The organism is Variovorax sp. GW821-FHT10C12, assembly GCF_059415405.1.
Window position 1 is genome coordinate 278878 of record NZ_JBWKNE010000001.1, and the last position, 55037, is coordinate 333914.

Here is a 55037-nt window from a genome sequence, read left to right on the forward strand (position 1 = left end):
ACCTGGCAGCGCCGCATCCCCACGGCCTTCGCGATGGCCGGCGGCTACGCCAGCGACATCGCGGAGACGGTGCAGGTGCAGCTGGGCACCTTCCGGGTGGCGCTCGATTACTGGCGCCGCTGGCAAAATGCCGCGCGATGAGCGCCCCCACACCACCCATCCCAACCCCCAAGCCCACGCCCCACACCCGCAGCGCCTACCGGGCCTTCCGCAGCATCCCGACGCGCTGGGCCGACAACGACATGTACGGCCACGTCAACAACGTCGTCTACTACAGCTGGTTCGACACCGCGGTGAACGCGCTGCTCATCGAGCGCGGCGCGCTCGACATCCACGGCGGCTCCACCATCGGCTTCGTGGTCGAGACGCAGTGCAACTACTTCGCACCGGTGGCCTTCCCGCAGACGGTGGAGGCGGGCATCCGCGTGGCGCAGGCGGGCCGATCGAGCGTGCGCTACGAGATTGCGCTGTTCGCCGAGGGTTCCGACACTGCCGCTGCGCAGGGGCACTTCGTGCATGTGTACGTCGACCGCGTGACGCAGCGGCCGGTGCCGTTGCCCGAGGCGCTGCAGCAAGTGGTCGATTCGCTGCGCGCCTGAGCGCTTGCCCATGAAAAACGGCGCCCGCAGGCGCCGTCCGTGAGTGGGGCCGCAGCCCCGCTTACATCGTCTTCTTCATGGCCTTGATGTCGGCCTTGCCCTGGGCTTCATCAGCCTTGGCCTGCTTCACGCAAGCGTCCTTGGCTGCGCCGGTCTGGTCGTCGCACTTTTCCTTCGCGACTTCATAGGCAGCCTTCACCTTCTCTTCGGCCACCTTGCGGGCATGGCTGTCGCTCGGCTGGTACTGCTGCTCCAGCTCGGCCTTGGCCACTTCTTCCTTGCCCTTGGCTTCCTTCTGGCAGACGTCCTTGGCGTTGTCCTTCATCGTGTCGCACTGGGCCTTGGCGACCTTGTAGTCGGCCTCGACCTTTTCCTTGGCGACCTTGTACTCGTCCTTGGTCATGGCACCGGCCTGGCCGGCGACGAAGAAGGTGGAGGCGAGGGCGAGCATGACGAGGTGCTGTTTTTTCATGGTGTGTGTCCTTTGCGGTGAGCGTGAGTGACAGAGGAGGGCGCAGGGCGCGTTCTTTCTCAGTTCTTCTCGAACCAGAGCGCGTCCGGCGAGCGGCCGTCGCGCGATTCCCAGTCCTTCACCTGCTTCTCGGCCTCGTCGCGGCTGATGCCGTGGCGTTCCTGGATGCGGCCCAGCAACTGGTCGCGCTTGCCGGCGATGACGTCGAAGTCGTCGTCGGTCAGCTTGCCCCATTGCTCGCGGACCTTGCCCTTGAGCTGCTTCCAGTTGCCTTCGATGGTGTCCTTGTTCATGCGAATCTCCTTGCGTAAGAGTGATGACCCGGCGGAACATGCCGCCGCCGTGAAATCAATGTCGCGTGCGTGATTCCCCCTGCCGGTAGGACGTGCAGTCCGACCCTCGTAGGCACAGGCCGACGCAGGCCGTGATAATGGAACGGACGCCGACGCCAGAGACCCGAGACACCGCGCACCGCACCATGATCATTCACAGCCTGCTCGACACCGACCTCTACAAGTTCACGATGATGCAGGTGGTCCTGCACCACTTTCCGGGGGCGCGGGTCGAGTACCGCTTCAAGTGCCGCAACCCGGGCGTCAACCTCGCGCAGTTCGCGGGCCAGATCCGAGACGAGATCCGCAGCCTGTGCTCGCTGCAGTTCCGCGACGCCGAGCTCGCCTACCTGCGCTCGATGCGCTTCATCAAGAGCGACTTCGTCGACTTCCTGGGCCTGTTCCGGCTCAACGAGAAGTACATCAACGTCATTCCCCAGCCCTCGGGCGAGCTCGAGATCCGCATCAAGGGCCCGTGGCTGCACACCATCCTGTTCGAGATTCCGGTGCTTGCCATCGTGAACGAGGTCTACTTTCGCAACACGCAGAAGAACCCCGACTTCGAGGAAGGCCGCCGCCGCCTCGACCTCAAGATCAGCCAGCTGCAGGAAGCCGGGCTGGGCGACCTCAAGATTGCCGACTACGGCACGCGCCGCCGCTTCTCCAAAGACTGGCACGAGGAAGTGCTGCGCACGCTGACGCAACGGCTCGGCGCCGTGGCCTCGCCGCCGGCGAAGTCGCCCGCCGGCGAGCACCTGCCGCAGCTGGCCGGCACCAGCAACGTGCTGTACGCCATGAAGCTCGGGCTCATTCCGCTGGGCACCATGGCGCACGAGTACCTGCAGGCCTGCCAGGCGCTGGGTCCGCGGCTGCGCGACAGCCAGATCTTCGGCTTCGAGAGCTGGGCCCGCGAGTACCGCGGCGACCTGGGCATCGCGCTGTCCGACGTGTACGGCATGAGCGCCTTCCTGCGCGACTTCGACCTGTACTTCTGCAAGCTCTTCGACGGCGCGCGCCACGACAGCGGCGACCCGTTCCAGTGGGGCGAGCGCATGCTGGCGCACTACCACGCGAACCGGGTCGATCCGCTCACCAAGACGCTGATCTTCAGCGACGGCCTCACGGTGCCGCGCACCATCGAGCTGTACCAGCAGTTCCGCGGCCGCTGCCTGCTGGCCTTCGGCATCGGCACCAACCTCACCAACGACCTGGGCTACGAGCCGCTGCAGATCGTCATCAAGATGATCCAGTGCAACGACCAGCCGGTGGCCAAGCTGTCGGACACGCCGTCCAAGAACATGTGCGAGGACGAGAAATACCTGGCCTACCTGCGCCAGGTGTTCGAGATCGAACAACCCCCCGTTTGAAGGCTGTACTGACCTGTCTGGTACGGTACAGCTCCCATGAAGAAAACGATCCGACTGACGGCAGCCGCGGCGCTGCCGATGCTCTTTCCCGCCCTGGCCTTCGCCGCCGATTTCGACGGTGCCGCGCTCTCGCCGCTGTGGGGCGTGCCGTTCGCCGGCATCCTGCTTTCCATCGCGCTCTTGCCGCTGGCCACGCCCTCGTTCTGGCACCACCACTACGGCAAGATTTCCGCCGCCTGGGCGCTGGCCTTCCTGCTGCCCTTTGCCGCGACCTACGGCGCGGGGCTGGCGGGCGTGCAGCTGGTGCATGCGCTGGTGGCCGAGTACATCCCGTTCATCATCCTGCTCACGGCGCTGTTCACCGTGGCCGGGGGCATCCACATCCGCGGCAACCTGCACGGCACGCCGGGGCTCAACACGGCGATCCTGGCCATCGGCGCGGTGCTCGCGAGCTTCATGGGGACCACGGGCGCCTCGATGCTGCTGATCCGGCCGCTGATCCGGGCCAACGACAACCGGCAGCGCAAGGTGCACGTGATCGTGTTCTTCATCTTCATCGTGTCGAACGCGGGTGGCTCGCTCACGCCGCTGGGCGACCCGCCGCTGTTCCTCGGCTTCCTCAAGGGCGTGGGCTTCTTCTGGACCGCGCAGCACATCCTGCCCGAGACCATCTTCATCCTGGCCGTGCTGCTGGCGCTGTTCTATGCCATCGACCGCCACTTCTACCGCAAGGACGGCGTGCTGCCCGTCGACCCGACGCCCGACACCCCGCGCCTGGGCTTCGACGGCGCGGCCAATTTCTGGCTGCTGGGCGGCGTGGTCGCGCTGGTGCTGCTGAGCGGCTTCTGGAAATCGCCCGTGGTGTTCGACGTGTTCGGCACCGAGGTCGGCCTGCCGGGCCTGGTGCGCGACGTGGGGCTGGCGCTGATCGCCATCGTCTCGTACAAGCTCACGGCGCCCAAGGTGCACGCCGACAACCAGTTCGAGTGGGGCCCGATGGCCGAGGTGGCCAAGCTCTTCGCCGGCATCTTCCTGACCATCATCCCGGTGATCGCCATGCTCAAGGCCGGCACGCAGGGCCCGTTCGGCGCCATCGTGGCGGCCGTGACGCGCGCCGACGGCCAGCCCGACCCGGCCATGTACTTCTGGGCCACCGGCATCCTGAGCTCGTTCCTGGACAACGCGCCGACCTACCTCGTGTTCTTCAACACGGCGGGCGGCGACCCGGCGGCGCTCATGACCACCTATGCCAGCACGCTGGCCGCCATCTCGGCCGGCGCCGTGTTCATGGGCGCCAACACCTACATCGGCAACGCGCCGAACCTGATGGTCAAGGCCATCGCCGAAAGCCGCGGCGTGCGCATGCCCAGCTTCTTCGGCTACATGGCGTGGTCGGGCGCGATCCTGATCCCGCTGTTCGTCCTGTGCACCTTCATCTTCTTCCGTTGATCCTTCCAGCCCTTCAAAGAAAGAGACACGTTCCATGAGCAGCAGCAAGCCCAAGATCCTGGTCGCGCGCGCGGTGTTCCCCGAGACCCTCGCGCGCCTGGCGCAGCATTTCGAGGTCGAGTCGAACCAAGCCGACGAGACCTGGAGCAAGGACCAGCTGATCGCGAAGCTACAAGGCAAGCAGGGCGCCTTCACCACCGGCAGCGAGCGCATCGACGCCGCGGTGCTCGACGCCTGCCCCGAGCTGAAGATCTGCGCCAACATGGCCGTGGGCTACAACAACTTCGACGTCGACGCCATGGCCGCGCGCGGCGTGCTGGGCACCAACGCGCCCGACGTGCTGACCGAGACCACGGCCGACTTCGGCTTCGCGCTGCTCATGGCCACCGCGCGCCGCATCACCGAGAGCGAACACTTCCTGCGCGCGGGCAAGTGGGAGAAGTGGAGCTACGACATGTTCGCCGGCTCCGACATCCACGGCGCCACGCTCGGCATCATCGGCATGGGCCGCATCGGGCAGGGCATTGCCAGGCGCGGCGCGCACGGCTTCGGCATGAACGTGATCTATCACAACCGCTCGCGCCTCGATGCCGCGCTCGAGGCCGAATGCAAGGCCCGCTATGTCGGCAAGGAAGAGCTGCTCAAGACCGCCGACCACGTCGTGCTGGTCGTGCCGTACTCGCCGGCGTCGCACCACACCATCGGCGCGGCCGCGATCGCGCTCATGAAGCCGACCGCCACGCTGGTCAACATCGCGCGCGGCGGCATCGTCGACGACGCCGCGCTGGCCGTGGCGCTGCGTGAAAAGCGCATCGCCGCCGCCGGCCTCGACGTGTTCGAGGGCGAGCCCAAGGTCCACCCCGACCTGCTCACCGTGCCGAACGTGGTGCTCACGCCGCACATCGCCAGCGCCACCGTGCCCACGCGCCGCGCCATGGCCGATCTGGCGGCCGACAACCTCATCGCCTGGGGCACCGGCAAGGGGCCCTTGACCCCCGTCACGCCGGTGCCGGCGGCCACGAAATAACCTGACAGCGAGAGCGACACGCCCCCCACCTTGGAACTGACGGATCTGATTCTTCTCGCACTGGCCGCACTCGCCGTGGTGCAGCTGGTGCTGGTCATCTGGCTGCTGGCCCGCCGGCCACCCCCCCCTGATCACAGCGAAATGCTGGGCGTGCTCGCTGCCATGGGCCGCGCCCACGAGCGCACCGAGCGCGAACTGCGCCACGAGATCGGCGAAAGCTCGCGCGGCGCACGCCAGGAAACCACGCAGGCCTTCGCCACCTTCCAGCAGTCATTGACGCAGCAGGGCGCCGAGGCCACACGCACGCAGAACGCGCAGCTCGATGCCTTCTCGCTGCAGCTCGCGTCGCTGCAGAAGACCTTGGCCGACACGCTGAACACCCAACTGCAGGGCCTGAGCGAATCGAACGCGCGCCGCCTCGCCGAGGTGCGCATGACCATGGAAACCCAGCTGGCCCAGCTGCAGCAGAGCAACACCGCCAAGCTCGACGAGATGCGCAAGACCGTCGACGAGAAGCTGCAGAGCACGCTCGAGGCGCGCCTGGGCGAAAGCTTCAAGCAGGTGGCCGACCGGCTCGAGCAGGTGCACAAGGGCCTGGGCGAGATGCAGACGCTGGCCGTCGGCGTCGGCAGCCTGCAGCGCGTGCTGACCAACGTGAAGACGCGCGGCGTGTTCGGCGAAGTGCAGCTCGAAGCGCTGCTCGAGCAGGTGCTCACGCCCGAGCAGTACGCGCGCCAGGTCGAGACCAAGCCGCGCAGCGGCCAGCGTGTCGACTTCGCGATCCGCTTTCCGGGACGCGGCGACGACGGCGCGCCGGTGTGGCTGCCGATCGACGCCAAGTTTCCGCGCGACGACTACGAGCGTCTCATCGACGCCCACGAGCGCGCCGATGCGGCCGGTGCCGAGGCCGCGGCCAAGGCGCTCGAGACGCGCATCCGCGTCGAGGCCAAGTCGATCGCCGAGAACTACCTCGCGGCACCGCACACCACCGATTTCGCGATCCTGTTCCTGCCGGTCGAAAGCCTCTACGCCGAGGTGCTGCGCCGCCCCGGCCTGATGGACGCCATCCAGCGTCAGCACCGCGTGACGCTGGCCGGCCCGACCACCTTGCTCGCCATGCTCAACAGCCTGCACATGGGCTTTCGCACGCTGGCGCTGGAGCGCCAGGCTTCCGAGGTCTGGAAGGTGCTGGGCGCGGTCAAGACCGAGTTCGAGCGCTACGGCGAATGGGTGGCGCGCATCAAGGAGCAGGTGGCCAAGGCCTCCGACACCATCGACAAGGCCGACACGCGCGCCAAGCAGATGCGCCTGGCGCTGCGCAAGGTCGAGGCCTTGCCCGAGGCGCAGTCGCAGGCGCTGCTGCCGCCCACGGCCGACACTGACAGCGAGGCCGACGACACCCCGTGAAAGGTTCTGAATTGCTGCGCGTCATCGTGGCGCAGGTCTGTTTGCACGCCACGATGGCGGGCATGCGGCTCGCCACACCGCTGCTGGCGCTGCAGCAAGGCTACAGCGCAGCGGCCGTCGGCCTGCTGATCGCGCTGTTCGCGCTGACCCAGGTGTTTCTTGCATTGCCGGCCGGGCGCTTCGCCGACCGGCACGGGCTCAAGCGGCCGCTGTGGCTGTCGGTGATCGCGGCCTCGGGCGGGGCAGGGCTGGCGCTGGTTTTTCCGGTGTTTCCCGTCATGTGCATCGCCGCGCTGTTGACCGGCGGCGCCACCGGCGCGACCGTCATCGCGCTGCAGCGGCACGTGGGGCGCTCGGCCACCGACCCGACGCAGCTCAAGCGCGTGTTCAGCTGGCTGGCCATCGCGCCCGCCGCGGCGAACTTCGTCGGGCCCTTCCTGGCCGGCATGCTGATCGACCACGCCGGCCGCGCGCCGGCCGACCTGCTGGCCTTTCGCATCTGCTTCGCCGTGATGGCCTTTTTGCCGCTGCTGTGCTGGTTGCTGGCACGCGGCGCGCACGAGCCGCCGCGGGTGGCGCCGGTGCCGGGCGCCGCGCCCACGCGGGCTTGGGACCTGCTGCGCGAGCCGATGTTCCGCCGCCTGCTGTTCGTGAACTGGCTGCAGTCGTCGAGCTGGGACGTGCACGCCTTCGTGCTGCCGGTGCTGGGCCACGACCGGGGCATCAGCGCCTCGGTGATCGGCTCCATCCTCGGCGCCTTCGCGATCGCCGCGGCAGTCATCCGCATCGTGTTGCCGCTGATCGCGTCGCGTGCGTCGGAGCGCAGCGTGATCCTGAGCTCGACCGTCGTCACTGCGGCCGTGTTCGCCATCTACCCGCTGCTGAATTCACCGTGGACCATGGGCATCTGCTCCGTGGTGCTGGGCTTCGCGCTCGGCGCGGTGCAACCGATGGTGATGAGCATGCTGCACCAGATCACGCCGCATGCCCGGCACGGCGAGGCGCTGGGGCTGCGGCTGATGACCATCAACGCATCGAGCGTCGCGATGCCGATGCTGTTTGGCTCGCTCGGTGCGCTGATCGGCATTGCCGGCGTGTTCTGGGTGGTGGGCGGCGTGCTGGCGCTGGGCGCCAAGGCGACCTGGGGATTGAAGCTGTGACGGCGGTTTGAATCCCACGTTGCAAATGACAGTAATTCTCATTTGATTGACAGAATACTGACTTGAAGTCAGTATCGACGCCTTCTTTCTTCCTGACCCGAAGGCGTCCATGGACTCCCATTCCCCGTCGGCCGCTGCCGACCCGCGCCGCCGCCTGGCCTTGGTGGCGGCGGTCTACCTCGGCAGCTTCATCGCCACGCTCGACGTGAGCATCGTCAACGTGGCGCTGCCCACGCTGCAGCGCGCGCTCGCCACCGACCTGGCCGGGCTGCAGTGGGTGATCGACATCTACGCGCTGTGCCTGTCGGCCTTCATGCTGTCGGCCGGCCCGATCGGCGACCGCTACGGCCGCAAGCGCGCCTGGCTGGCCGGCGTGGTGGTCTTCACCGTGGGCTCGGCGATGTGCGCGATGGCGTCGGGCCTGCCGATGCTGCTGGCGGGCCGCGCGGTGCAGGGCGTGGCCGGCGCGCTGATGATCCCGGGTGCGCTGTCGCTGCTGGCGCACGCCTTTCCCGAGCCGGCCAGCCGCGCACGGGTGATCGGCGGCTGGTCGTCGTTCACGGCGCTGTCGCTGATCCTCGGGCCGATGCTCGGCGGGCTGCTGGTGGACCACGCGGGCTGGCAGAGCATCTTCCTCATCAACCTGCCGATCGGCGTGCTGACCGTGGCGCTGGGGATGTGGGGCCTGCGCGAGTCCTCGCACCCCGAGCACGCGGCGCTCGACCCGGCGGGCCAGGTGCTCAGCGTGCTCTGGCTGGGTGCGCTGACCTACGGGCTCATTGCCGCGGGCGAACACGGCTGGGGCTCGCGCCACGCGGTGGTCGCGCTCGTCGCGGCGGGTGTCGGGCTGGCGCTGTTCCTGGCGGTGGAGGCGCGCGTGGAACGGCCGCTGCTGCCACTCGCGCTGTTCCGCGACGCACGTTTTTCGGTCACCAACTTCGCTTCGTTCGTGCTGGGCTTCTCGACCTACGCCAGCCTGTTCTTCTTCTCGCTGTTCCTGCAGCAGGTGCAGGGCTGGTCGGCCAGCGAGACCGGCTGGCGGCTGGTGCCGCAGTTCGTGGCGACCGGCCTCGTGGCCTCGCTGTTCGGCCGGCTGGCGCGCCGCTTCGAGGTGCACACGCTGATGGTCGCGGGCTACGGCCTGATCGGCGTGGCGATGCTGCTGCTGACGCTGTTCTCGGCCGACACGCCGTACCTGCCGCTGGCGCTGCTCTTCGTGGCGCTGGGGGCGGGCGCGGGCCTGGCCGTGCCGGCCACGAGCACGGCGGTGATGGCCTCGGTGCCCGCGCAGCGCTCAGGCATGGCCTCGGCGACCATGAACGCGCTGCGCCAGGGCGGCATGCTGATCGGCATCGCGTTGCTCGGCACGCTGATGCGCACGCGCGCCACCGCGCTGATGGCCGAATCGCTTGCGCGTGCCGGCGTGCCCGATGCATCGCAGGCGGCGGTGGCCGCGGTCTCGCGACACGACCTTGGCGCGCTCGCAGCGCTCGACGCCGGCACCGCGCAGCGGCTGTTGAGCGATGCGCTCGCGGGCGGCTTCCATGCGGCGATGGCCTGTGCCGGCGTGGCGGGCCTGGTAGCGGCGGGGCTGCTGCTGCGCGTCAGGCCGCGTGCCGCCGCACTCGCAGCCGCCACGCGCGCCTGAGCTGTTCGCCATGCCCGCAGTCCGCATTCCCTTCCTGCGCCGCAGTGCCCGGCGCCTTCCGGTTATCTACAAGGAGTCTTTCATGATCCGTCACGAACTCAGTCAATGGCCGCTGGTCATCAGCGTGTCCGCAGGCCTGCAGACGCTGGAAAGCCTGCAGGCCTTCACCGAGGACTGGAACCGCTGGCTCGACCGCGGCGAGCCCTTTGTCTCGCTGCGCGTGTTCGCGGACGCCGATGCGCTGGTGCATCCTGAGGGCAGCGCCCAGAGTGCCAAGCAGTGGCTGCAGGCGCGCGGCGCCGACATCCGCCGCCATATGATGGGCATGGCGAGCGTGGTGCCCGCCGACCAGTTCGAGAAGATCAGCAAGATGAACGTCGAAAAACTCTTCGGCATTCCCGCCAGCACCTTCGCCCGCACCGACGAGGCCCTGGCCTGGCTGCGCGAGCGCGTGCTGGCCCCGCGCGGCCTGCGGCTCGATGCGGCGGCCGTGCACGCCGCCATCGACACGGCACGCGCCGGTACCTGAGCATGACAAGCAGCAGCCCCGACGACGCGCTCGCCAGCACCGCACGCCGCCGCACCAAGGCGCCGCAGACCCGTGCCGTCGCGTTGATGGACGCCGCCGAGCAGCTGTTCATCGCCAAGGGCATCCCCGCCACCAGCATCGACGACATCGCCGCCGGCGCGCAGGTGGCCAAGGGCACCTTCTATCTGTACTTCCCGTCGAAGGAGGCGCTGCTCGGTGCGCTGCAGCAGCGCTTCGTCGACACCTTCTGCGCCCGCCTGCAGGAGGCGATGGACCGCCACGCGCCGGGCAAGTACCGCGCGCGGCTCAAGGCCTGGGTGGAGACGGGGCTGGAGACTTACCTCGACAACGTCGCGTTGCACGACGTGGTGTTCCACGAGTACCGGCCCGAGGACCGGCGCATGCGCAACGACAACGTCGTCATCACGCAGCTGGTCACCCTGCTGAAGCAGGGCGACGCCGCGGGCGTGTGGGAGGTCGAGGACGCGACGCTGACGGCCGTGATCCTCTTCAATGCGCTGCACGGCGTGGCCGACGATGCCGTGGCCATGGGACCGCACGCGAACCCCGTGGCCGACCGCCGCCGCCGTGCCCGCGCGCTCACGCGCTTCTTCGAGCAGGCCCTGCGGCCCGACGACAGCGACGACGCCTGAAAGGGGTTTGCGGTTTTTTCGCGGAACACCGCGGAACCGGCTTTGCCGGGCCGCTGGTGTTGCCCCCGGTAGGGGGTTGGCGAAGCGACACGAAGTGCGCGTAGCCTGGGGGCGAGCTCTACAGCTTGTAGAAACGCTTGATCGCTTCCCAGGCGTCTTCCGGCGCGTCGACGTATTCGAAGAGCTTCACGTCGCCGGGCGAGATCACGCCTTCGTCGACCAGGAAGTCGAAGTCGATCAGCTTCTTCCAGTAGTCCGAGCCGAAGAGCACGATCGGCACCGGCTTCGACTTCTTGGTCTGCACCAGCGTGATCACTTCGAACAGTTCGTCGAGCGTGCCGAAGCCGCCCGGGAATGCGACCAGCGCCTTCGCACGCATCATGAAATGCATCTTGCGGATCGCGAAGTAGTGGAACTTGAAGCTCAGCGCCGGCGTGACGTAGGGGTTGGCTTCTTCTTCCATCGGCAGCGCGATCGCCAGGCCGACCGAGAGGCCGCCGGCTTCGTGCGCGCCGCGGTTGGCCGCCTGCATGATGCCGGGGCCGCCGCCGGTGCACACGAAGAGCTTGTCCTGCGGCTCCTTCTTCTCGCTGTACTGCGCGACCAGCTTGCCGAAGGTGCGGGCCTTCTCGTAGTAGTGCGAGTTGCGCGAGAGCCGGCGCCAGCGCTCGGCCAGGGCCGTGTCGCCGGCTGCCTCGGCCTGCGCGACCAGCGCGGCGGCCTCGTCTTCGCTGCGGAAACGCGCGCTGCCGAAGACCACCACCGTGTTCTCGATGCCGTGGGCGCGCTGCTCGAGGTCGGGCTTCATCAGCTCCAACTGCATGCGGATGCCGCGCGTTTCGCGGCGCAGCAGGAACTCGGGATCGGCAAAGGCCAGGCGCGAGGGATCGGGGTCCAGGGGAAGGCCCCGGTCGGAGTGGGACTGCAGCGTGGCCCAGGCATCGGCCAGGCGCTTGTCGTGAATGTTGTGCGTGTTGTTCATGGAGCTGTCGAGCTGAATTGACTTGGCATTGTGCGCCGACGCAAGCGATGTGCCCGCCAACGAAAAAGGCTCCTTGCGGAGCCCTTTCGTGGTGGCGGTCAACCGGGTGCGAACGCGTTCAGACGCGCTTGCGGTATTCGCCGGTGCGGGTGTCGATTTCGATCTTGTCGCCTTGCGACACGAACAGCGGCACGCCGACTTCGAAGCCGGTGGCGATCTTGGCGGGCTTCATGACCTTGCCCGAGGTGTCGCCCTTGACGGCCGGCTCGGTCCAGGTGATTTCGCGCTCGACGCTGGTCGGCAGTTCGACCGAGATGGCCTTGCCGTCGTAGAACACCACTTCGACGGCCATGCCGTCTTCGAGGTAGTTCAGGGCGTCGCCCATGTTCTCGGCTTCGACTTCGTACTGGTTGTACTCGGCGTCCATGCAGACGTACATCGGATCGGCGAAGTAGGAGTAGGTGCACTCCTTCTTGTCCAGCACGATCTGGTCGATCTTGTCGTCGGCCTTGAAGACCACTTCGGTGTTGAAGTTGGCGATCAGGCTCTTCATCTTCATGCGCACGGTGGCGCTGTTGCGGCCGCCGCGGCTGTATTCGGTCTTCAGGACGACCATCGGGTCCTTGCCGTGCATGATGACGTTGCCGGCGCGGATTTCTTGAGCGATTTTCATATCAGGTTCTCTGGATGTTGGCCGCTCGGTGCGCGGGGCCCTCGGCGCTGCATGCCGTCGTATCTGGCCCCGCCGTACATGTCCCGCGGCAGGTTTGGCGAAAGGCGTCCCCGACCGTGGCGGCCAGGGCTGAATTCCGCAAAGCCCGCTATTTTAGCTTTTTCCGGCGACCAGCTGCCGCAACTGGGCCAGCAGATCGTCCTGCGCGAGCAGCCTGCCGCGCGCCGCACGGGCGGTGTCGCGCCAGGCGTCCAGCGGGCCGGGCGCGGGCAGGGGCGCGTCGCCGAAGCCGTTCCAGGCGTGGTGAAAAAGCCGCAGCTCCGGCGGGGCGCCGAGCCAGTCGAGCCAGGCGTTGAGCTTGACGTGGTGCGCGTCGTCGTCCTGCGGGTAGATCTGCCACACGAGCGGCGCGCCGGCCCAGAGGGCGCGCACCAGCGAGTCTTCGCCGCGCACGAAGTTGAGGTCGCAGGCCCAGAGCAGGTGGTCGAAATCCGTCTGGCTGAGGTAGGGGAGGTATGAAATTGATAGCGAACTTTGGGCGCCCATCGGGCGATCGAGTGCATCAAGGCTCGCCTGCACGGCGCGCGCGGCCCGGCCTGCAGTGACCAGCAGGCGCGTGGGCACCGGATCGGCGGCCAACTGGGCGAGCAGGGCGGCCAGCGCCGGGGGCTCGTAACAGAAGAGCGACACGAGGCGCTCGCCTTCCTGCCAGGGAATCTGCTGCGCCTCCAGCCAGCGCGCCCGGTCGAAGCGCGCCTGGCGCGCCATCAGGTCGGGCTCGCGCAGCAGGCCGCCGGTCGCGGGCGTGAAGCCCGGGTAGAAGAAACGTTTCGTCAGCCCGGCCCCGGGGCCCTTGAACACCGGCGAGGGCAGCCGGTGCAGTTTCTCGACATAGGGCTCGGCCGACAGGTACTCGAGGTTGATCCAGGCCCGCGCATCGCTTGGGGCCTGTGCGAAACGCGCGACGAGCTCGGGTTCCGGGTCGCAGCCGAAAGCCTCGACCAGCACGTCAGGCGCCGAATCGGCGACGGCGCGGCGCACGGCTTCGGCGTCGGACCAGTCGATCACCTGCACGCCGTCGCAGCCGGCCGGCGCCATCCAGTGCAGCGCCGTCGGGTCGTCGACCCACAGCCGCGCGCGCTCGCCCGCCGCCGCCAGCTGGCAGGCCAGGCGCCAGCAGACGCCCAGGTCGCCGTGGTTGTCGATGACCTTGCAGAAGATGTCCCATTGCATGCGCGTGCCCATGGCCGCGAGTGTGCCTGTCTTCGCGGTCGCTCAGGCGCGGGCGAAAACGCGGCCCGCTTGCTATGCTGCCCTCGCCACAACAACCATCGGAGAGAGCCAGACCATGAGGATGCAGACCCGTCGCCGTTCGTCGTTTTCTTCTTCGCCCTTGAGCACCACCAAACGCGGCGTGCTCGCGCTCTCGCTGGCCCTGGCCGGCATCGCCGGCGCCCAGGCGCAGACCGCGCCGCTCACCGCGCAGCAGCAGCGCTTTCGCGAGATCTACAAGGAACTGATCGAGATCAACACCACCCACTCGGTGGGCGACAACACGGTCGCGGCGCGGGCCATGGAGAAACGCCTGGTCGACGCGGGCTTCGCGCCCGGCGACATCCAGATCTTCGAGCCCTTCCCGAAGAAGGGGAACCTGGTGTTGCGCTTCAAGGGCGACGGCAGCAAGAAGCCGCTGCTGCTGCTGGCCCACATCGACGTGGTCGAGGCCCGCCGCGAAGACTGGAAGACCGACCCCTTCAAGCTGCAGGAAACCGGCGGCTACTTCACGGCGCGCGGCGCCATCGACGACAAGGCCATGGCCGCGGCGCTGGTCTCCGTGCTGGGGCAGCTCAAGCAGGAAGGCTTCAAGCCCAAGCGCGACATCATCCTGGCGCTCACGGCCGACGAGGAGCGCGGCGACGCGCTGAGCAACGGCGCCTTCTGGCTCATCAACAACAAGCCCGAGCTGCTGCAGGCCGAATTCGGCATCAACGAGGGCGGCGGCGGCGAACTGCGCGGCGGCAAGCCGAACCTGCACCGCATGCAGGTGGCCGAGAAGATGTACACCACCTACATGCTCGAGGCGCGCGACGTGGGCGGCCACAGCTCGGTGCCGACCAAGACCAACCCGATCTACGCGCTCTCGGCCGGCCTGGAGCGCCTGGGCAACTACGCCTTCCCGATCAAGCTCGCGGACGTCACCAAGACCTACTTCGCGCGCAGCGCCCCCTTCGCCACCGGCCAGCTGGCCGACGACATGCGCGCCATCGGCAGCGGCAACCCCGACGCCGGCGTGCTCGAGCGCATGACGGCCAACCCGGCCTACAACGCGCAGCTGCGCACCACTTGCGTGGCGACGATGGTGCAGGCCGGCCATGCCGAGAACGCGCTGCCGCAATCGGCCAAGGCCACGGTCAACTGCCGCATCCTGCCGCACGACGATCCGGAAGAGGTCGAGCGCCTGCTGACCCAGGCGGTGGGCAACGACAAGATCGTGGTGCGCAACATGGGCAAGCCGCTGCGCAGCCCGGCCTCGCCGCTCAACGGCGACCTCGTGAAGACGGTCGAGACGCTCACGCAGCAGATGTGGCCCGGCGTGCCCGTGGTGCCCGCCATGAGCACCGGCGCCACCGACAGCCGCTTCCTGCGCAACGCCGGCATCCCGATGTACGGCGTGACCGGCATGTTCCTCGAGCCGGCCGATGCGCGCGCGCACGGGCTGGACGAGCGCATCGAGATCCAGCGCCTGTACGACGGGCGCGAGTTCCTGTACCGGCTGGTGTCGGAAGTCGCGAAGTAAATCAACAGGTGATCAGGCAAGGGGGCTGGCGCGGCGAAGGCGGCGCCAGCTCCCTTGTCGTTCAGGGCGTGAAGGTGTCGCCCAGCACGATGCCTTCGCGGCGCGGGTCTGCGCCACCGGTCAGCACGGGCTTGCCGCCGACGTTCGTGCGGATGATGGTGCTCACGCCGCTGGACTGCGGTGTCACCGACACCTTGTGACCCAGCCCGATCAGTCCGGCGACCAGCGGGTCGTTGAGGCCCGAGTTGGTCTCGTCGACATTCGGGTGCTCGCCGCCGACGTTGGTGGTCACGGAGTTGGGCGCCCCGAAGTCGACCAGCGACGTGGCTTGTTGCGCATCCAGCCCCCAGTCGAGCGCGCCGACCAGCGTCTTCACCACGTACTGGATGATGTTGCTGCCGCCGGGCGAGCCGGTGCCCATCACGAACTCGCCCATGCTGCCGTCGGCGTTCTTTTTGAACACCAGCGTTGGCGCCATCGAGCTGCGCGGACGCTTGCCTGGGGCGACGCGGTTGGCAACCTTGTAGGTCTGCGTGGGCCTGCCGTACGGTTCGTCCGAGAAATCGGTCAGCTGGTTGTTCAGCAGGAAGCCCTGCGTCATGTGGGCCGACCCCATGCCGCCTTCCACCGTGGTAGTCATCACGACCACGTTGCCCTGCTTGTCGACGATGGTGAAATGCGTGGTGCCGTGCTCTTCGGTCTTGTCGATGCCGAGCGGAACGTCGCCAAGATCGCCGGGCTGGGCGGTGCCCATGCTCTTCGCCAGACTGATGAGGCTGGCACGGCCCTGCAGGTAGGGCTTATTGATCAGGGAATCGATCGAGCCGTACGGCAGCGGGACGAAGTCGGTGTCGGCCACGTACTTTTCGCGGTCGGCGTAGGCCAGGCGCTCGGCCTCGCTCACCAGGTGCACGCCCATCACGCTCGGCTTGCCGCCTTCGAGGTCGATGGCGGTCGGCTTGTGCAGGCCGAGATTGAAGGTCTCAAGGATGCCGAGCGTCTGCATCACCGCAATGCCGCCCGAGGACGGCGGCGACATGCCGCACACGTAGTAATCGCGGTAGGTGCCGCAGACCGGGTCGCGGCGCTTGGCCTTGTAGCTGGCCAGGTCGGCCAGCGTGGTCTTGCCGGGCGTGATGGCCGAGCCATCGACAGCGGCGCTGACCCCGATCTTGTCAACGATGCCCTTGGCGATGTCGCCCGCGTAGAAGACGTTGGCGCCTTGCGTGGCGATGGCGTTCAGCGTCTTGGCGTAGGCCGGGTTCGTGAGCTTGGTGCCCAGCGCCTTCGGCGTGCCGTCGGCGTTGAAGAAGTAGGCCGTGGCGTCGGCGTCGCGCTTCAGGTGTGTCGCGGAGCCCGCGATGGCGGTCGCCATGCGTCCGCCGATCAGGAAGCCGTCGGACGCGAGCGTGATGCCGTAGCCGAACAGGTCTTTCCAGGGCAGCTTGCCGTGGTCTTGATAAGCGATGTCGAGCATGCGTACGGCACCGGGCGTACCGATGGAACGGCCGCTCCAACGGGCGCTGGGCACGGGCGCGCTGGTGTCGGTGGCATCGTCCACATAGCGCAGGTAGTTCTCGGTGGCAGCCGCAGGCGCCGTCTCGCGCCCGTCGTACGCCTGCACCTTCTTCGTCGCCGCGTCGTAATGGAGCATGAAGGCGCCGCCGCCCAGCCCGCTCGATTGCGGCTCGACCAGACCGAGCACGGCCTGCACCGCCACCGCCGCATCGACCGCGCTGCCGCCGGCCTTGAGCACGTCGCAGCCGGCGCGCGTGGCCAGTGGGTGGTTCGCGACCACCATGTAGTTCTTGGCATACACCAGCTTGTGGCCGGGCACGTAGCCCGACGCCGGTTCCGGCGCGGCCGGATCGCCCGGGTCGCCCGAGCCGACGACCACGGAGGTGCCGCTGCTCGGGATCTGGCAGCCGTTGTCGGCGGCGGGCGGGGCCGTGGGGGTGGGCTGGTTGGCCGCGTTGATCGCGGCGATGGCCGCGACCAGTGCGGCGTTGTTCTGCGCGTTGTTGTTGCTGTTGCCGCCGCAGCCGGCCACGGCCAGGGAGAGCGCGAGGGGCGTCAGGGCCCACCACGCGCGCGTGGAGTTCTTGTTCATGGAGAGTGCTTCCCGAGTGGTGTTATTCGAAGGACAACGGGCGCTCCTCGCGCCCGCGTCCATGATGAGCACATTTCATTCCCGTGCGTGTCGCGTTCGTGCCGGGGTGCCGCAAGGGCCCGCGCCGCGCGCCACAATAGCCGCCATGTCCGACGTGCATTCCGATCAATTGCTCAGCGAAGTCGCGGCCCTGCCGCAGCTGCCGGGCGTCTACCGCTATTTCGACGCGGCCGGCGCCGTGCTGTATGTGGGCAAGGCGCGCAACCTGAAGAAGCGGGTCGCCAACTACTTCCAGAAGAGCCACGGCGGCACCCGCATCGGCCACATGATCTCGAAGATCGTGCGCATGGAGACCACGGTGGTGCGCTCCGAGGCCGAGGCGCTGCTGCTCGAGAACAACCTGATCAAGACGCTCAAGCCGCGCTACAACATTCTGTTTCGCGACGACAAGAGCTACCCCTACCTGAAGATCGCCTCGCACGGGTTTCCGCGGCTGGCCTACTACCGCGGCGCGGTCGACAAGAAGCACCGCTACTTCGGGCCGTACCCGAGCGCGTGGGCGGTGAAGGAATCGATCCAGCTGCTGCAGAAGGTGTTCCGCCTGCGCACCTGCGAGGACACGGTCTACGCCAACCGCACGCGGCCCTGCCTGCTGTACCAGATCAAACGCTGCAGCGGCCCCTGCGTGGGCCTCATTTCGCCCGAGGCCTACGCGCAGGACGTGGCCAGCGCCGAGGCCTTCCTGCTCGGCGACACGCAGGGCGTGCTCTCCACGCTCGAACAGCGCATGACGGCGCACGCCGAGAAGCTCGAGTTCGAGCAGGCGGCCGAGTTGCGCAACCAGATGTCGGCGATCTCGCGCGTGCTGCATCAGCAGTCGATCGAGGTGGTGTCCGACAAGGACGTGGACATCCTCGCGGTCAAGGTGCAGGGCGGCAAGGCCTGCGTCAACCTCGCCATGGTGCGCGGCGGGCGCCATCTGGGCGACCGCGCGTACTTTCCGGTGCACGTGGACGACGCGGCGCAGATTCACCACGGCGAGCTCGATGCCGAAGAGGGCGCCGACCCGGTGGTTGCCGACCCGATCGAGGTGCAGGTGCTCGAAGCCTTCATCGCCCAGCACTACATCGACGTGCCGGTGCCCGCCACGCTGGTGCTGGGCCGGCAGGTGAGCCGCGCGCTCATCGAGGCGATTTCGCAGCAGGCCGGCGTCCGCGTGACGGCCGTATTCCAGCCGCACGAACAGCGCCGCCACTGGCTCGAGATGGCCGAGACGAATGCCGGCCTGCAGCTGGCGCGGCTGCTGGCCGAAGAGGGCTCGCAGCAGGCGCGCACCCGTGCGCTGGCCGACGCGCTCGAGCTGGCATCGGACGACCTGGAGAACTTCCGCGTCGAATGCTTCGACATCTCGCACACGGCGGGCGAGGCCACGCAGGCCTCGTGCGTGGTGTTCGCGCACCACACGATGCAGAACCGCGAGTACCGCCGCTACAACATCGACGGCATCACGCCCGGCGACGACTACGCCGCCATGCGCCAGGTGCTGCACCGCCGCTACGGCAAGCTGGCCGAGGCGATGGCGGCCGAGACCGAGGCCCTGGCCCCGGGCGACGCGGAAAGCGAAGGGGCCGAGGGCGTCGAGGCGCCGCCGCCCAGGACGCCGGCCGCGCGCATGCCCGACCTGGTGCTGGTCGACGGCGGCAAGGGTCAGGTGTCGATGGCGCGCGAGGTGTTCAGCGAGCTGGGCCTGCCGCTGTCGCTGATCGTCGGCGTCGAGAAGGGCGAGGGCCGCAAGGTCGGGCTCGAAGAACTGGTGTTTGCTGACGGCCGCGAGAAGGTCTACCTCGGCAAGGATTCGGCGGCCCTGATGCTCGTGGCCCAGATCCGCGACGAGGCGCACCGCTTCGCCATCACCGGCATGCGGGCCAAGCGCGCCAAGGTGCGCGTGGGCGGCAGCCAGCTCGAAGACATTCCGGGCATCGGCCCGAAGCGCCGGGCGCGCCTGCTGCAGCGTTTCGGCGGCATCCGCGGCGTGGCGGCGGCGAGCGTGGAAGACATTGCGTCGGTCGAAGGCATCGCCACCGAACTGGCCGAGGAAATCTATCGCGCGCTGCGCTGAAGACGGGATTGCCCCCGTCCTTCCGGCGCTTCACGCGTGCATGACACAATCGCCCGCATGTTCTGGACCCTACCGACCATCATGACCTGGACGCGCATCGTCGCGATTCCGTTGATCGTCGGCGTTTTCTACCTGCCGATCAGCGAACCGACGCGCAACCTGATCGCCACGGTCATGTTCATCGTGTTCGCCGCCACCGACTGGCTCGACGGCTACCTGGCACGCAAGCTCAACCAGACCTCTTCCTTCGGCGCCTTTCTCGATCCGGTGGCCGACAAGTTTCTCGTCTGCGCCGCGCTGCTGGTGCTGGTGCATCTGCAGCGCGCCGACGTGTTCGTGGCGCTCATCATCATCGGCCGCGAGATCGCCATCTCGGCGCTGCGCGAATGGATGGCGCGCATCGGCGCCGGCAAGAGCGTGGCGGTCCACATGATCGGCAAGGTCAAGACGACCGTGCAGATGGTCGCGATTCCCTTCCTGCTCTATGACGGGCACCTCTTCAAGGTGATCGACACCGGCCTGTGGGGCCAGTGGCTGATCTGGATCTCGGCGGTGCTCACTGTCTGGTCGATGGTCTATTACCTGCAAAAGGCCATTCCCGAGATCCGGGCCCACTCCAAATGACCGCGGCCGTCTCGGTCCGCAACGCAGGCTGGCTGCGGGCGATGCCGGCGGTCTTCGTGCTGATCTGGAGCACGGGTTTCATCGTTGCGCGCTATGGCATGCCCTATGCGCCGCCCCTCAAGTTCCTCGCCGTGCGCTATGCGCTGTCGCTCGCCTGCTTCGGCGTGTGGGTCATGCTCGCGCGCGTGGCGTGGCCATCGAAGCGCGCGCAATGGGGGCACCTGGCGGTTACGGGCGTGCTGATGCAGGCCGGCTACCTGGGCGGCGTCTGGGCGGCGGTGCATGCGGGCATGGGCGCGGGGCTTGTCGCGCTGTTGGTCGGCATCCAGCCGGTGCTCACGGCGGTCTGGCTGTCTTTCAACGGCGGGCGCATTTCGGGACGGCAATGGACCGGGCTGGCCCTGGGTTTCGCCGGGCTGGTCTTGGTGGTGTCGCGCAAGCTGGGGCAGGGCACCGAGGTCAACGCGCTGACGATGGGGCTGGCCGTGATGGCGCTGCTGTCGATCACGGCGGGCACGCTGTACCAGAAGCGCTTCGTCGCGCCTTGCGACGTGCGCAGCGCCAGCGCGGTGCAGATGGCCGCCGCGCTGCTCGTGACCCTGCCTTTCGCCGCGCTCGAGGCGCAGGCCATCGAATGGAACACGCACTCGATCGGCGCCATGGCGTGGTCGGTGCTGGCGCTGTCGCTGGGCGGCAGCTCGCTGCTCTATATGTTGATCCAGCGCGGCACGGCCACCGCCGTCACCAGCCTGCTGTACCTCGTGCCGCCGTGCACGGCGCTGATGGCCTGGCTGCTGTTCGCCGAACCGATCACCTGGACCACGGTGCTGGGCATCGGCCTGACGGCCGTCGGCGTGAGCCTCGTGGTGCGCGCGGAGCGCTGACGGCGCTTTCTTTTTCTTTCAGCGCCCGCCCGGCTTGACCGGCTTCCAGGGCTCCGAGCGGAACTGCTCGACCAGGTGATCGACCAGCAGGCGCACGCGGCGCGGCGTCTTCGGCCGCCACGGCGCGACCCAGTGGATGTCGGCGTCGGGCATGCTGTACGACGGCAGCACGCGCACCAGCTCGCCGCTCGCGAGCTGCGGCGCGATGTCCCAGAGGCTGCGCAGCATGACGCCGTGGCCCGCGAGGCACCAGTCGCGCACCATCTCTCCTGAATTGCTCGTGAGCGGGCCCTGCACCCGCACGCGCGCCGTGCTGCCGTCGCGCGCGTGGCGCAGCGTCCAGAGCGCGAACTGGCGCGACTGCGCGGCGTCGCCGTTCTCGCGCGCGATCAGGCAGTCGTGCGTGGCCAGCGCTTCCACCGTGGCCGGCGTGCCGCGGCGTGCCAGGTAGTCGGGCGAGGCGGCCAGCACGCGCTGGTTGCGCGCGATGCGGCGCGTGGTCCAGTCGGCGGCGCGGTGCTGCTGCACCGCCCACAGCCAGACCGCGCCGTCGTAGCCTGCCGCGCCGAGGTCGGGCAGTTGCTCGGTCAGCAGCAGCTCGATCTGCAGGCCGGGATGCTGCGCCTGGAAGTCCGCCAGCGCCGGGCCGAGCCAGCGCCGGCCGAAGCCGAAGGTGGCCGCGAGGCGGACCGTGCCGATCAGCGCGTTCTGCCGTTCGCCGAGCTCGCTTTCGAGCGCCGCGAAGCCTTCGAGCAGCGTGCGCGCATGCAGGCACACGGCCTCGCCCTCGGCCGTGACGCTGAGCCGCCGCGTCGTGCGGTCGAACAGCCGCTGCCCGAGCCGGGCTTCCAGCGCGCCGAGCCGCTTGGTGACGACCGAGGGCACCACGTCGAGCGTGGCGGCCGCCCCGGCCAGGCTGCCCTGGTCGCGGATGGCCAGCACCAGTTCGAGATCGCCGCGTTCCATCGCGTGGGGATTCATGCCAAATCGGAAAGTATGAATTGGCTGATTGTTGCTTGATGGCCGCCAGGGTGCAACGCACAATCGCGGCGTGACGGCTTCCTTCCTCGACTTCCCCCGCTTCGACATCGCCCGCGATGGCGTGCGCATCCACGGTCGCATCGGCGGGCAGGGCGCTCCCTTGCTGCTGTTGCACGGGCATCCGCAGACGCATGCGATCTGGCACCGCGTGGCACCCGCGCTGGCCGAGCGCTTCACGGTGATCGCCGTGGACCTGCGCGGCTACGGCGACTCGGGCCGACCGGCGGCCGACGCCGAGCATGCGGTCTACAGCAAGCGGGAGATGGCGCGCGACGCGCTGGCCGCCATGGGCCACCATGGTTTCGAACGCTTCGCCGTGCTCGCGCACGACCGCGGCGCGCGCGTGGCCCACCGGCTCGCGGCCGACCATCCCGGCGCGGTCGAGCGCATGCTGCTGCTCGACATCGCGCCGACGCTGGCCATGTATGAACGCACCTCCGAAGCGTTTGCCAAAGCTTATTGGCACTGGTTCTTCCTGATCCAGCCGCCGCCGTTGCCCGAGGCGCTGATCGCCTCCGACCCGGTGCGTTACATCCGCAGCGTGATGGGTGGGCGGCACGCGGGGCTCGCGCCGTTCGCACCCGAGGTGCTGGCCGAGTACGAGCGTTGCATCGCCATCCCGGGCACGGCCGAATCCATCTGCGAGGACTACCGCGCCTCTGCCACCATCGACCTCGTGCACGACCGCGCCGACATCGCCGCTGGCCGCCGCCTCGCGCAGCCGCTGCGCGTGCTGTGGGGCGAGCACGGGGCGGTGGGGCGCGCGTTCGATGTGCTCTCGCTGTGGCGCGAACGGGCCGACGACGTGTCGGGCCGCGCGCTGCCCTGCGGCCACTACATCCCTGAAGAAGCGCCCGACGCCTTGCTGGCGGAGGCGCTGAATTTTTTCGTTTCCCCCGAACACCCAGGAGCCACTTCATGAGCACCCACAGAATCGCAGTCATCGCCGGCGACGGCATCGGCAAGGAAGTCATGCCCGAGGGGCTGCGCGTGCTCGATGCGGCGGCGCGCAAGTTCGGCATCGACCTGAAGTTCGACCACTTCGACTTCTCGAGCTGGGACTATTACGAGAAGCACGGCCAGATGCTGCCCGACAACTGGAAGGACCAGATCGGTGGCCACGACGCCATCTTCTTCGGTGCGGTCGGCTGGCCCGAGAAGATTCCCGACCACGTGTCGCTGTGGGGCTCGCTGCTCATGTTCCGCCGCGAGTTCGACCAGTACATCAACCTGCGTCCCGCGCGCCTGATGCCCGGCATCATCGCGCCGGTGGTGCGCCGCGACGGCACGCCGCGCCAACCCGGCGAGATCGACATGTACATCGTGCGAGAGAACACCGAGGGCGAGTATTCGAGCATCGGCGGGCGCATGTACCAGGGCACGCCGCGCGAGATCGTGGTGCAGGAAACCGTGATGTCGCGCGTGGGCGTCGACCGCGTGCTGAAGTTCGCCTTCGAACTCGCGCAGTCGCGGCCGAAGAAGCACCTGACCAGCGCCACCAAGTCGAACGGCATCTCGATCACCATGCCGTACTGGGACGAGCGCGTGGTGGAAATGGCCAAGGGCTACCCGGGCATCACGCTGGACAAGTTCCACATCGACATCCTCACGGCGCACTTCGTGCAGCGACCCGACTTCTTCGACGTGGTGGTGGCGAGCAACCTGTTCGGCGACATCCTGTCCGACCTGGGCCCGGCCTGCACCGGAACGATCGGCATCGCACCCAGCGCCAACCTCAACCCCGAACGCACCACGCCCTCGCTGTTCGAGCCGGTGCACGGCTCGGCGCCGGACATCGCCGGGCGGGGCATCGCCAACCCGATCGGCCAGATCTGGTGCGGCGCGATGATGCTGGAGTTTCTCGGCCACAAGGACGCGCACGACGCGATCCTGGCGACCATCGAGAAGGTGCTCGCGCCCCAAAGCGGCGCACCGCGCACGCCGGACATCGGCGGTCGGGCGGGCACGGCCGACCTCGGGAAGGCAATTGCCGAGGCCCTTTGAAAAGTACGTCGCGAAACGCCCCTAAAATCGCGCGCTCCGCTGGGCTGCAGTGCGTTGTGTCTTATTGACACCCCGCAGACCAGTGGTTGTAATCCTCGCTGGCAGTGCGCTGCCGAGGCGTCAGGCCTGCCATGTTCTTGAGTCGCTCCCGTCGCGGCCAGGTCGCAGCTGACGAAAGCCGACCAACTTTTTTTCGACAAGGGGCCCTTGTGAACAAGACCGAACTGATTGAGCACATCGCAAAGAACGCCGATATTTCCAAAGCCGCAGCGACCCGTGCGCTCGAATCCACCATTGGCGCCATTCGTACCACGCTCAAGAAGGGCGGTTCCGTGTCGCTCGTCGGTTTCGGCACTTTCGCAGTCGGCAAGCGCGCAGCCCGCACCGGCCGGAATCCCCGCACCGGCGACGCGATTAAAATCAAGGCAGCCAAGATCCCGAAGTTCCGTCCCGGCAAGGCGCTCAAAGACGCGCTGAACTGAGGCTGTAGACTCGGAGAGTATTCCAGGTGGGGTGCTTAGCTCAGTTGGTAGAGCGGCGCCCTTACAAGGCGTAGGTCGGGGGTTCGAGCCCCTCAGCACCCACCACCACCCGATGCAAAGGCGAACACCGGTTCGCCTTTTTTATTGCCGTCCGGCGCCCGTCGAAAAAGAGTGTTCAAGCATGTTTGATACCTTCCGCAAGTACAACAAAGTCGTGATGATTTTCTTGTTCTTGCTGATCATTCCCTCGTTCGTCTTCTTTGGTGTCGAGCGCTACCAGGGCATGGGCGGCGACGAGAAGGTGGCCCGCATCCAGGGTCACGACATCACCAAGCCCGAGTGGGACCAGCAGCACCGCGTCGAGACCGACCGCATCCGCCAGCAGTCGCCCAACGTCGATCCGACGCTGCTCGACTCCGACGCGCTGCGTTACGCCACGCTGGAACGCATGGTGCGTGATCGCGTGCTGGCGGCGGCAGCGGTCAAGTCCAACGTGTCGGTGTCGGAAGACCGCCTCTCGCGCATGTTCGCGCAGGACGCCGGCCTCGCCGCGTTCCGCACGGCCGACGGCAAGTTCGACCGCGAAGCCTTCCTGCGCGCCACCGGCCGCACGCCCGAGCAGTACGAAGCCTCGGTGCGCGCCGACATGGCCTCGCAGCAGGTGCTGCTGGGCGTGACGGGCACGAGCTTCGCGCCGGCGGCACTGACCGCGGCCACCGTCAATGCGTTCTATGACCGCCGTGAAATCCAGGTGGCGCGTTTCGCGCCCGAAGGCTTCGCGTCGAAGGTGACGGTGAGCGACGCCGACATCGAGACCTATTACAAGGACCACACGGCACAGTTCCAGGCGCCGGAGCAGGCCAGCATCGAGTACCTCGTGCTCGACCTCGAAGCCGCGAAGAAGAACATCGTCGCGAACGAAGCCGACCTCAAGACCTACTACGAGCAGAACACCGCGCGCTTCGGCACCAAGGAAGAGCGCCGTGCGAGCCACATCCTGATCACTGCGCCGGCCAGCATGTCCAGCGGCGACCGGGCCAAGGCGAAGGCCAAGGCCGAACAGCTGCTGGCCGACGTGAAGAAGGCACCCGCCACCTTCGCCGACGTGGCGCGCAAGAACTCGCAAGACCCCGGCTCGGCCGAGAAGGGCGGCGACCTCGACTTCGTCACGCGCGGCGCGATGGTCAAGCCGTTCGAAGACGCGATGTTCGCGCTCAAGAAGGGCGACATCAGCGACCTCGTCGAGACCGAGTTCGGCTACCACATCATCCAGCTGACCGACATCAAGCCGGCCGTGGTGCCGCCTTTCGAGAAGGTGCGCGCCACCATCGAGAGCGAAGTGCGCGCGCAACAGGCCACGCAGGAATTCGCGAAGGCTGCGGAAATCTTCACGGACACCGTGTACCAGCAGCCCGAGAGCCTCAAGCCGGCCGCCGAGAAGCTCAAGCTCACGATCCAGACCGCGACCAACGTGCCGCGCACGCCCGCACCGGGCGCCACCGGCCCGCTCGCGAGCCGCAACTTCCTGCAGGCGCTGTATGCCTCCGACGCACTGGAGCGCAAGCAGAACACCGAAGCCATCGAAGTCGGCCCGAACCAGCTGGCATCGGGCCGCGTGACGCAGTACACGGCCGCGCATCCGATCCCGCTGGCCGAGGTGAAGGACAAGATCCGCGCACAGCTCATCACCGAGCGCGCTGCTGCACTTGCCAAGGCCGAAGGCGAAGCCAAGCTCGCCGCCTGGAAGGTGAAGGCCGATGGCGCCACCTTCGGCGCGCCGGTCACGGTGTCGCGCATCGACGCGCAGTCGCAGCCCGCACCGGTGATCGACGCCGCGCTGCGCGCCGACGGCGCCAAGCTGCCTGCGCTGCTCGGCGTGGACCTGGGCACGCAAGGCTACGCCGTGGTCCGCGTGACCAAGGTCGTGCCGCGCACGCCACCGACGGCCGAACAGGCGCAACAGGAAAGCATGCAGATCGCCCAGTCAGTAACTGCTGCCGAAGCCGCTGCGTACTACGAGCTGCTGAAGCAACGCTTCAAGGTGGAGATCCTCGTGCCGAAGCCGGCCGACACGCTGCCGACCGCTGCTGCGGCTCGCTGATACAGCCGAGCGACTGCTGCTCGCAACAAGCCCGGGTCCGACGACCCGGGCTTTTTTTGGTCGCACGAGGGACAAGCGCGTGTCGCGCTTCTTGCCAGAATCTGGCGCATGGGAACCCTTTACCTCGTGCGCCACGGGCAAGCCAGCTTCGGTGCTGCCGACTATGACAACCTGAGCGAACTCGGCCACCGGCAGTCCGTGCGCCTGGGCGAATACTGGCGCGAGCGCGGCATGCGTTTCGATGCCGTCATCACCGGCACGCTGAAGCGCCACAAGCAGACCTGGGAGGGCATTGCGCAGGGGCTCGGGCTGTCGCGCGACGACGTGCTGCCATGGCCGGGGCTCAACGAGTACGACAGCGAGGCCGTCATTGCCACGGTGCACCAGGGCAAGCTCGAGAAGCCCGATTCACCCGAGATGTACCGCCATCACTTCCGCCTGCTGCGCGATGGGTTGGGTGCATGGATGCAGGGGCGCACGGCACCGGTCGGCATGCCGAGCTACGTCGACTTCCTGGCCGGCGTGACCACGGCGCTCGACCATGTGCGCGAGCGGCACCACGGCGCGAAGGTGCTGGTCGTGTCGAGCGGTGGGCCGATCAGCACTGCGGTCGGCCATGTGCTGGGCACCAGCGCCGAGACGACCATCGAACTCAACCTGCGCATCCGCAACAGCTCGGTGACCGAGTTCGCCTTCACGCCGAAGCGGCACATGCTCGTGACCTACAACACCTTGCCGCACCTCGATGGCCCGGCGTACGAGGACTGGGTCACGTATTCCTGAACGGCGTCAGGCCTGCCAGACGCCGTAGCCGGCGCGGCGCAGGGCGATGCCCAGGTCAACCTCCATCAGCCGCGCATCGTCATACGGCATCGGGTTGTAGCGCTCGTAGAGCGCGGGCAGCAGCCGCAGGCCGAATTCCTGCACGAAGCGGTTGGCCTGGATGCCGGCCTTGTGCTTGTCGAAGCGGATGTCGGGGTCCAGCCCGGTCATGCCGACATAGACGAAGGGCTTGCCGAGTTGGTAGTCGGGGTTGGCGCGCCGGAAGCGGCCGTTGTTCCAGACGCGATCGTCGAGTTCGACCACATAGACGTGGTGACGGGCGCGTGGTTTGCGGGGCATCGGCGGGGAGGCCTCGCGAGGCTGGCTGAAAGGAATGCGGTGGCTCAGTCAGCCGGGGCCGCCGGCCGCAGGGCGCGGCACGGCGGCGGGGCGTCATCAGCTCTTGCGCTTGATGAGGCCGTAGAGAATCAGCAGCACGATCGCGCCCAGCACGGAAGCGATGAAGCCGGCGCCCTGGCCGGCGGTGTACCAACCCATCGCCTGGCCCAGATAGGTCACGCCGAGCGAACCCGCGATGCCGATCAGCGTGGTGACGATGAAGCCGGCGGAGTCGTCGCCCGGCTTGACGGCCCGCGCCACGAGACCCACGACGAACCCGATCAGGATAGTCCAGACGATGCTCATGAAGAAGTTCCTTTGATGAAGTGAAGTGGCGAAAGCCGGGCCCGGTCGGGCCGCTCGCATTCATGATAGCGGAGCCATTCGCGCGTCGGCGTCGGCCTGGCACATCGAACGGGCGACTGCGAAGTTATGCCCACAGGGCAGGGCGCATGTGTGGCGGCAAGCCATCGCGGGCGGGCTCTGGAGGCGTTGGGCCGGACGTCGATGTGGCATTTCAGCGTCTTTGGTGATCGCGGGAGCGAAAGCCGCGATTTTTAACGCTACAATCAGAGGCTCTACGGTGGCTGTAGCTCAGTTGGTAGAGTCCCAGATTGTGATTCTGGTCGTCGTGGGTTCGAGTCCCATCAGCCACCCCAAAAAATTCAGTCCCAGCGCTATTTCTCAATAGCACCCAAGGGATTCCAACGCCGGGCTTGCCCGGCGTTGTCATTTCTGGCTTCGCCGTCGCTTCAAGCGCCAGGTTGCAAGCCGCATTCTTTCCCCCGCCGCCCCGATTTTGAAAGTACCCAAAATGGTGCGCGTGTGTTGCGGGTTGTTGCATTCAACCAATGCGTCTGCATTTTTCTGCTGAAAAGGCGCTTGTGGCAAAAGTGGTTTGAATTAGAATTCAGCCGTTTTCAATTCACAACAGGAGTCCAACAATGGCTTCGTCACTCGCCGATATCAATTCCCAGATCCAGAAGCACGACGAGCAGATTGCCCAATTGCGCAAGCAGGCCGAAGACCTGCGTAACCAGGAACGGGCCGGCGTGATCGAAGAAGTGCGCAGGAAGATTGCGGAATACGGTTTGACCGCTTCCGATCTGAAGCTGGGTGGCGGCCGTGCGGCTGCAACCAAGCGCAGCGCAGGTCCTGCAGCCGCCAAGGCCGCCGCCAAATACCGCGGCCCGACGGGCGAAACCTGGTCCGGTGGCCGTGGCCGTAAGCCGCGCTGGGTCACGGAAGCCCTGGCAGCCGGCAAGTCGCTCTCCGATTACGAGATCAAGTGATTGCCTGCAGAATCAGTTGGACATTCGCCCAATAAAAAAGCCCGCTTCGGCGGGCTTTTTTATTGGGTGGCGCGCACGGCGATGTGCGCGCGTGCGATCAGTTCACCATCACCAGTTTTCCCTTGACGCCGCGCGATCCCATGTGCGCATAGGCGGCCTTCAATTCGGCCATCGGCATCGTGCTGTCGATCACTGGCTTGATTTTTCCCTGGCCGTACCACTGGGCCAATTCGGCCATCATCTGTGCATTGGCCTTGGGTTCGCGCTTGGCGAAATCGCCCCAGAACACGCCCACGAGCGACGCGCCTTTGAGCAGCGTCAGATTCAATGGCAGCGACGGGATCGGGCCCGACGCAAAACCGACCACCAAATAGCGACCGCGCCAGCCAATCGAGCGGAATGCCGGTTCTGCGAAATCGCCGCCCACGGGGTCGTAAATCACATCCGGGCCTTTGCCGTCGGTCGCGGCTTTGATGGCATCGCGGAAACCATTGGGCAGGGCGTGCGTCGTGTAATTGATCGTCGCGTCGGCGCCAATCGAGCGGCAGAGTTCGCACTTCTCGTCGGTCGATGCCGCAGCAATCACTTTGGCGCCTGCCGCCTTGGCGATCTGGATGGCCGCGGTGCCCACGCCGCCAGCGGCGCCGAGCACCAGCACGGTTTCGCCGGCCTTGAGCTGCGCGCGGTCCATCAGTGCGTGCCACGAGGTGGCGTAGATCATGATGAAGGCGGCAGCATCCACGTGGCCGAAACCTTCGGGCAGCGGCATGCACAGCGCAGCGGGTGCCAGCGTGTGGGTGCCGAAGCCGCCGGTGCCCGACAGGCACGCCACGTTCTGGCCGACCTTGAGGTGCGTGACGCCTTCGCCCACCGCCTGGATCACGCCTGCATATTCCGATCCGGGAACGAAGGGCAGTGGCGGCTTGATCTGGTATTTGTTCTGCACGATCAGCAGGTCGGGGAAATTCAGGCTGGCCGCCTTGATTTCGATCAGCACCTGGCCCGGGCCCGGCGTGGGGGTGGGCAGTTCTTTCCAGGTCAGCGCGTCGACGCCGGTGGGGTTTTCGCAAAGCCATGCGTGCATGCTCGGGGTCTCCTTCGAATGAGTCGTGTGGGCAATGAATTCGGGGCGATGATAGGCGGCGCTGTGGTGCGGCGTTGTCCCTGCTGCGACGCACCCCGCACCTACAATCCGCTGCACCCAGAAGCACCATGAAGATACTTATTTCCAATGACGATGGCTTTCAGGCGCCGGGCATCGTCGCGCTGCATGACGCGCTCAAGGACATCGCCGACGTCGAGGTCGTGGCCCCCGAGCACAACAACAGCGCCAAGTCGAACGCACTGACGCTGGCCGCGCCGCTGTACGTGCACAAGGCGCACAACGGCTTCCGCTATGTGACGGGCACGCCGGCCGACTGCGTGCACATCGCGCTCAAGGGCCTGCTCGACTACCGCCCCGACCTCGTGGTCTCGGGCATCAACAACGGCGCCAACATGGGCGACGACACCATCTATTCGGGCACGGTGGGCGCGGCGATGGAGGCCTACCTGTTCGGCATCCCGGCCATCGCGTTCTCGCAGATCGAAAAGGGCTGGGCGCATGTCGATGCGGCGGCCCAGGTGGCGCGCCGGCTCGTGCAGCAGATCGAACGCGAAAAGATGCTCGGTGGCCCCGCCTTCCTGCTGAACGTGAACGTGCCGAACCGCCCGTTCGACGAGCTGAAGCCGGTCAAGGTGTGCCGTCTCGGCCGCCGCCACGCCGCCGAAAAGGTGATCACGCAGGACAGCCCGCGCGGAGAAACCATGTACTGGATCGCCGGTGCGGGCAGTGCCAAGGACAGCGGGGAGGGCACCGACTTCCACGCGACCGCCGAAGGCCACATCGCGCTGACGCCCCTGCAGATCGACCTGACCGACCACGCCAACCTGGGCCAATGGCGCGAGACGGTGGCCCGTCTCGGCAATTGACGACATGGCGACCCCTCCACGGCCCAGTTTCCCGGTTCGACTGACTCCCACCGCCTCGGCCGCCACGCGCGGGCGCATGCCCGCCGTGCCGGTCAAGCCGATGGTGCCGTCCACGCCCTCGATGGCCTCTGATGCCGTGCGGGCGCGCATGGTGCAGAGGCTCGCGGCCCAGGGCATCAGCGATGCGCGCGTGTTGCGTGCCATGGGCGCGGTCGAGCGGCATCGCTTCGTCGACAGCGCGCTGGTCAACCAGGCCTATGAAGACACCAGCCTGCCGATCGGGCTGGGGCAGACCATTTCCAAGCCCAATGTGGTGGCCCGCATGATCGAGCTGCTGCTGGGCGCGCCGGCGCTGGTCGGTAAGCCGCAGGAACGGCTGGGCCGCGTGCTCGAGATCGGCACCGGCTGCGGCTACCAGGCCGCGGTGCTGAACGAAGTGGCCACCGAGGTCTACAGCATCGAGCGCCTGCGTGGGCTGCACGAGCGCGCGCGCACCAACCTGCGGCACTTCCGGCTGGCCACCGTGCACCTGATGTTGGGCGACGGCATGATCGGCTACGCCAAGGGCGCGCCGTACGCAGGCATCATCGCTGCGGCAGGCGGCGAGGCCGTGCCAGAGGCCTGGATCACGCAGCTCGCGGTGGGCGGGCGCATCGTCGCGCCGACCCATTCCGCCACCGGTGGACAAGCCCTTGTCGTGATCGACAAGACCCCCCGTGGGCTCGAGCGGCGCGTTCTTGAGGCGGTTCACTTTGTCCCCCTAAAATCGGGCATCGCTTGAAGGAATAACAAATGCAGGGTTTTGGCAATCGGAGTTTGTTCGCAGGCATCACGTTGGCAGTTGTGCTCGTGATCGCGGGCTGCTCCGCACCGCGGGGTCCCGCGCCGGTCGAAGACCGGGGCACGATGACGCGCGCACCCGGGGCAACAACGCCCGGTGGTCCCCCCATCACGACCGATGCGTCCGGCAAGCCGCTCGCCGGTATCGAGAACTACGGCAAGCCTGGCTACTACGCCGTGCGCCCCGGTGACTCCATCCGCCGTATCGGCAGCGAAACGGGCCAGCGTTGGCAGGACATCGTGCGCTGGAACAACCTCGACAACCCCGACCTGATCGAGGTCGGCCAGGTGTTGCGTGTGATTCCGCCGACCGGCGCCAGCAGCAGCACGGCCGTTGCCACGGCACCGTCCTCCTCTTCTTCTTCCAATGAAGGTGCGACAACGAAGCCGGTGGCCCCGCAAGCCTCCGTCACGCCGGCTGTGCCAGCCAGCGGTGCGAGCGGCACCAAGTCGCCAGCGCCTGTCACGGCCTCGCCCTCGGGACCGAGCAGCGGCAACTCGGGCGACGACGACCTGGGCTGGATCTGGCCCGCGAGCGGTTCGCTGATCGCCGGTTTCGACGAAGCCAAGAACAAGGGCTACGACATCAGCGGCAAGGCCGGCGACCCCGTGCTGGCCGCGGCTGACGGTCGTGTCGTCTATGCCGGTGCCGGCCTGCGCGGCTACGGCAACCTGATCATCCTGAAGCACAACAACACCTACCTCACGGCGTATGCGCACAACCAGACGCTGCTCGTGAAGGAAGACCAGTCGGTTCAGAAGGGCCAGAAGATCGCCGAAATGGGCAACAGCGATGCCGATCGCGTGAAGCTGCATTTCGAGATCCGCCGTCAGGGCAAGCCCGTCGACCCGTCGCGCTACCTGCCCAATCGGTGATGCCATGGCTGCCTCCCGCCCTCGCCGCACACTGCCCGTGCGCGGGCTGGCGGGGCAGGGCAGCCCTTCGCCTCGAAGCAACGGGGGCCGCAATGGCTACCAGGACGGCGGCGACGAGCCGCTGAGCGCAGACTCCCTTCCCGAAGACGCCGACCACGGCCTGCCGATCGCTTCTGCAGCGTCGACTTCGGCTCACGGTGCCGCCGCCGAAGTCATGGGCGGCGAGGGGGCCGATGCCCTGACCATCTACCTGCGCCAGGTCCGGCGCACCGAACTGTTCACCCCGGCTGAGGAATACGCCGCCGCCTGCGCAGCACGTGCCGGCGACTTCGCGGCGCGGCAATCGATGATCGAGCACAACCTGCGGCTCGTGGTCAACATCGCCAAGAACTACCTGGGGCGCGGCATGCCGCTGTCCGACCTCATCGAGGAAGGCAACCTGGGGCTGATGCACGCCATCACCAAATTCGAGCCCGAGCGTGGGTTCCGCTTCTCCACTTACGCGACTTGGTGGATCCGCCAGTCGGTCGAGCGCGCCGTCATCACGCAGTCGCGTGCGATCCGCCTGCCGGTGCATGTCGTGCGCGAGCTGCAGCAGGTCCTGCGGGCGCGACGCACGCTCGAGGGCGACGCGGAGTTCCTCGCGAGCCGGCCGGACGGCGTGCGCGTCGAGGACGTGGCCGCGCTGCTCGGTCGCGAGGTGCAGGCGGTGGCCGACCTGCTGGCGTTGGCTGAGGCGCCGCGTTCGCTCGATGCGGGCGACGCGCGCGGCGAAGAAGGCTTCACGCTGGCCGACACCGTGGCCTCCGACGACGAGCAGGGCAACCCCGCCGGCGTGACGCACACGCACGAGGTCGAGCGTCTGCTCGACCAATGGGTGCAAGCGCTCAACGCGCGGGAGCGCGAGGTGCTTGAAGGCCGCTACGGCCTGCACGACCGGGAGCCTGAGACGCTCGAGGTACTGAGCGTGCGGCTGGGCCTGACGCGCGAGCGCGTGCGGCAGATCCAGAACGAGGCGCTGGCCAAGATGCGCAAGCAGCTGGCGCGCTCCGGCGTCGGCCGCGACGCGCTGTTCTAGGGGTCTGAAGAAAAGAAGGTAACCCGTCGCGGCCGGACCGCCCCGGCCACGCTGAGACAATCGGGGGATGACGGAATCCATCGAAGAAAAGAAAGTCCCCGCGAACCCCGCCGATGAATGGCTCCTGGTCGAGTCGCTCGACCTGGACGCGCAAGGCGTTTCACACAAGGCCGACGGCATGGTCGTGTTCATCGAAGGCGCGCTGCCCTTCGAGGAAGTGCAGTTCAACGTGCATCGCCGCAAGAACAACTGGGAGCAGGGCACGGTCACGCAGATCCGCCGTGAATCCTCGCAGCGCGTGCGCCCCGGCTGCCCGCACTTCGGCCTGCACACGGGCGCGTGCGGCGGCTGCAAGATGCAGCACCTGGACGCCGCGGCCCAGGTGGCGGTGAAGCAGCGGGCGCTGGAAGACAACCTCTGGCACCTCGGCAAGGTCAAGCCCGAGAACCTGCTGCGCCCGCTCGAAGGCCCGGCCTGGCACTACCGCTACCGGGCGCGCCTGTCGGTGCGCCACGTGGTCAAGAAGGGCACGGTGCTGATCGGCTTCCACGAGCGCAAGAGCCGCTACCTGGCCGACATGCAGGTCTGCCCCGTGTTGCCCAAGCAGGTCAGCGCCATGCTGATGCCGCTGCGCGCGCTGATCGGTTCCATGGACGCGCGTGACACCTGTCCGCAGATCGAGCTGGCCTGCGGCGACGCGCCGGATTCGACCGCGCTGGGCACCATCGCCCTGGTGCTGCGTCACCTGGAGCCGCTGTCGGGCGCCGACATCGGGCGGCTCAAGGCGTTCGCCGCCGAGAACGAGGGCGTTCAATGGTGGCTGCAGGCCAAGGGCCCGGACACCGTGAAGCTGCTGGAAGAGGGCGGCACGCCGTTGGCCTACCGCCTGCCCGCGTTCGGCGTGACGATGCCGTTCAAGCCCACCGATTTCACTCAGGTCAACCCGCACATCAACCGTGCGCTGGTCGGCAAGGCGCTGCGCCTGCTCGACGTGCAGCCCGAGGAGCGCGTGATCGACTGGTTCTGTGGCCTGGGCAACTTCACGCTGCCGCTGGCCAGCCAGGCGCGCGAGGTGCTGGGCATCGAGGGCAGCGACACGCTGGTGGCACGCGCCACCGACAATTTCCAGAGAAACCAGCCTGCAACGCCCGAGCGGCGCGCGCTGTCGGCCACCCGGTTCGTGGCGCGCAACCTGTTCGACATGACGCCGGAGATGCTGGTGGCCGACGGCAGTGCCGACAAGTGGCTGGTCGACCCGCCGCGCGAAGGCGCCTTCGCGCTGGCCAAGGCGATGGCCGACCTGCACCAGCAGCCTGAACTGCGCACCGGCGGCTGGACGCCGCCGAAGCGCATCGTGTACGTGAGCTGCAACCCCTCGACGCTGGCGCGCGATGCCGGTCTGCTGGTGCATCAGGCGGGCTACCGCTGCACCTTCGCGGGCGTGGTGAACATGTTCCCCCACACGGCACACGTCGAGTCGATCGCGGTCTTCGAGCTGGAATGAAAAAAGGCCCCTCGGGGCCTTTTTAATTGGGTTCGAGGGGAGCCGCTCAGTCGCGCTCGCCGCCGAAGATGCCCAGCAGGGCCAGCAGGCTCTGGAACACATTGAACATGTCCAGGTACAGGGCCAGCGTGGCGCTGATGTAGTTGGTTTCGCCGCCGTCCATGATCTGCTTGAGGTCATAGAGCATGTACGCAGAGAAGATGCCGATGGCCGCCACCGAGATCACCAGCATCCCGGTGCTCGAGCCCACGAAGACGTTGATGACGGCGCCGAGCATCAGCACCAGCGCGCCGACGAACAGGAACTTGCCCATGCCCGACAGGTCGCGCTTGATGACCGTGGCCAGCGAGGCCATCACGAAGAACACACCGGCGGTGCCGCCGAAGGCCGTCATGATCAGTTCGGGGCCGTTCTTAAAGCCGAGCACCATCGCGAGCAGGCGCGACAGCATCAGGCCCATGAAGAAGGTGAAGCCCAGCAGCACCGGCACGCCGGCGGCCGAGTTCTTGGTCTTCTCGATCGCGAACATGAAGCCGAAGGCGCCGCCGAGGAAGACCATGAGGCCGAGTCCGCCGGTGAGCGAGCGGGTGATGCCGGTGCTCACGCCGATCCAGGCGCCCAGCACGGTGGGCAGCATGCTCAGCGCCAGCAGCCAGTAGGTGTTGCGCAGCACGCGCTGGCGCTCGGCCTGCGGCAGTGTCTGGCCGTAGCCGGTGGAAGTGTCGAGGGTGGTCACACGGTCGTTCATGGCCGAAGCTCCTGAGGTTGCTGCATGCAATGACACGCAGTTGGGCGCATTCTAGGGGGCTGCAAGAGGGGGTATTGCAAAGACCGTATGCCCGATGTTCTTAAGCCCCCGTGGGACGCTGCGGCGCCCCGCCGTTATGCTGTCGGGTTTCGACGCAACCTGAGCTTATCCATGAAGACCAAATCATTCCTCGAACTCGCCGACGTCAAGGCCATCGCCGCTGCAGCGGAAGCCGAGGCCCTGAAGAACAACTGGGCCGTGACCATCGCCATCTCCGACGACGCCGGCAACCTGCTCTGGCTGCAGCGCCTGGACGGCGCCGCCGCGCTGTCCTCGCACATCGCCCCCGCCAAGGCGCACACCGCCGCCATGGGCCGCCGCGAGAGCAAGGTCTATGAAGACATCATCAACGGCGGCCGCACCGCGTTCCTGACGGCACCCCTGGTGGAAGGCCTGCTCGAAGGCGGCGTGCCGATCGTGAAGGACGGCCACGTCATCGGTGCCGTGGGCGTGAGCGGCGTGAAGTCGAACGAAGACGCGCAGATCGCCAAGGCCGGCATCGCCGCGCTCGGTCTGTAAGCCTTTTCATTTCGCCCAAAGCAAAACGCCGACCATCTGGTCGGCGTTTTCTTTTTCGGGGCTTCAGCGTGAAAAAAAGCTTGGCTAGTCGGCGAACCGTTGGCTAGCAAAAAACGACCCTTCGGAGATGAATCTCCTTGAGTCGCCCCACGATGAAACTTGCGCGAGGGGCGGGCTGAGCGACCTACTTGGTCAGGATCAGCTTGCCGAGTTTGGTGGCTTGAAGCCGGTAGAGCGAGCCGTTGTGCATGATGCCCACGGTCTTGCTTCCTTTCAGAAGCTCCGTGCTTTCGACCATCGGCGCCGGACGCGCCACCTGGATCGATGCATGACCGCCACCCGATTGGTCGAGCGAAGGGTGGTTCAGGACGGAAAAGGCATTCGGGGTGGCTGGCATCTGGAGTTCCCTTTATGGAAGCGATGAGTGAATGATAATGATTCTCAATAAAAAGTCAATCGTCGCGATCAACTTTTTTTCGATCCGTCATTCACCCGTTCAGATCACTTCGTGTCGGGCTCGGTGATGAAGCCGATCTTGCGCACGCCGGCTTCACGCGCCTCGGCCATGGCCTTGGCCACGCGCTCGTAGCGCACGGCCTTGTCGCCGCGGATGTGCAGCTCGGGCTGCGGTTCCTTGGCGGCTTCGGCGGCCAGGCGGTTCGGCAGTTGGCTGTCGTCGATCTTCTCTTCGTTCCAGTAATAGGAACCGTCGGCCGTGACGCTGAACAGGATGTTCTGCGGCTTGGGCTGCTCGGGCTCGCTGCTGGCGCGGGGCAGGTCGATGTTGACCGCGTGCTTCATGACCGGCACGGTGATGATGAAGATGATCAGGAGCACCAGCATGACGTCGACGAGCGGCGTCATGTTGATCTCGTTCATCACCTCATCGGGTTCGTCTTGGGTTCCGAAAGCCATGATGCTGCTCAGCCCTTCTTGAGCGGAACCACGATCGCTTCATTGCCGCCGCTTTGCACGCGGGCGCCGGTCACGAAGTAGGCGTGCAGGTCGTGGGCGAAGCTGTTGAGCTTGGTCAGCACGAACTTGTTGCCGCGCACCAGGGCGTTGTAGCCCAGCACCGCGGGAATGGCGACCGCCAGACCCAGGGCCGTCATGATCAGTGCTTCACCGATCGGGCCGGCCACCTTGTCGATGGTGGCCTGGCCGGCCGAGCCGATGCTCATGAGCGCGTGGTAGATGCCCCAGACCGTGCCGAACAGGCCGATGAACGGTGCCGTCGAACCCACCGAAGCGAGGATGGCGAGGCCAGTCTGCAGGCGGGCCGTGAAGGCGTCGATGCCGTTGCGCAGGGCGCGCGTGATCCAGTCGCTCACGTCGAGCGCGTCATGCAGGTGCGCCTTGGTGTTGCGGTGGTGGGCGGCGGCTTCGCGGCCCTCGAGTGCCAGGGCGCGGAAGGGGTTGCCGTCGCCGGTGCCCAGCTTGTTCAGGGCGGTGGCGAAGTCTTCGCTGTGCCAGAAGTCCTGCGAATGCTTGGCAAAGCGCTTGTAGCGGATGACGTCGAGCGCCTTCACGATGATCACGATCCACGATGCGAGGGACATGCCGATCAACAGAATCGCGACAGCCTTGGTGACGAAGTCGCCCTGATTCCAGACGTTCATCAAGCCAAAATGGGAATCCATACGAAGTTGCTCCAGAGAAAAATTAGTTCAGGACGTAGTTGACGGGGGCGTCGTAAGACATGGCCTGCACCACGCCGTTGACCTTGCCGGGCACGAACCGGCATTTCATGATGTATTCCACGGCCGCCTCGTCGAGGCGGTCGAAGCCGCTGGATTTCTTGACCTCGGCACTCTTGGGCAGGCCGTCGGCGCCCACGAGCACGCGCACGATCACCTTGCCCTGCTCGCCGAGCCGCTTGCTCATGGCGGGGTAGACCGCCTTCGGGTTCTGCAAATAGTCGGCATTGCTCGACGGCAGCTGCACGGCGGGCGGCGCCGGGGGCGACGGCGGCGGTGCGGGTGGGGCTGGCGGCGCGGGCGGTGCTGGTGGAGCGGGCGGGGGCGGCGGCTCGGTGGTGCCCGAGGGCGCATTCGGCGCAGGCGTCGGCTTGGGTTCGCGGATGGCCTGCGGGCGCGGCGGCGGCGGTGCCTTGCTCACCTTGGGTTGCGGCGGCGGAGGAGGCGGGGGCGGTGGATCGGCCTTGGGTTTCGGCGGTTCGACGAACTGGCTCAGGATCTCGACGGGAATCACCACTTCGGCGGCCCGGCGCAGCAGGCCGCTTTGCAGCGCCCACAGCGCAGCGCCGTGAAAGAGGATCACACCGCCGGCAATGACGACAGTGCGCGACAGGCCGAGAAAGGAGGGAGGGGGGGCAAAGCGGTCAGACACGATCAACCATTCGAATGCGGGCACTACAAATCGTGCCCCGATTGCAGCAAAACCGCTACAGAGACGCTACTTGCGAAAAATCCACCAGACAGAGCCGGCGACGAGGATCAGGCTGCCGCCGAGAGCCGAGACGAGTTCCATGCTTTGCTTTCCTTGATGGAGTTGGCAAGCTGGATCGCTCTCGGCGCCGATTCGCAGTTCAAGGCGGCGACCGGGTGAGAGACACTGCACTGCGCCACGATGTCGCGGGCACAACCTTCACACTGGCCACACTGGGTGGCCACGCCGAGTTCGAACTGGACTTCGTCGAAAGTCATGCCCGCGCGCACATGACGTGCGATTTCACGGTCAGAGACTCGGCGGCAGACGCAAACGATCATGGCAGTGAAAGCGGCAGTTGGCTGGCTGTTGGATGTGACTCATTATAAATAAGAATCCATCGCATTTGCAATCACTATGACCGACATGCGGTCGGAGTTTGCAAGCCGGTGTTACACCTCGGCCCAGAGGCGCAGCAGGTTGTGATAGTGGCCGGTGAGCGCCACGGTTTCCTCGCATTCGCCCAGGCGGGCGCGCAGTTTCTGGATCGTCTGGTCAAGTTCGAACAGCATGCCGCGCTGGGCGTCGCTGCGCACCATGCTCTGCAGCCAGAAGAAGGAGCACACCCGCGCCCCGCGCGTGACCGGGTGCACGCGGTGCAGGCTGCTCGCCGGGTAAAGGATCAGGTCGCCGGCCGGCAGCTTCACTTCGTGCGAGCCGTAGGTGTCGATCACTTCCAGCTCGCCGCCCTCGTAATCTTCCGGATCGCTCAGGAAGAGGGTGCACGACAGGTCGGTGCGCAGCTGCTGGTTGCTGCCCGGCACCGCGCGCACCGAGCCGTCGACGTGCACACCGTAGTGCTCGCCGCCCTCGTAGCGGTTGAACAGCGGCGGCACGAAACGCGCCGGCAGCGCCGCCGAGAAGAACAGCGCGTGGCGCGACAGCGCGGCCAGGATGGTCGCGCCGAGTTCGCGCGAGACGGGCGAAGACTCCGGCAGCTGGCGGTTGCGCTTCACTTGCGCGCCTTGGTCTCCCACGGTTTCGCGGCCATCGACCCACTGGGTGGCGTCGAGCGCGGCGCGCATCTCGCGCACCTGGTCCGGGCTCAGCACGTCGGGCGCATGCAGCATCATTTCGGTGAACTCCACAAGAAAAAAGCCCCGGCGCGGGCCGGGGCTCGAGTGTCGCACCGCGCCTGCCGCAGGGGCCAGCGCAGAGGCGACGCGGTCGTCGGGATCAGAACGCGAAGTTCGCGGTGATCTTGGCCGAGCGAGGGATGCCCGGCGTGTAGCGGTAGCCGCTCTTGTTGATGGCAGCCGCGTACTGCTTGTCGAACACATTGGCGATGTTCAGCTGGATGTCGACGTTCTTGTTGATGCGGTACGACGCCATGGCATCGAACACCCAGTAGGCGTCGATGTAAGCCGGTGTGCCCACGGCGCCGTCGGTGCCGCGGTGCAGCTTGCCGTTGTAGCGCGCGCCGCCGCCGACCGTCAGGCCGAACGGGAACTGGTAGGTGGTCCAGGCCGTGAAGGAGTTCTTCGGCGTGTAGGTCAGCACGTTGGTGCCGTCGGCGGTGACGTTGGGGCCACTTTGCACCTTGGTGTCCATCGTTGTGAAGCCGGCGCTCATGCCCCAGCGTTCGGTGATGGTGCCCGCCACGCCCAGCTCGATGCCCTGCACGCGCTTCTTGCCGCTCTGGTAGTACAGCGCGGTGTTGGTCGGGTCCTGCACGACTTCGTTGGTCACGTCGGTGCGGTAGACCGCGCCGGTCAGCGACAGCTTGTCGTCCAGCACGTCCCACTTCGTGCCGACTTCGAAGGTCTTGGCCTTTTGCGGCAGGAAGTCGGTGCGCGCCGCGCTGCTGCCCGTGCCGGCGGCCGACAGCGAGAAGTTTGCGCCGCCCGGGGGCTGGGCCGAGGTGCCGTAGGCCGCATAGATGCTGCTGTTCTTCGCGGGCTTGTAGACCACGCCGATCTTGCCGGTGAACAGGTTGTCGGAGAGCTTGAGCGACGAGGGCACCAGCGTGCCGACCGGCAGGCCGGGGTTGGTCGCTGCGGTCGACAGCGTCGCGCTCTGGAACGAGGTGCTGTAGTGGTCGAAGCGCAGGCCGCCGGTGATCTGCCATTGCTCGTTGAGCTTGACGGTGTCGAAGGCGTACAGGCCGACTGTGTTGGTCACGCCCTTGCTGTCGGCGCCGCTGAGCATGCGGTTGTAGCCGTTCACGTAGGGGTTCGGCGCGTACAGGTTGGCCACGGGCCAGGCGCCGTTCTGCACGACCTTGCCGTTGAACGTCGCGCCGGGGCTGAAGTAGCCCAGGCTCGACTGCTCTTCACGGATCAGCTCGACGCCCGCGCTGAGCGAGTGGCTCAGGCTGCCGGTGTTGAACTTGGCGGTCACGTTCGTCTGGTTGACGAAGATCGTGTTTTCCTGGTTCTTGTTGGTCGGCAGGTTGCGCGTGGTCGTCCAGGTGGACGGCAGGCCCGGGATCGGCGTACTGAGGAACGCGGTGTTGCCCGAGGGCGGCGGGTTGCCGTTGGTGCCCAGGCCGCCGAGCATGAACGCCGTCAGCATGTAGTCCTGCTTCGTCTTGCCGTAGCGGGTGGTGTTGCGCAGCGTGACGTCGGGCGTGAAGTCGTGCTCCACGCGCGCGGTGAACATGTCGGCCGTCACCTTGTTGAAGTCGTAGGCGGTGCCGTAGAAATTCTTCGGATCAACCGGCGCCGCGTAGTTCAGGAAGCTGCGGCGACGTGCGCCGAGAGCGACCGGATCGGGGTTCGAATAGCTGGGCAGGCCGATGGTCGGCACGCCGCCATCGGGCACGTTGTCCTGGTCGACGTGCAGGTAGTCGAAGTAGAAGCGCGTGGGCGAATTCAGGCCGAGGGCGATCGACGGTGCAATGGCGGTGCGCTTGTTCTTGACGAAGTCGCGGCCGGGCACGCCCGAGTCTTCCATCGCCGCATTCAGGCGGAAGGCGGCGCCGATGCCGTTGGCGCTGCTGAGCGACTTGTTCCAGTCGATGCTGCCGCGCTTGTAGTCGGCGCTGCCGAAACCGAGCGAGCCCAGGAAGCTGTCTTCGAGCTTCGGCTTCTTGGTGACGAGGTTGATGTAGCCGGTGGGCGAGGTGCGGCCCACGTCGGTGCCCGACGGGCCCTTCACGACTTCGACCTGCTCGATGTTGAACATGTCGCGCGAGACCGAGCCCAGGTCGCGGATGCCGTCCACGAAGATGCTGCTGGAGCTGTCGAAGCCGCGCATGAACACGGCGTCGCCGGTGTTCGTGTTGCCGTTTTCGCCCAGGAAGAAGGTGCCGACGCCGGCGGTGTTGCGCAGCGCTTCGGTGAGCGTGGTCGCGCCCTGTTCGCGAATGATCTGTTCCTTGATCACCTGGATGGTCTGCGGCGTGTTCACCAGCGGGGCCGTGAACTTCGGGTTGGCCGAGGTGTCGGTCTTGTAGTCGGCGGCAGTCGAATCCTGCACGCGGACTTCAGGCAGGGCCCGCCCGGTCTGGGCAAAGGTGGCGGGGGCTGCGATGGCCAGCAGCGTGGCTGCGGCGGCACCCGACAGGTGAGGAACGGCGCGGGCGACGGCGTGTTTGCGGCTCTTGATAAAGGCCATGTTGTTTTCTCCAGAAAGGGCGGGCGGACAGGGCTCGGCTGGCTGGGTCCGCGTGGCGCGCTCTCCAGGGAGAAAAGGGCGGCAAGACTGGCTGGGTGAGCTGATTTGCGAAGGGTTTGCAAATCGATGCAAATGATATTGCTTCTCAATACCAAGGTGCTCGAAAGTGAATTTTTAACCTAAAAGTTTCTTTCGCCCCGTTGCCGGGACGCAACTGACGAGGCCGCGCGGGCCGTTCAGTAGACGTCGCGGCGGTAGCGCCCGTTGGCCGACAGTTCGGCCCAGAGGTCGTCGCCGGCGATCTGCCGCAGCGCCGCGTCCACGCCCGACGCCATGCCCTGCAGGCTGCCGCAGACATAGACGGCGGCGCCGTCGTGCAGCCAGGCCTGCAGCGTGTCGGCCACCTGCAGCAGGCGGTGCTGCACGTAGGAGCGCTCGGCTTGGTCGCGCGAGAACACCATGTCGAGCCGGGCGAGCGTGCCGTCGGCCTGCCAGGTCTCGATTTCCTTGCGGCAGAGGAAATCGTGGGCGGACTGGCGCTCGCCGAACACCAGCCAGTTGTCTTTCCGACCGGCGGCGGCGCGTGCGCGCAGGTGGGCGCGCAGGCCGGCCAGGCCGGTGCCGTTGCCGATCAGGATCAGCGGACGGTTCTCGTTGCCTTCGAGCCGGAAGCCGCGATGTGGCCGCAGGCGCAGCGCGACGGAGTCGCCGACCGAGAGCGTCGAGGTGAGCAGGCCCGACGCGGCGCCCATCGAGCCATCGGGATGCTGCTCCTGCCGCACGAGCAGTTGCAGCTCGCCGTCGGCGGGCAGGGAGGCGATCGAGTAGTCGCGTGGCCGCGCCGGATCGCTCGCGACGGCGACCTGAACCAGGTCGCCCGACGCCCAGTGCGGCAGGGTGCCGGCTTGCGGTGTGAGGCCGAGATGAAAGACGGGGCCGCCCGTGCTGCCGGCGTTGAGCAGTTCGCGCCGCGTGAGCCGCCAGGGGGCGAAGCTCGCCGGGGCATCGTCGCCGCCCTCCGGCGCATCGCCCCAGCGGGCGTGCCAATCGGCGAGCGCGGCGGGATCGCTGTTGTCGACCTCGATGGGATCGAAGTCGCGCACGGCGCCGGCCGAGTGGAGCCACGCATCGAGCGCGCGGCCGAAGCCGCAGAAATGGGCGTATTGGCGATCACCCAGCGCCAGCACGGCGTAGCGCAGCGAAGGCAGCGCCAGCGGCGCGCCCATCACACGCTCAGCGAACACGCTGGCGCCGTCGGGTGCATCGCCTTCGCCGTAAGTGCTGGCCACGAAGAGGGCGCGGCGGGCCGAGGCCAGCGTGGCGCTGTCGAGGGCGTTGAGGGCCATCACGCGCACCGCGGTGCCCGCTGCGCGCAGCCGTCGCGCGGTCTGCCACGCGATGGTTTCCGCCTGGCCGGTCTGGCTGGCGAACAGCACGAGGGTGGGTGACGTTTGCTCGCCGTCACCGGCCGAAAGTGCCGCGGCTTCGCGGGCGGCCGTGGCGTGCAGTCGTCGCTGGCGTGCGTAGATGCCCAGGCACAGCGCGGCATAGGCCGCGACCGTCGCGCTGGCCCCCAGCGCACGCCACAAGGTCTCGGTCATGCGCCGGTCTGCGCCTGCCACGCGCGCGTGGCGCGCTCCGTGAGCGCTCCGTCGTCGGCGCGGGAGATGAACAGGGCCGCGATGTCGCGTTGCTGCGCGAAGGCCAAGCCCTCGTCGGGGCCGAGCACGGTCAGCACGGTGGCGAGCGCATCCGCCTGCATGCACTGCGGGTGCAGCACGGTGACGCTGGCCAGCGGATGCGCCACCGGCTCGCCGTCGCGCGGATCGATGGTGTGCGACCAGCTGCGGCCTTCGATGGCGCGCCGGTGCCAGCGGTCGCCCGAGGTGGCCACGGCCATGTCGGCCAGCGCGATGCGTTGCGGGGTTGGCATCTCGGTGTCGACCTGCACCTGCCACGGCGCACCGCCAGGCCGCCGGCCGATGCCGCGCAGCTCGCCGCCGATCTCGAACAGCAGGTCGGTGAAGCCGAGCGCGCGCAGCGCGTCGACGCCATGGTCCACCGCGAAGCCCTTGGCGATGCCGGACAGGTCGAGCTGCGCGCCGCCGGGTTGCAGCAGCGTGTGATCGGTGGCATCGAATGCCAGCCGTTGCCAGCCGACGTTCGAATGGATCGTGGCCAGTGCGTCGGGCGACGGCAGGGCGTTGTCCTGCGCCGCCGCAGGTCCGAAGCCCCAGCGCGCCACCAAGGCACCGATCGTCGGATCGATCGCGCCGTCGCTGGCCTGTGCCCACGCGAGCGCGCACTGCATCACCTGCGCGAACTCCGCCGGCAGCGCATGGCGCGAACCGGCGGGCGCGGTGTTGAAGCGGCTGATGAGGGAGTCCGGCTCCCAGTGGCTCATCTGGTCGATCACGCGCGCGAGCGCGGCCTCGACCGCCTCGCGCACTTGCGCGAGCGGCAGCATCTGCGGGTTGTCGAAGCGCAGCGACCAGGTCGTGCCCATCGTCTGCCCGCCGAGCTGCTGGAGGCTGGCGGGATCGGCGGGACGAGGAACGGCTGCGTTGGCGTAGCCGCCCGCGCGCCAGGTGCTGAAGGAAAGGCCCAAGGAAAAACGCAGGGTCAGGGCATCACTTCCAGGGTGGCCGCGTAGCTCAGGCGGCGTTCCTTGGCTTGGGGCACGGTGGTCTTGCTGTCCTTGGTGCTGGCGTCGAGCCAGTACATGCCGGCGCTCGGCCAGGTCACGCTGAACTCGCCCTTGTCGTCGGTCTTGAGCTTGATCTCTTCGAGCTTGTCGCGGTACTGGGTGTTGCCGGCGGTCACGGTCACTTCGAGGTCCTTGGCGGGCTTGCCGTCCAGGTGCAGCGTGAAGGTGGCCTTCTCGCCCTTGGCCAGGTCGGTCGGGCTGCCGGCGGCAATCAGTTCCAGGCCCTGGCCGATGGGCTTGAGTGCCGAGGGCTTGCCGACGGTCACGAAGGTCTCGATGCGGCCGGCCGATTGGGTGATGGTCACGTCCTGCGCGTCGGCCGGGATTTCCTTGGCGATGGTTTCGGCGGTGCCGCGGGCGCGCTTGTTCTGGCCCGTGGCCTTGTCCTTCCAGGCGGCGAACGCCCCGTTGTTGACCACCGCGATGCGGTAGGTGCCCGGCTGGGCGACGTTCACGTCGAACACGTTGCGCAGCTTGAGCTTGGCCTCGGATTCCGGCTTGACCGCGCTGCCGTCGGGGGCGGTGATCTGCAGGCCATCCAGGCGCAGCGGCGCGTGGTTGGCGACGAACAGGTCGTTCGACACGGCCGCGTCGACGCTCACAGTGTCGGCCTTCGACAGCACGGTGGTCGAGGGCAGCAGCCAGGCGTTGTGCGCCTGGGTCACGGAAGCAACGGCCGAAAGGGCGAGGGCGAGGCCGGCGGCGCGCAGGGTGAAGCGGGTCATGGTTGTCCTTGGAATGAGAGAGGGGGGCGGATCGGTCGGAAGTCAGGGCTTGAGTTCGAGCTTGATCTCGCCGAGCTCTTCCTTGCCGGCGGCAACCGGTTGCGCGGCGGCGGTGGGCGGCCATTGGAACGGGATGGTCACGACCTCGCGGCCGCCGACTTCACGGGCGGCTTCCACCACCAGCTTGTAGGCGCCGGGCGCGAGCTTGGGCATGGCGCCCGAGCCTTCGGTGAAGCTCAGCTGGTGCTTGCCGGCAGGCTTGGAGGCGCCGGTCACGCCGTCGACCGGCACGGCCAGTTCACGGCCGCCGCGGCGCCACCACTGGCGCATGTCCTTGAGCCACTTGGTGCCTTCGCCTTCGGGGTTGTTGGTCTTGGTGCGCACGTCGTACCAGACGGCCAGCGTGCCGGCCATCGTGCTGTCGGCGCGTTCGATCCAGGTCGCCACGTAGGGGCGGTGGTACTCCGACACGTTGAGCCGGGGAATCTCGATGTTGACCGACAGGCCAGCGGCGATGGCCGGGGCCGCGAACAACGCCGACATGGCGATCGGTGCGAGCGAGTAGCGAAGGTGCACGGGAAAACCTCTTTCTTCCTGAATCAGCAAAGACAACGCACGGTCCGATCCGTCGATCGGACCGGTCAGTGAATGAACAGCAACGCGAGCAGCACCGGCACCACCAGCCCCATGCCCACCATGGGCCAGGTGAAGGGGCGGTTGCCCGCATGCATCTTGAGAATGAACAGCCCGGTGACCGAGAAGACCAGCGTGGCCGCCGCGAAGATGTCGATGAACCAGCTCCAGGCCGTGCCGGTGTTGCGGCCCTTGTGCAGGTCGTTGAAGTAGGAGAGCCAGCCGCGGTCGGTGCGCTCGTACTCGACCTCGCCCCCGGGCAGGCTCAGGCGCAGCCAGGCGTCGCCGCCGGGGCGGGGGAGCGACAGATAGATTTCGTCGTCGGACCACTCGGCCTGGCGGCCGGCGGTGTCGATGTCCCACTGCTTGCGCAGCCAGGTTTGCAGCTCGGCAGGAAGCGGGGCCTTGCCCTGCTGGGCCTTGGCGGCCGGCAGCTGTTGTTCGAGGCGGGCGCGCAGCGCATCGTCGACCGTGCCGTTGTGCGTGGTGACGACCGGCTTGGCCTCGATCTGGCCCGCGTGGTTGAGCGTGAAGCCCGTGACGCTGAACAGGATCATCCCGACGAGACAGATGGCGGAACTGACCCAATGCCACTCGTGGAGGGTCTTGAGCCAATAGGCGCGGCGGCGGTTGTCGGAACGGGCGGGGGCAGTCATCGAAAGCGCGAATTGTAGTTGCGCGAATGAGAATGACTGCTATTCAGTGGGTATAAAGTTAAGTAAAGGGCAATAAAAAACGGGGCCGAAGCCCCGTTTGTTTGCAATGCGGTTGCAGCGCTTACTCGAGCTCGCCCACCTGCAGCTGCAGGTAGTTCTGCAGGCCGACGCGGTCGATCAGGTCGATCTGCGTCTCGAGGAAGTCGATGTGCTCCTCGGTGTCGTCCAGGATCTCTTGCAGCAGGTCGCGCGAGACATAGTCACGCACCGATTCGCAATGCGCGATGCCGTCCTTGATGGTCGCTTGTGCGCCGGTTTCGGCGCCGAGGTCGCAGCGCAGCAGCTCGGGCACGTCTTCGCCGATGTTCAGCTTGCCCAGGTCCTGCAGGTTGGGCAGGCCGTCGAGCATGAAGATGCGGTCCATGAGCTTGTCGGCGTGCTTCATCTCGCCGATGGATTCCTCGTATTCCTTCTTCGCCAGCTTGTCCAGGCCCCAGTGCTTGAGCATGCGGTAGTGGAGGAAGTACTGGTTGATCGCGGTCAGCTCGTTCTTGAGCTGCGCCTGCAGGTGTTCGATGACTTTGGGGTCGCCCTTCATGATTATTTTCCTTGTTCTGAAAGCGGTGATTGTCGGAGGGGCGAACACACGCTTGCAAGCAAACCCATGCTGCGCCGGTCTGCATGCGTGTGATGGTGATACACGTTCGTATTGACCTGGCGCAAGGCGACGCGCGAGGCGATGGCAAACATAGCGGGTTCCAATACTTTCAATAGTTGATATCTATCAAAAATGATATATTGGTAGTTATACTCATGGCTCACGCTTATTTTTCCAACCGCAGCATCCAAGGAATCACATGTCCCTGATCAACACCGCAGTCCAACCTTTCAAGACCCAGGCTTACCTCAACGGCAAGTTCATCGATGTGTCCGACGAGACGCTCAAGGGCAAGTGGTCTGTGCTGATCTTCATGCCGGCGGCCTTCACCTTCAACTGCCCGACCGAAGTCGAAGACGCGGCCGACCACTACCCCGAGTTCCAGAAGCTGGGTGCCGAGGTCTACATCGTGACCACCGACACGCACTTCTCGCACAAGGTCTGGCACGACACGTCGCCGGCCGTCGGCAAGGCCAAGTTCCCCCTGGTGGGCGACCCGACCCACACGCTGACCAACGCGTTCGGCGTGCACATCCCCGAAGAAGGCCTGGCACTGCGCGGCACCTTCGTGATCAACCCCGACGGCATCATCAAGACCGCCGAAGTGCACTCCAACGAAATCGCCCGCGACGTCAAGGAAACCCTGCGCAAGCTCAAGGCAGCGGTCTACACCGCCGAGCACCCGAACGAAGTCTGCCCGGCCAAGTGGAATGACGGCGACAAGACCATCGCTCCGTCCTTCGACCTCGTCGGCAAGATCTAAGCGCCCCGCGCAAAGCCCGGGCGCTCACGAGGCCCCGGGCTTTTTTGTCCCCAGTTGATAGTTTCCAGTTATCGAAAGAGAGTCCGCCATGCTTGACGCCAGCACCAAAGCCCAATTGAAGAGTTACCTCGAACGCGCCACGCAGCCGATCGAGATCGTTGCCTCGCTCGATGACAGCAAGGCTTCGGGCGAAATGCTGTCGCTGCTGAAGGACGTGGCCGAAGTCTCGCCGCTGGTCACGCTGACCGAAAGCCGCGACGACAGCCACCGCAAGCCCTCGTTCTCGGTCAACCGCCCGAGCGAAAACCACGGCCCGCGCTTTGCCGGCCTGCCGATGGGCCATGAATTCACGTCGCTGATCCTTGCGCTGCTGCAGATCGGCGGCTACCCCCCGAAGGTCGAGCAGGCCGTGCTCGACCAGATCAAGGCGCTCGACGGCGACTTCGAGTTCGAGATCTACGTCTCGCTCACCTGCCACAACTGCCCCGACGTGGTCCAGGCGCTGAACCTGATGGCCATCCAGAACCCGCGCATCCGCACCACGATGATCGAGGGCGGCACCTTCCAGGACGAAGTCAAGGAACGCCAGATCATGGCCGTGCCGACCGTGTTCCTGAACGGCACCGAGTTCGGCCAGGGCCGCATGAGCCTGGAAGAAATCCTGGCCAAGATCGACACCAGCGGCGTCGAGCGCGAAGCCGCGAAGATCGCCGCCAAGGACGCCTTCGACGTGCTGATCGTCGGCGGTGGCCCCGCCGGTGCCGCAGCCGCGGTGTATGCCGCGCGCAAGGGCATCCGCACGGGCGTCGCCTCGGAGCGCTTCGGCGGTCAGGTGCTCGACACGCTGGGCATCGAGAACTTCATCTCGATCAAGGAAACCGAAGGCCCGAAGTTCGCCCACGCCCTCGAAGAGCATGTGCGCGACTACGACGTCGACATCATGAATCTGCAGCGCGCCAAGGCGCTGGTGCCGGGCAAGGACCTGATCGAGGTGCAGCTCGAAAGCGGCGCCTCGCTCAAGAGCAAGACGGTCATCATCTCGACCGGTGCCCGCTGGCGCAACATCAACGTGCCGGGCGAGCACGAGTTCAAGAACAAGGGCGTGGCCTACTGCCCGCACTGCGACGGTCCGTTGTTCAAGGGCAAGCGCGTGGCGGTGATCGGCGGCGGCAACTCGGGTGTCGAGGCGGCCATCGACCTGGCCGGCATCGTCGGCCACGTGACGCTGATCGAGTTCGACACGCAACTGCGCGCCGATGCCGTGCTGCAACGCAAGCTCAAGAGCCTGAAGAACGTCGACATCTTCACCAACGCGCAGACCACCGAGATCACCGGGGACCAGAAGGTCAACGGGTTGGTCTACAAGGACCGCGCATCGGGCGAGCTGAAGAAGGTCGAGCTCGAAGGCGTGTTCATCCAGATCGGCCTCGTGCCCAACACCGACTGGCTCAAGGGCACGGTCGAGCTCACGAAGCACGGCGAGATCGTCGTCGACGCGCGCGGCCAGACCTCGGTGCCCGGCGTGTTCGCGGCGGGTGACGTCACCACGGTGCCGTTCAAGCAGATCATCATCGCGGCCGGCGACGGCGCGAAGGCGGCGCTCGGTGCGTTCGACCACCTGATCCGCACGACGGCCCCTGCGTAAAGTAAGCCTTTGGCAAGCATTGATATCTTTCAATTGAGAATTATTCTCATACAATAAATGACCGGGCAATCACTGCCGATTGCCCCTCATTGCCAGCCAGGTCGCACACGCGCAGTGTTCTCTCTGCGCCTCAAGGTCCAGCAAGCAGTTCATCAACTGTTTTCTGGACCTTTTTCGTGGCCGCTCATTTCCCTCGACCGTCTTCCCCTCGACCCGCGCTGCTGCCCTGGCTGATCGCCTGCGCCTTCGGCATGGCCGCCGCGCCCGCGTGGTCCCAGCAACTCGCGGCGCTCGGCGAAGTGGTGGTGAGCGGATCGCGCTCGGAGCAGGCCAGGGACGACCTGCCGCTGAGCATCGAGGTCATTAACCGCCAGGACATCGAGAGCAAGCAGATCCACGACATCCGCGATGCCGTGCGCGACCTGCCCAACGTGTCGGTCAAGCGTTCGCCGGCGCGCTTCGGGCTGGCGCAGGGCAACACCGGCCGCGACGGCAACGCGGGCTTCAACATCCGCGGCCTGGACGGCAACCGTGTGCTGCTGCTGACCGACGGCATCCGCACGCCGCGCAGCTACGTGTTCAGCGCCAACGCGTTCGGGCGCGACTACTTCGACATCAGCCTCGTCGAGCGCATCGAGATCATCAAGGGCCCGGCCTCGGCGCTCTACGGCTCGGACGGCCTGGCCGGGTTGGTCAACTTCATCACCCGCGAGCCCTCGTCCTTCCTGCGCGAGGGCAAGACCTTCGGCGGCAGCGCCAACATCGGCTACAGCGGCGAAGACAACGGCGTGCGCGGCGGCGTCACGCTCGCGGGCAAGGCGAACGACGTGCTCGAGTGGCTCGTGTCCGCCAACCTGGGGCACGCCAGCGAACTCGAGAACCGGGGCTCGCTCAACGTGCCCAACCTCGACCGCACCACGCCCAATCCGCAGCGCGACCAGACCCGCTCGCTGCTGGCCAAGGCCATCCTCACGCCCAACGCCGACCAGCGCCACGCCTTCACCTTCGAGCACGTCGAGAAGAGCAGCCGCTACAACCTGCTGTCGGGCGTGGCCAAGCCGCCGTACGCGTCCACCTCGGTGATCGGCCTCAACGCCAAGACCGACCTGGACCGCGACCGCCTGACCTACGAAGGCCGGCTGCGCCTGAACAGCGTGGTGGCCGACAACCTGCTCGCCGTCGTGAGTTACCAGAAGGCCGGCTCGCGCGAGTACATCTACGAAGACCGCTTCACCGCGGCCGATCGCACGCGCGACGTCACCTACGACGAGAACACCTGGCAGTTCGGTCTGCAGGCCGACAAGACGATCCGCATGGGCAGCTGGGCCCAGAAGATCACCTACGGCCTGGACTACACGCGCACCAACGTCGAGAACCTGCAGACCGGCCTCGTGCCGCCGGCCGGCGAAAGCTACCCGCTCAAGCGCTTTCCCGACACGCGAGAAACCTCGAGCGCCTTCTACGTGCAGGACGAGTTCATCCACGACCGCTGGAGCATCACGCCCGGCATCCGCTTCGACCGCTTCTCGCTCGACGCGAAGCAGGCGGGCTTCAACGCGCAGGCCGTGTCGCTGTCGGGCTCGGCCGTGTCGCCCAAGCTGGGCGTACTGTTCCGCGCCACGCCGCAGTTCAGCGTGTACGGCAACTACGCCTCGGGCTTCAAGGCGCCCAATGCGTTCCAGGTGAACAACTTCTTCGAGAACGTGATCTCCGGCTACAAGACGATCCCGAACCCCAACCTCAAGCCCGAGAAGAGCCAGAACATCGAGCTGGGCGTGCGCGGGCGCACCGGCGTCCTGAGCTTCGACGTGGCCGCCTTCACCGGCGACTACAAGGACCTCATCGAGAACGACAAGCTCGTGGGCGGGCGCGGCATTCCGCGCATCGACCCGTTGATCTACCAGACCGTCAACGTCGGGCGCGCGCGCATCAGCGGCTTCGAGATCAAGGGCGAGCTCGACTTCACCGAGAACGGCAACGGCTTCTCCGTGCCCTTCGCCTACGGCCGCACGCAGGGCCGCGACCGCACCAACAACCGGCCGCTCAACTCGATCGATCCGCAGAAGTTCAGTGCCGGACTCAAGTACCAGGCGCCGGCCTGGAGCGTGCGCCTCGATGCGGTTCATCATGGCGCCAAGGAGTGGGAAGACGTCGATCGCAGCGAAGTGACCACGGGCCTGCAGTTCCGCACGCCGGCGGCCACCACGCTGGACATCAGCGCGCAGTGGCGCATCCGCAAGGACCTGCGCCTGAACGCGTCGGTGACCAACCTCACCAACAAGCGCTACTGGATGTGGAGCGATGTGCGCGGCGTGACGACCACCTCGGCCATCCGCGACGCCTACACCCAGCCGGGCCGCAGCTTCAACGTCTCGCTCGTGGCGGACTTCTGACGCGCACCGCCACTTCTCTCCAAACAAAGGACACCCGATGAATGCCGAAGACATCCGCACCCGTTTTGCCGAACTGCGCGCCAAGGGCATGCGCCACAAGGACGCCGCCGCGGCCCTGGGCCTGAGCGAAGGCACCGCCATCGTGGCGCACACGGGCGCACACGACAAGGCGCTGCGCGCCACGCGGCTGAAGGGCCCGTGGGTCGAGCTGCTGCAGGCGCTGGAGCTGTGCGGCCCCGTGCTGGCGCTCACGCGCAACGAGACCACGGTGCACGAGAAGACCGGCGTCTACGAGAAGGTGTCCGGCAGCGACGCGATGGGGCTCGCGCTGGGCGAGGCCATCGACCTGCGCCTGTTCTTCAGCCGCTGGCATGCGGGGTTCGCGGTCAGCGAGGCGGCGGCGAATGCCGGCGTGCCGCCCTCGCTGAGCCTGCAGTTCTTCAACCCGCAGGGCGTGGCGGTGCACAAGATCTTCGTGCGCGACGCGACCGACCGCGATGCGTTCCAGTCGGTCATCGACAGCTACACCGCCACACCCGACGAACCGGTGCAGTTCGTGCCCGTCGAGAAGAAGGCGGCGCCGCGCGACGACGCTGCCATCGATGCGGTCGCACTGGCTGAGGCCTGGCGCGGCATGCAGGACACGCACGAGTTCTTCGGGCTGCTCAACAAGTTCGACGTCGAGCGCCAGCAGAGCTTTCGCCTCACCGAGGGCGAGTTCACGCAGCGGGCCGAGACCGGCGCGGTGCGCGAGCTGCTGCTCGAGGCTTCGTTCGACGGCACGCCGATCATGGTGTTCGTCGGCAGCCCCGGCTGCATCCAGATCCATTCCGGGCCGGTCGTGCGCATCGAGCCGATGGAGATGCATGGCATGCAGTGGCTCAACGTGCTCGACCCCGGCTTCAACCTGCACCTGCGCGAAGACCGCATCGCGAGCGTGTGGATCGTCCAGAAGCCGACCAGCGACGGCATCGTGACCTCGGTCGAGGCCTTCGACGGCGAGGGCGAGTTGATGGCGATGTTCTTCGGCGCGCGCAAGCCGGGCGTGCCCGAGCGCGCCGAGTGGCGCCAGATCGTGGCCAAGCTCTCGCGCCTGGTCACTTCTGAGGTGCAAGCGCGATGAGTACCGAGGCCGTTCCGGGCGTGGTCGAGATCAAAGCCTTCGTGCCGGCGAAGGACTTCGCGCTGTCCGTGGCCTTCTACCAGGACCTGGGCTTCACGCTGGCCTCGAACGAGGACGGCATTGCGTACTTCTTCTGCGGCCAGAGCAGCTTCCTGCTGCAGGACTTCTACGTCCAGACCCACGCGGAGAACTTCATGATGCATCTGCTGGTCGACGACGCGCTGGCCTGGTGGGCGCGCGTACAGGCGCAGCGGCTGACCGAACGCTACGCCGTACAGACCACGCCACCCGCCGAACGCCCGTGGGGCATGGTCGATTTCACGTTGACCGACCCGAGCGGCGTGCTCTGGCGCATCGCACACAACATTCCCCGGCGCGGCTGACGCGCGTCTTTCTCTTTCGCTGTCCGTGACCCATGACTGAACCACGCGATTCCTCTTTTCTTTCTTCTTCCATGCCGCGTCGGCGTGATGCGCTGCGCCTGCTTTCTGCTGCAGCGCTCGGCGCGGGCGTGTGGCCCGCGTTCGCACAGGACAGCAAGCGCCTGCCGCGGCTGGTCACGGTCAGCGGTGCGATCACCGAGGTGGTCTATGCGCTCGGCGCCGAAGGCCAGCTGGTCGGCACCGACACGACCAGCCTGTTCCCCGCTGCCGCGCGCGCCACGCCCAAGGTGGGCTACATGCGCCAGCTGTCGGCCGAAGGGCTGCTGTCCCTGAAGCCCGACGCGATCATCGCGACCAACGAGTCGGGCCCGACCGTCGTGCTCGACCAGATCCGCACGGCCGGCGTGAAGGTCGAGATCATCGAGGCCGACCACAGCTGGGGCGAGGTGCAGCGCAAGGTGCAGGCCGTGGGCCGCGCCGCGGCCAAGGAGGCGCAGGCGCGCGAACTGCAGGCCCGGCTCGATGCCGAATGGGCGCAGGTGCTGCAGCGCATCGGCGGCGCGAACGGCCGCAAGCCGAAGGTGCTGTTCGTGCTGTCGCACAGCGCGAGCCCGCAGGTGTCCGGCGAGAAGACCGCAGCGCATGCGGTGATCGGTTTCGCGGGCGGCGTGAATGCGCTGGGCGGCTTCCACGGCTACCGGCCGATGACGGCCGAGGCCATGGCCAGCGCGGCGCCCGACATCATCCTCACGAGCACGCAGAGCATCGAGGCGCACGGCGGCGTCGAGCGCTTCTGGCAGCGGCCCGAGCTGGCGCTCACGCCGGCGTACAAGAAG

56 protein-coding genes and 2 tRNA genes (2 of these 58 only partly in view) are annotated in these 55037 nt (G+C 67.0%); 34 read left to right on the forward strand and 24 right to left on the reverse strand.

The features are described from left to right. Positions 1 to 141, forward strand: partial view of a histone deacetylase family protein gene (locus AC07OH_RS01265; RefSeq protein ID WP_495299311.1) — the 3' portion only. 786 nt of this gene lie to the left of the window's left edge; the window shows 141 of its 927 coding nt (coding positions 787-927); the start codon falls outside the window, past its left edge; its stop codon occupies positions 139 to 141. Next, positions 138 to 599, forward strand: coding sequence for an acyl-CoA thioesterase (locus AC07OH_RS01270; RefSeq protein ID WP_495299312.1), 462 nt, complete (start codon positions 138 to 140; stop codon positions 597 to 599). The genes AC07OH_RS01265 and AC07OH_RS01270 overlap by 4 nt, the downstream gene beginning before the upstream one ends. Positions 600 to 660: 61 nt before the next feature. Here AC07OH_RS01270 and AC07OH_RS01275 read toward each other — a convergent pair whose 3' ends face one another. Together AC07OH_RS01275 and AC07OH_RS01280 are read right to left on the reverse strand one after the other, a co-directional pair. After that, positions 661 to 1071, reverse strand: coding sequence for a hypothetical protein (locus AC07OH_RS01275; RefSeq protein ID WP_489057453.1), 411 nt, complete (start codon positions 1069 to 1071; stop codon positions 661 to 663). Positions 1072 to 1130: 59 nt separating this feature from the next. Beyond that, positions 1131 to 1364: a CsbD family protein gene (locus AC07OH_RS01280; protein ID WP_062470554.1), complete on the reverse strand. Its 234-nt coding sequence runs from the start codon at positions 1362 to 1364 to the stop codon at positions 1131 to 1133. Between the two features lie 185 nt (positions 1365 to 1549). Between AC07OH_RS01280 and pncB the strand changes: the two genes are divergently transcribed. The 8 genes from pncB to AC07OH_RS01320 all read left to right on the forward strand — a co-directional run bounded on the left by pncB (position 1550) and on the right by AC07OH_RS01320 (position 10643). Further along, positions 1550 to 2770, forward strand: a complete 1221-nt coding sequence (pncB, locus tag AC07OH_RS01285) for a nicotinate phosphoribosyltransferase (protein WP_062470551.1) — start codon at positions 1550 to 1552, stop codon at positions 2768 to 2770. 36 nt (positions 2771 to 2806) lie between these two features. Further along, positions 2807 to 4219, forward strand: coding sequence for a sodium:proton antiporter (locus tag AC07OH_RS01290; RefSeq protein ID WP_495299313.1), 1413 nt, complete (start codon positions 2807 to 2809; stop codon positions 4217 to 4219). A 34-nt stretch (positions 4220 to 4253) separates the two neighbouring features. Then, the gene (locus tag AC07OH_RS01295; protein WP_495299314.1) at positions 4254 to 5246 is read left to right on the forward strand and encodes a 2-hydroxyacid dehydrogenase; all 993 of its coding nucleotides are present in this window, start codon (positions 4254 to 4256) and stop codon (positions 5244 to 5246) included. A 36-nt stretch (positions 5247 to 5282) separates the two neighbouring features. Continuing rightward, positions 5283 to 6653, forward strand: coding sequence for a DNA recombination protein RmuC (locus tag AC07OH_RS01300; protein ID WP_495300951.1), 1371 nt, complete (start codon positions 5283 to 5285; stop codon positions 6651 to 6653). After that, entirely contained in the window at positions 6650 to 7813 is a 1164-nt protein-coding gene (locus AC07OH_RS01305; protein WP_159277573.1) for an MFS transporter, read from the forward strand. The genes AC07OH_RS01300 and AC07OH_RS01305 overlap by 4 nt, the downstream gene beginning before the upstream one ends. A 109-nt stretch (positions 7814 to 7922) precedes the next feature. Beyond that, positions 7923 to 9461: an MFS transporter gene (locus tag AC07OH_RS01310; RefSeq protein WP_495299315.1), complete on the forward strand. Its 1539-nt coding sequence runs from the start codon at positions 7923 to 7925 to the stop codon at positions 9459 to 9461. A gap of 82 nt (positions 9462 to 9543) precedes the next feature. Further along, a complete protein-coding gene (locus tag AC07OH_RS01315) occupies positions 9544 to 9990 on the forward strand; it encodes a hypothetical protein (protein WP_139705435.1) in 447 nt (148 codons plus the stop codon). 2 nt (positions 9991 to 9992) lie between these two features. Then, positions 9993 to 10643, forward strand: coding sequence for a TetR/AcrR family transcriptional regulator (locus tag AC07OH_RS01320; RefSeq protein WP_495299316.1), 651 nt, complete (start codon positions 9993 to 9995; stop codon positions 10641 to 10643). A gap of 118 nt (positions 10644 to 10761) precedes the next feature. Here AC07OH_RS01320 and AC07OH_RS01325 read toward each other — a convergent pair whose 3' ends face one another. From AC07OH_RS01325 to earP, 3 genes are all read right to left on the reverse strand, one after another. Next, the gene (locus AC07OH_RS01325; RefSeq protein WP_062479095.1) at positions 10762 to 11625 is read right to left on the reverse strand and encodes an LOG family protein; all 864 of its coding nucleotides are present in this window, start codon (positions 11623 to 11625) and stop codon (positions 10762 to 10764) included. Positions 11626 to 11743: 118 nt separating this feature from the next. Then, on the reverse strand, positions 11744 to 12298 hold the full coding sequence (efp, locus tag AC07OH_RS01330) for an elongation factor P (protein WP_062479082.1): 555 nt from the start codon (positions 12296 to 12298) through the stop codon (positions 11744 to 11746). A 153-nt stretch (positions 12299 to 12451) separates the two neighbouring features. Continuing rightward, positions 12452 to 13543: an elongation factor P maturation arginine rhamnosyltransferase EarP gene (gene earP, locus AC07OH_RS01335; RefSeq protein ID WP_495299317.1), complete on the reverse strand. Its 1092-nt coding sequence runs from the start codon at positions 13541 to 13543 to the stop codon at positions 12452 to 12454. Between the two features lie 103 nt (positions 13544 to 13646). Here earP and AC07OH_RS01340 point away from each other — a divergent pair, with 103 nt between their 5' ends. Beyond that, a complete protein-coding gene (locus AC07OH_RS01340; RefSeq protein WP_495299318.1) occupies positions 13647 to 15095 on the forward strand; it encodes a M20/M25/M40 family metallo-hydrolase in 1449 nt (482 codons plus the stop codon). Positions 15096 to 15156: 61 nt separating this feature from the next. Here the strand turns inward: AC07OH_RS01340 and ggt are convergent, their stop codons facing one another. Beyond that, complete coding sequence (gene ggt / locus AC07OH_RS01345) at positions 15157 to 17205, reverse strand: gamma-glutamyltransferase (protein ID WP_495299319.1); 2049 nt, start codon at positions 17203 to 17205, stop codon at positions 15157 to 15159. Between the two features lie 145 nt (positions 17206 to 17350). On the opposite strand from ggt, the gene uvrC reads away from it, so the two are divergent. The 3 genes from uvrC to AC07OH_RS01360 are packed head-to-tail and all read left to right on the forward strand — an operon-like array spanning position 17351 to position 20832. Next, positions 17351 to 19324 carry an excinuclease ABC subunit UvrC gene (gene uvrC, locus AC07OH_RS01350; RefSeq protein WP_495299320.1) on the forward strand — a complete coding sequence of 658 codons (1974 nt, stop codon included), beginning with the start codon at positions 17351 to 17353 and terminating at the stop codon, positions 19322 to 19324. A 57-nt stretch (positions 19325 to 19381) separates the two neighbouring features. Next, positions 19382 to 19948, forward strand: coding sequence for a CDP-diacylglycerol--glycerol-3-phosphate 3-phosphatidyltransferase (gene pgsA / locus AC07OH_RS01355; protein ID WP_062479069.1), 567 nt, complete (start codon positions 19382 to 19384; stop codon positions 19946 to 19948). Beyond that, positions 19945 to 20832 carry a DMT family transporter gene (locus tag AC07OH_RS01360; RefSeq protein ID WP_495299321.1) on the forward strand — a complete coding sequence of 296 codons (888 nt, stop codon included), beginning with the start codon at positions 19945 to 19947 and terminating at the stop codon, positions 20830 to 20832. Before pgsA ends, AC07OH_RS01360 begins: the two co-directional genes overlap by 4 nt. Positions 20833 to 20850: 18 nt before the next feature. Here the strand turns inward: AC07OH_RS01360 and AC07OH_RS01365 are convergent, their stop codons facing one another. After that, positions 20851 to 21813, reverse strand: a complete 963-nt coding sequence (locus AC07OH_RS01365) for a LysR substrate-binding domain-containing protein (protein ID WP_495299322.1) — start codon at positions 21811 to 21813, stop codon at positions 20851 to 20853. A gap of 70 nt (positions 21814 to 21883) precedes the next feature. On the opposite strand from AC07OH_RS01365, the gene AC07OH_RS01370 reads away from it, so the two are divergent. The 6 genes from AC07OH_RS01370 to AC07OH_RS01395 all read left to right on the forward strand — a co-directional run bounded on the left by AC07OH_RS01370 (position 21884) and on the right by AC07OH_RS01395 (position 27243). Then, entirely contained in the window at positions 21884 to 22795 is a 912-nt protein-coding gene (locus AC07OH_RS01370) for an alpha/beta fold hydrolase (RefSeq protein ID WP_495299323.1), read from the forward strand. Continuing rightward, positions 22792 to 23877, forward strand: a complete 1086-nt coding sequence (locus AC07OH_RS01375) for a tartrate dehydrogenase (protein WP_495299324.1) — start codon at positions 22792 to 22794, stop codon at positions 23875 to 23877. Before AC07OH_RS01370 ends, AC07OH_RS01375 begins: the two co-directional genes overlap by 4 nt. 209 nt (positions 23878 to 24086) lie before the next feature. Further along, positions 24087 to 24359 carry an HU family DNA-binding protein gene (locus tag AC07OH_RS01380; protein ID WP_007830705.1) on the forward strand — a complete coding sequence of 91 codons (273 nt, stop codon included), beginning with the start codon at positions 24087 to 24089 and terminating at the stop codon, positions 24357 to 24359. A 29-nt stretch (positions 24360 to 24388) separates the two neighbouring features. Beyond that, a tRNA-Val gene (locus tag AC07OH_RS01385) sits at positions 24389 to 24464 on the forward strand. 76 nt (positions 24465 to 24540) lie between these two features. Continuing rightward, the gene (locus AC07OH_RS01390; protein WP_495299325.1) at positions 24541 to 26460 is read left to right on the forward strand and encodes a SurA N-terminal domain-containing protein; all 1920 of its coding nucleotides are present in this window, start codon (positions 24541 to 24543) and stop codon (positions 26458 to 26460) included. Positions 26461 to 26568: 108 nt separating this feature from the next. After that, positions 26569 to 27243: a histidine phosphatase family protein gene (locus tag AC07OH_RS01395; RefSeq protein WP_095744680.1), complete on the forward strand. Its 675-nt coding sequence runs from the start codon at positions 26569 to 26571 to the stop codon at positions 27241 to 27243. A 6-nt stretch (positions 27244 to 27249) separates the two neighbouring features. Here the strand turns inward: AC07OH_RS01395 and AC07OH_RS01400 are convergent, their stop codons facing one another. Both AC07OH_RS01400 and AC07OH_RS01405 read right to left on the reverse strand, forming a co-directional pair. Beyond that, complete coding sequence (locus AC07OH_RS01400; RefSeq protein WP_095744681.1) at positions 27250 to 27582, reverse strand: hypothetical protein; 333 nt, start codon at positions 27580 to 27582, stop codon at positions 27250 to 27252. A 96-nt stretch (positions 27583 to 27678) separates the two neighbouring features. Next, positions 27679 to 27927, reverse strand: a complete 249-nt coding sequence (locus AC07OH_RS01405; protein ID WP_489057439.1) for a GlsB/YeaQ/YmgE family stress response membrane protein — start codon at positions 27925 to 27927, stop codon at positions 27679 to 27681. A gap of 277 nt (positions 27928 to 28204) precedes the next feature. Between AC07OH_RS01405 and AC07OH_RS01410 the strand changes: the two genes are divergently transcribed. Continuing rightward, positions 28205 to 28280: transfer RNA gene (locus AC07OH_RS01410), tRNA-His, on the forward strand. Between the two features lie 285 nt (positions 28281 to 28565). After that, on the forward strand, positions 28566 to 28913 hold the full coding sequence (locus tag AC07OH_RS01415; protein ID WP_056583066.1) for an H-NS histone family protein: 348 nt from the start codon (positions 28566 to 28568) through the stop codon (positions 28911 to 28913). Positions 28914 to 29010: 97 nt separating this feature from the next. Here the strand turns inward: AC07OH_RS01415 and AC07OH_RS01420 are convergent, their stop codons facing one another. Beyond that, positions 29011 to 29997, reverse strand: a complete 987-nt coding sequence (locus tag AC07OH_RS01420; RefSeq protein WP_495299326.1) for an NADPH:quinone oxidoreductase family protein — start codon at positions 29995 to 29997, stop codon at positions 29011 to 29013. Positions 29998 to 30125: 128 nt separating this feature from the next. On the opposite strand from AC07OH_RS01420, the gene surE reads away from it, so the two are divergent. The 5 genes from surE (at position 30126) to rlmD (ending at position 35182) form a co-directional block, all read left to right on the forward strand. Then, positions 30126 to 30884 (forward strand): 5'/3'-nucleotidase SurE, encoded by a 759-nt coding sequence (gene surE / locus AC07OH_RS01425; protein ID WP_489057437.1) that lies wholly within the window; start codon positions 30126 to 30128, stop codon positions 30882 to 30884. Positions 30885 to 30888: 4 nt separating this feature from the next. Next, entirely contained in the window at positions 30889 to 31665 is a 777-nt protein-coding gene (locus AC07OH_RS01430) for a protein-L-isoaspartate(D-aspartate) O-methyltransferase (RefSeq protein ID WP_390345157.1), read from the forward strand. Positions 31666 to 31676: 11 nt separating this feature from the next. Then, positions 31677 to 32600 carry a peptidoglycan DD-metalloendopeptidase family protein gene (locus AC07OH_RS01435; protein ID WP_495299327.1) on the forward strand — a complete coding sequence of 308 codons (924 nt, stop codon included), beginning with the start codon at positions 31677 to 31679 and terminating at the stop codon, positions 32598 to 32600. Positions 32601 to 32604: 4 nt separating this feature from the next. Continuing rightward, complete coding sequence (locus AC07OH_RS01440; RefSeq protein ID WP_495299328.1) at positions 32605 to 33678, forward strand: sigma-70 family RNA polymerase sigma factor; 1074 nt, start codon at positions 32605 to 32607, stop codon at positions 33676 to 33678. A gap of 67 nt (positions 33679 to 33745) precedes the next feature. Next, a complete protein-coding gene (gene rlmD / locus AC07OH_RS01445) occupies positions 33746 to 35182 on the forward strand; it encodes a 23S rRNA (uracil(1939)-C(5))-methyltransferase RlmD (protein ID WP_495299329.1) in 1437 nt (478 codons plus the stop codon). Positions 35183 to 35228: 46 nt separating this feature from the next. On the opposite strand, the gene AC07OH_RS01450 is transcribed toward rlmD, so the two are convergent. Next, positions 35229 to 35930, reverse strand: coding sequence for a Bax inhibitor-1/YccA family protein (locus tag AC07OH_RS01450; protein WP_099796206.1), 702 nt, complete (start codon positions 35928 to 35930; stop codon positions 35229 to 35231). Positions 35931 to 36101: 171 nt separating this feature from the next. On the opposite strand from AC07OH_RS01450, the gene AC07OH_RS01455 reads away from it, so the two are divergent. Beyond that, positions 36102 to 36509: a GlcG/HbpS family heme-binding protein gene (locus AC07OH_RS01455; RefSeq protein WP_056583078.1), complete on the forward strand. Its 408-nt coding sequence runs from the start codon at positions 36102 to 36104 to the stop codon at positions 36507 to 36509. Between the two features lie 184 nt (positions 36510 to 36693). On the opposite strand, the gene hemP is transcribed toward AC07OH_RS01455, so the two are convergent. The 13 genes from hemP to bfr form a co-directional block, all read right to left on the reverse strand. Further along, positions 36694 to 36906 carry a hemin uptake protein HemP gene (hemP, locus tag AC07OH_RS01460; RefSeq protein WP_099796208.1) on the reverse strand — a complete coding sequence of 71 codons (213 nt, stop codon included), beginning with the start codon at positions 36904 to 36906 and terminating at the stop codon, positions 36694 to 36696. A 104-nt stretch (positions 36907 to 37010) separates the two neighbouring features. Continuing rightward, the gene (locus AC07OH_RS01465; RefSeq protein ID WP_056583083.1) at positions 37011 to 37424 is read right to left on the reverse strand and encodes an ExbD/TolR family protein; all 414 of its coding nucleotides are present in this window, start codon (positions 37422 to 37424) and stop codon (positions 37011 to 37013) included. Positions 37425 to 37432: 8 nt separating this feature from the next. After that, the gene (locus tag AC07OH_RS01470) at positions 37433 to 38149 is read right to left on the reverse strand and encodes a MotA/TolQ/ExbB proton channel family protein (protein WP_099796210.1); all 717 of its coding nucleotides are present in this window, start codon (positions 38147 to 38149) and stop codon (positions 37433 to 37435) included. Positions 38150 to 38171: 22 nt separating this feature from the next. Beyond that, positions 38172 to 38861, reverse strand: coding sequence for an energy transducer TonB (locus tag AC07OH_RS01475; RefSeq protein WP_489057664.1), 690 nt, complete (start codon positions 38859 to 38861; stop codon positions 38172 to 38174). Positions 38862 to 38965: 104 nt separating this feature from the next. Continuing rightward, positions 38966 to 39238, reverse strand: a complete 273-nt coding sequence (locus tag AC07OH_RS01480) for a (2Fe-2S)-binding protein (RefSeq protein WP_062473051.1) — start codon at positions 39236 to 39238, stop codon at positions 38966 to 38968. A gap of 111 nt (positions 39239 to 39349) precedes the next feature. Further along, positions 39350 to 40030, reverse strand: a complete 681-nt coding sequence (locus tag AC07OH_RS01485) for a Fe2+-dependent dioxygenase (protein ID WP_495299330.1) — start codon at positions 40028 to 40030, stop codon at positions 39350 to 39352. Positions 40031 to 40133: 103 nt separating this feature from the next. After that, the gene (locus AC07OH_RS01490; protein ID WP_495299331.1) at positions 40134 to 42515 is read right to left on the reverse strand and encodes a catecholate siderophore receptor Fiu; all 2382 of its coding nucleotides are present in this window, start codon (positions 42513 to 42515) and stop codon (positions 40134 to 40136) included. Between the two features lie 236 nt (positions 42516 to 42751). Continuing rightward, positions 42752 to 44116, reverse strand: a complete 1365-nt coding sequence (locus tag AC07OH_RS01495) for a sulfite reductase subunit alpha (protein WP_495299332.1) — start codon at positions 44114 to 44116, stop codon at positions 42752 to 42754. Next, a complete protein-coding gene (locus AC07OH_RS01500; RefSeq protein WP_495299333.1) occupies positions 44113 to 45123 on the reverse strand; it encodes an FAD:protein FMN transferase in 1011 nt (336 codons plus the stop codon). Before AC07OH_RS01500 ends, AC07OH_RS01495 begins: the two co-directional genes overlap by 4 nt. Before the next feature lie 14 nt (positions 45124 to 45137). Beyond that, positions 45138 to 45947 (reverse strand): DUF4198 domain-containing protein, encoded by an 810-nt coding sequence (locus tag AC07OH_RS01505; protein ID WP_495299334.1) that lies wholly within the window; start codon positions 45945 to 45947, stop codon positions 45138 to 45140. 42 nt (positions 45948 to 45989) lie between these two features. After that, the gene (locus tag AC07OH_RS01510; RefSeq protein WP_174543631.1) at positions 45990 to 46490 is read right to left on the reverse strand and encodes a DUF2271 domain-containing protein; all 501 of its coding nucleotides are present in this window, start codon (positions 46488 to 46490) and stop codon (positions 45990 to 45992) included. A 98-nt stretch (positions 46491 to 46588) separates the two neighbouring features. Continuing rightward, positions 46589 to 47236 carry a PepSY-associated TM helix domain-containing protein gene (locus tag AC07OH_RS01515; protein ID WP_495299335.1) on the reverse strand — a complete coding sequence of 216 codons (648 nt, stop codon included), beginning with the start codon at positions 47234 to 47236 and terminating at the stop codon, positions 46589 to 46591. A gap of 121 nt (positions 47237 to 47357) precedes the next feature. Further along, on the reverse strand, positions 47358 to 47834 hold the full coding sequence (gene bfr / locus AC07OH_RS01520; protein ID WP_062473038.1) for a bacterioferritin: 477 nt from the start codon (positions 47832 to 47834) through the stop codon (positions 47358 to 47360). 259 nt (positions 47835 to 48093) lie between these two features. Between bfr and ahpC the strand changes: the two genes are divergently transcribed. The 6 genes from ahpC to AC07OH_RS01550 all read left to right on the forward strand — a co-directional run. Then, the gene (ahpC, locus tag AC07OH_RS01525; protein ID WP_062473036.1) at positions 48094 to 48657 is read left to right on the forward strand and encodes an alkyl hydroperoxide reductase subunit C; all 564 of its coding nucleotides are present in this window, start codon (positions 48094 to 48096) and stop codon (positions 48655 to 48657) included. Between the two features lie 88 nt (positions 48658 to 48745). Beyond that, positions 48746 to 50302 (forward strand): alkyl hydroperoxide reductase subunit F, encoded by a 1557-nt coding sequence (gene ahpF / locus AC07OH_RS01530; protein WP_095950792.1) that lies wholly within the window; start codon positions 48746 to 48748, stop codon positions 50300 to 50302. Between the two features lie 176 nt (positions 50303 to 50478). Beyond that, on the forward strand, positions 50479 to 52695 hold the full coding sequence (locus AC07OH_RS01535) for a TonB-dependent hemoglobin/transferrin/lactoferrin family receptor (RefSeq protein ID WP_495299336.1): 2217 nt from the start codon (positions 50479 to 50481) through the stop codon (positions 52693 to 52695). Between the two features lie 37 nt (positions 52696 to 52732). Further along, a complete protein-coding gene (locus AC07OH_RS01540; protein ID WP_495299337.1) occupies positions 52733 to 53818 on the forward strand; it encodes a hemin-degrading factor in 1086 nt (361 codons plus the stop codon). Beyond that, positions 53815 to 54201, forward strand: a complete 387-nt coding sequence (locus tag AC07OH_RS01545) for a VOC family protein (RefSeq protein ID WP_495299338.1) — start codon at positions 53815 to 53817, stop codon at positions 54199 to 54201. The genes AC07OH_RS01540 and AC07OH_RS01545 overlap by 4 nt, the downstream gene beginning before the upstream one ends. A gap of 71 nt (positions 54202 to 54272) precedes the next feature. Further along, a protein-coding gene (locus AC07OH_RS01550; RefSeq protein WP_495299339.1) for a heme/hemin ABC transporter substrate-binding protein crosses the window boundary here: on the forward strand, positions 54273 to 55037 show its 5' portion. Its footprint extends 105 nt past the window's final position; only the first 765 of its 870 coding nucleotides appear in the window; it begins with the start codon at positions 54273 to 54275; its stop codon lies off the right edge, out of view.

Excerpts from the sequence above, each read along its gene's own strand:
- AC07OH_RS01270 (WP_495299312.1), top strand. The coding sequence starts at position 138 with ATGAGCGCCCCCACACCACCCATCCCAACCCCCAAGCCCACGCCCCAC.
- AC07OH_RS01275 (WP_489057453.1), bottom strand. The coding sequence starts at position 1,071 with ATGAAAAAACAGCACCTCGTCATGCTCGCCCTCGCCTCCACCTTCTTC.
- AC07OH_RS01280 (WP_062470554.1), bottom strand. The coding sequence starts at position 1,364 with ATGAACAAGGACACCATCGAAGGCAACTGGAAGCAGCTCAAGGGCAAG.
- pncB (WP_062470551.1), top strand. The coding sequence starts at position 1,550 with ATGATCATTCACAGCCTGCTCGACACCGACCTCTACAAGTTCACGATG.
- AC07OH_RS01290 (WP_495299313.1), top strand. The coding sequence starts at position 2,807 with ATGAAGAAAACGATCCGACTGACGGCAGCCGCGGCGCTGCCGATGCTC.
- AC07OH_RS01295 (WP_495299314.1), top strand. The coding sequence starts at position 4,254 with ATGAGCAGCAGCAAGCCCAAGATCCTGGTCGCGCGCGCGGTGTTCCCC.
- AC07OH_RS01310 (WP_495299315.1), top strand. The coding sequence starts at position 7,923 with ATGGACTCCCATTCCCCGTCGGCCGCTGCCGACCCGCGCCGCCGCCTG.
- AC07OH_RS01315 (WP_139705435.1), top strand. The coding sequence starts at position 9,544 with ATGATCCGTCACGAACTCAGTCAATGGCCGCTGGTCATCAGCGTGTCC.
- AC07OH_RS01320 (WP_495299316.1), top strand. The coding sequence starts at position 9,993 with ATGACAAGCAGCAGCCCCGACGACGCGCTCGCCAGCACCGCACGCCGC.
- AC07OH_RS01325 (WP_062479095.1), bottom strand. The coding sequence starts at position 11,625 with ATGAACAACACGCACAACATTCACGACAAGCGCCTGGCCGATGCCTGG.
- efp (WP_062479082.1), bottom strand. The coding sequence starts at position 12,298 with ATGAAAATCGCTCAAGAAATCCGCGCCGGCAACGTCATCATGCACGGC.
- earP (WP_495299317.1), bottom strand. The coding sequence starts at position 13,543 with ATGGGCACGCGCATGCAATGGGACATCTTCTGCAAGGTCATCGACAAC.
- AC07OH_RS01340 (WP_495299318.1), top strand. The coding sequence starts at position 13,647 with ATGAGGATGCAGACCCGTCGCCGTTCGTCGTTTTCTTCTTCGCCCTTG.
- ggt (WP_495299319.1), bottom strand. The coding sequence starts at position 17,205 with ATGAACAAGAACTCCACGCGCGCGTGGTGGGCCCTGACGCCCCTCGCG.
- uvrC (WP_495299320.1), top strand. The coding sequence starts at position 17,351 with ATGTCCGACGTGCATTCCGATCAATTGCTCAGCGAAGTCGCGGCCCTG.
- pgsA (WP_062479069.1), top strand. The coding sequence starts at position 19,382 with ATGTTCTGGACCCTACCGACCATCATGACCTGGACGCGCATCGTCGCG.
- AC07OH_RS01360 (WP_495299321.1), top strand. The coding sequence starts at position 19,945 with ATGACCGCGGCCGTCTCGGTCCGCAACGCAGGCTGGCTGCGGGCGATG.
- AC07OH_RS01365 (WP_495299322.1), bottom strand. The coding sequence starts at position 21,813 with ATGAATCCCCACGCGATGGAACGCGGCGATCTCGAACTGGTGCTGGCC.
- AC07OH_RS01375 (WP_495299324.1), top strand. The coding sequence starts at position 22,792 with ATGAGCACCCACAGAATCGCAGTCATCGCCGGCGACGGCATCGGCAAG.
- AC07OH_RS01390 (WP_495299325.1), top strand. The coding sequence starts at position 24,541 with ATGTTTGATACCTTCCGCAAGTACAACAAAGTCGTGATGATTTTCTTG.
- AC07OH_RS01395 (WP_095744680.1), top strand. The coding sequence starts at position 26,569 with ATGGGAACCCTTTACCTCGTGCGCCACGGGCAAGCCAGCTTCGGTGCT.
- AC07OH_RS01400 (WP_095744681.1), bottom strand. The coding sequence starts at position 27,582 with ATGCCCCGCAAACCACGCGCCCGTCACCACGTCTATGTGGTCGAACTC.
- AC07OH_RS01405 (WP_489057439.1), bottom strand. The coding sequence starts at position 27,927 with ATGAGCATCGTCTGGACTATCCTGATCGGGTTCGTCGTGGGTCTCGTG.
- AC07OH_RS01415 (WP_056583066.1), top strand. The coding sequence starts at position 28,566 with ATGGCTTCGTCACTCGCCGATATCAATTCCCAGATCCAGAAGCACGAC.
- AC07OH_RS01420 (WP_495299326.1), bottom strand. The coding sequence starts at position 29,997 with ATGCACGCATGGCTTTGCGAAAACCCCACCGGCGTCGACGCGCTGACC.
- surE (WP_489057437.1), top strand. The coding sequence starts at position 30,126 with ATGAAGATACTTATTTCCAATGACGATGGCTTTCAGGCGCCGGGCATC.
- AC07OH_RS01430 (WP_390345157.1), top strand. The coding sequence starts at position 30,889 with ATGGCGACCCCTCCACGGCCCAGTTTCCCGGTTCGACTGACTCCCACC.
- AC07OH_RS01435 (WP_495299327.1), top strand. The coding sequence starts at position 31,677 with ATGCAGGGTTTTGGCAATCGGAGTTTGTTCGCAGGCATCACGTTGGCA.
- AC07OH_RS01440 (WP_495299328.1), top strand. The coding sequence starts at position 32,605 with ATGGCTGCCTCCCGCCCTCGCCGCACACTGCCCGTGCGCGGGCTGGCG.
- rlmD (WP_495299329.1), top strand. The coding sequence starts at position 33,746 with ATGACGGAATCCATCGAAGAAAAGAAAGTCCCCGCGAACCCCGCCGAT.
- AC07OH_RS01450 (WP_099796206.1), bottom strand. The coding sequence starts at position 35,930 with ATGAACGACCGTGTGACCACCCTCGACACTTCCACCGGCTACGGCCAG.
- AC07OH_RS01455 (WP_056583078.1), top strand. The coding sequence starts at position 36,102 with ATGAAGACCAAATCATTCCTCGAACTCGCCGACGTCAAGGCCATCGCC.
- hemP (WP_099796208.1), bottom strand. The coding sequence starts at position 36,906 with ATGCCAGCCACCCCGAATGCCTTTTCCGTCCTGAACCACCCTTCGCTC.
- AC07OH_RS01465 (WP_056583083.1), bottom strand. The coding sequence starts at position 37,424 with ATGGCTTTCGGAACCCAAGACGAACCCGATGAGGTGATGAACGAGATC.
- AC07OH_RS01470 (WP_099796210.1), bottom strand. The coding sequence starts at position 38,149 with ATGGATTCCCATTTTGGCTTGATGAACGTCTGGAATCAGGGCGACTTC.
- AC07OH_RS01480 (WP_062473051.1), bottom strand. The coding sequence starts at position 39,238 with ATGATCGTTTGCGTCTGCCGCCGAGTCTCTGACCGTGAAATCGCACGT.
- AC07OH_RS01485 (WP_495299330.1), bottom strand. The coding sequence starts at position 40,030 with ATGATGCTGCATGCGCCCGACGTGCTGAGCCCGGACCAGGTGCGCGAG.
- AC07OH_RS01490 (WP_495299331.1), bottom strand. The coding sequence starts at position 42,515 with ATGGCCTTTATCAAGAGCCGCAAACACGCCGTCGCCCGCGCCGTTCCT.
- AC07OH_RS01495 (WP_495299332.1), bottom strand. The coding sequence starts at position 44,116 with ATGACCGAGACCTTGTGGCGTGCGCTGGGGGCCAGCGCGACGGTCGCG.
- AC07OH_RS01505 (WP_495299334.1), bottom strand. The coding sequence starts at position 45,947 with ATGACCCGCTTCACCCTGCGCGCCGCCGGCCTCGCCCTCGCCCTTTCG.
- AC07OH_RS01510 (WP_174543631.1), bottom strand. The coding sequence starts at position 46,490 with ATGTCGGCGTTGTTCGCGGCCCCGGCCATCGCCGCTGGCCTGTCGGTC.
- AC07OH_RS01515 (WP_495299335.1), bottom strand. The coding sequence starts at position 47,236 with ATGACTGCCCCCGCCCGTTCCGACAACCGCCGCCGCGCCTATTGGCTC.
- bfr (WP_062473038.1), bottom strand. The coding sequence starts at position 47,834 with ATGAAGGGCGACCCCAAAGTCATCGAACACCTGCAGGCGCAGCTCAAG.
- ahpC (WP_062473036.1), top strand. The coding sequence starts at position 48,094 with ATGTCCCTGATCAACACCGCAGTCCAACCTTTCAAGACCCAGGCTTAC.
- ahpF (WP_095950792.1), top strand. The coding sequence starts at position 48,746 with ATGCTTGACGCCAGCACCAAAGCCCAATTGAAGAGTTACCTCGAACGC.
- AC07OH_RS01540 (WP_495299337.1), top strand. The coding sequence starts at position 52,733 with ATGAATGCCGAAGACATCCGCACCCGTTTTGCCGAACTGCGCGCCAAG.
- AC07OH_RS01545 (WP_495299338.1), top strand. The coding sequence starts at position 53,815 with ATGAGTACCGAGGCCGTTCCGGGCGTGGTCGAGATCAAAGCCTTCGTG.